This window comes from Pseudalkalibacillus sp. Hm43 (genome assembly GCF_054170705.1).
In genome coordinates, this window is the sequence record NZ_CM135129.1 from 2,296,701 (window position 1) to 2,354,371 (window position 57,671).

Here is a 57,671-nt window from a genome sequence, read left to right on the forward strand (position 1 = left end):
TCGGGTTGTTTGATCCTAGTGATTTAGAAAGGATGTCACCAACTCCAGCCAACTCTAGTACCGCACGTACAGGTCCTCCAGCGATGACTCCTGTACCCTCAGATGCAGGCTTCAATAATACGTTCCCTGCTCCATAACGTCCGTTGATTTGGTGAGGAAGTGTTGTACCAACGATCGGTACAGTTACTAAGTTTTTCTTTGCATCCTCAATTGCCTTGCGGATCGCTTCTGGTACTTCTTGTGCTTTACCAGTACCGAATCCAACATGACCGTTTTTATCTCCTACTACCACAACCGCAGCAAAACGAAAGCGACGTCCACCTTTAACAACCTTTGCAACACGGTTAACGGTAACAACACGTTCTTCAAGTTCTAGTTTGTTTGGATCGATTGCACGCATGATTGAGTTTCCCTCCTTCTATTAAAATTGTAGTCCTGCTTCGCGAGCTGCGTCAGCTAATGCTTTGACACGTCCGTGATAGATATATCCACCGCGGTCGAATACGACTTCTTTGTGTCCAGCTTCAACTGCGCGCTTTGCGATTGCTTCGCCGACTTTCTTAGCAGCTTCAACATTTCCGCCATTCTCAACTTCTACATCGTTATCCATTGTAGAAGCAGACGCTAACGTTACTCCGTTTTCATCGTCGATCAACTGAGCGTAGATGTGCTTAGATGAACGGAATACGTTCAAGCGAGGACGTTCTGCTGTTCCGAAAATACTACGGCGTACACGAGCATGTCGTTTCTTACGCGCAACATTTTTATCAGGCTTTGTAATCATCCTACGCCACTCCTTTCCGTAATCTTACGTTACTATTTACCAGTCTTACCTTCCTTACGACGAACATATTCTCCTTCGTAACGGATACCTTTCCCTTTATACGGTTCAGGAAGACGAATAGAGCGAATATTCGCTGCAACAGCACCAACACGTTCTTTATCGATACCTTTGACGATTACTTTCGTATTCGCAGGTACTTCGATTTCGATTCCTTCTTCAGGAACGATTTCCACTGGATGAGAGTATCCAACGTTCAAGACTAGTTTGTTACCAGATTTGTTTGCACGATATCCGACACCGACTAGTTCAAGAGACTTTTCGTATCCGTTGGAAACACCGTGGATCATGTTGTCGATCAAGCTAACAGTTGTTCCATGAAGCGCTTTGTGATCTTTGTGCTCACTTGGACGCTCACATGTCACTTCGTTTTCTTGGATGTTGATTTTCATATCTGGACTGAAAGAGCGAGTCAATTCACCTTTTGGTCCTTTAACAGTAACGACGTTGTTACCTTTGTTCTCGACGGTTACGCCGCTTGGAATTTGTAATCTTCTGTTACCAATACGAGACATTCAGCTGCACCTCCATTCTTTCTTTCTTTTATTACCAAACGTATGCTAAGACTTCTCCGCCAACTTGTTGGTTACGAGCGTCTTTGTCTGTCATAATTCCTTTTGATGTAGAAACTAGAGCAATTCCTAGTCCACCAAGTACACGTGGTACCTCATAAGCTTTCGCGTAGACACGCAAACCAGGCTTACTGATTCTCTTAAGGCCCGTAATAACACGTTCGTTGTTTGGACCATACTTTAAGAAAATACGGATAACACCTTGCTTGTTATCTTCGATTAGCTCTACGTCACGTACGAAGCCTTCGCTCTTAAGGATTTCTGCGATCTCTTTCTTTAGCTTGGATGCAGGAACCTCTAATTTATCGTGACCTACAGTGTTCGCATTACGAATGCGAGTTAACATATCTGCAATTGGATCTGTCATGACCATTACTAATTACCTCCTTCCCGTCAACGGGGTTTACCAACTAGCTTTTTTGACGCCAGGGATTTGACCTTTATATGCAAGTTCGCGGAAACAAATTCTGCAAAGCTTGAACTTACGGATTACGGAATGCGGACGTCCGCAGCGTTCACAACGAGTGTATTCTTGTACTTTGAACTTCTGCTTACGCTTTTGTTTAGCGATCATTGATTTTTTCGCCACAGTTTTCCCTCCTTTGGCTCATTATTTTTGGAATGGCATACCTACTTGAGTAAGTAGTTCACGAGCCTCTTCGTCTGAGTTTGCAGTAGTTACGATAACGATATCCATACCGCGCACTTTGTTGACCTTATCATAATCGATCTCTGGGAAAATAAGCTGTTCTTTCACACCAAGTGTGTAGTTTCCACGACCGTCGAATGATTTCTTAGAAATACCACGGAAGTCACGTACACGTGGAAGAGAAACGCTGATTAGTTTGTCTAGGAAATCGTACATACGCTCACCGCGTAATGTAACTTTCGCACCGATTGGCATACCTTCACGAAGTTTGAATCCAGCGATGGATTTCTTCGCTTTCGTAACAACCGGCTTTTGACCAGCGATTTCAGTCAATTCTTCAACTGCAACGTCAAGTGCCTTCGCGTTGGAAACAGCATCTCCTAGTCCCATGTTGATTACGATCTTATCGATTTTTGGTACTTGCATTACTGAGCTATATTCGAACTTCTCTTGTAGAGAAGGAACGATTTCTTGCTTGTATCTTTCTTGTAGACGATTCATTCTAGGTAACCTCCTTTCACCTTTGCTTATTTATCAAGAGCTTCCCCTGATTTTTTAGCAACTCGTACTTTCTTTCCGTCCTTTTCTTCATGACCTACGCGTGTAGGTTCTCCAGACTTAGGGTCAATCGGCATAACGTTAGAAGCGTGGATTGAAGCTTCAACATTAAGGATTCCACCTTGTGGATTATCTTGAGAAGGTTTAGCGTGTTTTTTAACGACGTTCACTCCTTCAACGATCACACGGTTTTCCTTTGGTAATGCTTGAAGGATCACACCTTGCTTCCCTTTATCCTTACCTGAGATAACTTGAACTTTATCGCCTTTTTTCACGTGCATTTTAGGCATAGCGGCTTGCGCACCTCCTTACAAGACAATGCTTGAAATTCAATTATTAGAGTACTTCTGGCGCTAGTGAAACGATTTTCATGAATTGGTTGTCACGTAGTTCACGTGCAACTGGTCCGAAAATACGTGTTCCTCTTGGGCTCTTGTCATCACGTACGATGACTGCAGCGTTCTCGTCAAAGCGGATGTAAGATCCGTCTGGACGGCGCACACCGCGCTTAGTACGTACGACAACCGCGCGTACAACGTCACCCTTCTTAACAACGCCGCCTGGTGTTGCAGATTTAACAGAACACACAATCATATCACCGATGTTTGCATACTTACGTCCAGATCCACCGAGGACCTTGATCGCTAGTAGTTCACGAGCTCCAGAGTTGTCAGCAACTTTTAAACGGGATTCTTGTTGAATCATTTACGTGTACCTCCTTTCGGACTGAAAGTATCGATCCGAAACTTTTATTAGATAATGATGGATTCTTCTACCACTTCTACTAAACGGAAACGCTTGTCTTTAGACAATGGACGAGTTTCCATGATTCGAACGATGTCACCCATTTTAGCGGTGTTGTTCTCATCGTGCGCCTTGAACTTCTTAGAGTACTTAACGCGCTTTCCGTACAATTGGTCATTTTTATAAGTTTCAACTAGTACTGTGATCGTCTTATCCATTTTGTCGGATACCACACGACCTACATATACTTTACGTTGGTTGCGTTCGCTCATTTTTTAAGTCCTCCCTTCAATTTAGGCGTTCGTAATTCCGAGCTCACGTTCGCGCAATACAGTCTTTGCACGTGCAATGGCTTTGCGGACTTCACGAATGCGGGCAGGGTTTTCTAATTGGCCAGTTGCTAATTGAAAGCGAAGGTTGAATAGCTCTTCTTTAAGAGTTTTAACGTTCTGTTCGATTTCTGCAGTGGTTAAATTACGGAAATCATTAGCTTTCATTTGTGTCACCACCCACTTCTTCGCGTTTTACAAATTTCGTTTTGATTGGAAGCTTGTGAGATGCAAGACGAAGAGCTTCACGAGCTACTTCCTCTGATACTCCAGCTACCTCAAACATGATTTTCCCAGGCTTTACAACTGCTACCCATCCTTCAGGAGCACCTTTACCAGAACCCATTCGGACTTCTAGAGGCTTCGCTGTGTAAGGCTTAGAAGGGAAAATTTTAATCCATACTTTACCGCCACGCTTCATGTAACGCGTCATCGCGATACGAGCTGCTTCGATCTGGCGGTTTGTGATCCATGACGCTTCTACTGCTTGTAGACCGTATTCACCGAAAGCGACTTCTTGGCCGCCTTTAGCGCGTCCGCGCATTTTACCACGGTGTTCTCTACGATATTTAACACGTTTTGGCATCAACATAATTATTTTCCTCCTTCCTCTTGTTTCGTTCCTTTCGTTGGAAGGACTTCACCACGATAGATCCAGACTTTAACTCCCAATTTACCGTAAGTTGTGTCTGCTTCTGCAGTTCCATAGTCGATGTCTGCACGAAGCGTGTGAAGCGGAACAGTTCCTTCGCTGTAAGATTCAGAACGAGCGATATCAGCGCCACCAAGACGTCCTGATACTTCCGTTTTAATACCTTTCGCACCTGCGCGCATTGCACGTTGGATTGTCTGTTTCATTGCACGACGGAATGAAATACGGTTCTCAAGTTGACGAGCAATGTTTTCAGCAACAAGTTTAGAATCAAGATCAGCTTGTTTGATTTCAAAGATATTGACATGAACTCGCTTACCAGTCAAGTCGTTCAGGGATTTACGAAGTGCTTCGACTTCAGAACCACCTTTACCGATGACCATTCCTGGCTTAGCAGTTTTAACTGTGATGTTTACACGGTTTGCTGCACGTTCGATTTCAACTGCAGATACTGCAGCGTCTTTCAAGCGAGTTTCAATGTATTCACGAATTTTGATGTCTTCATGTAATAGATCTGCGTAGTCTTTGTCTGCGTACCATTTTGATTCCCAGTCACGGATGACGCCGACACGAAGACCTACTGGATTTACTTTTTGACCCACGATTTATCCCTCCTTCTTTTCTGATACCACGATTGTGATGTGGCTTGTGCGTTTGTTGATACGGCTTGCACGACCCATAGCACGTGGGCGGAATCGTTTCAATGTTACACCTTCATCAACATAAGCGGTTTTGATTACAAGGTTGTTAGGCTCCATTTCGTAGTTGTGTTCTGCATTTGCGATCGCAGAGTTCAACACCTTTTCTACAATTGGAGATGCACCTTTGTGCGTATGACGCAAGATCGCAATCGCTTCTCCAACTTCCTTTCCTCGAATGAGATCGACGACTAGGCGAGCTTTACGAGGAGCAATTCGAACCTGTTTTGCAACAGCTTTAGCTTCCATTCCGAGTACCTCCTCTCTTGTTAACGTCTTGTTTTCTTATCATCAGCAGCGTGGCCTTTGTACGTACGTGTTGGAGCGAATTCTCCCAACTTGTGTCCGACCATGTCTTCTGTCACGTACACTGGCACATGCTTACGTCCGTCATAAACGGCAATTGTGTGTCCGATGAACTGTGGAAAAATAGTAGATCGACGAGACCAAGTCTTGATGACTTTCTTGTCGTTGGTTTCACCTTGTGCTTCAACTTTTTTCATTAGATGGTCATCTACGAAAGGTCCCTTTTTCAAACTACGACCCATTCTAGTACCTCCCTTCGCGATTGCGCTACGGTTCGTTTGAACCGTAGTTCAATCCCGTTATTTTTTACGACGACGTACAATATACTTGTCACTTGGCTTGTTCTTCTGACGAGTCTTGTAACCAAGAGTTGGTTTGCCCCAAGGTGACATTGGTGACTTACGTCCGATTGGCGCGCGTCCTTCACCACCACCGTGTGGGTGATCACTAGGGTTCATAACAGAACCACGAACTGTAGGGCGCTTACCTAACCAGCGAGAACGTCCAGCTTTACCGATGTTGATCAATTCGTGCTCAAGGTTTCCTACTTGACCGATTGTCGCACGGCAAGTCAATAGGATACGACGAGTTTCTCCAGAACGAAGACGTACTAGTGCGTAACGCTCTTCTTTACCTAGAAGTTGTGCTTCAGCACCTGCAGAACGTACAAGCTGTCCTCCGCGACCAGGCTTCATTTCGATATTGTGGATTGTTGTACCCACTGGGATATCTTTAAGAGCCATTGCGTTACCATTCTTGATGTCCGCGTCTGGTCCTGACATTACTTCTTGTCCTACTGCCATACCTTTAGTTGCAAGGATGTAACGTTTTTCTCCGTCAGCATAGTGGACTAGTGCGATGTTTGCAGAACGGTTCGGATCATATTCGATCGTAGCAACGCGCCCTGGTATTCCATCTTTGTCACGTTTGAAATCGATGATACGATACTTACGCTTGTGGCCTCCACCTTGGTGACGAGTAGTAATACGCCCGTGGTTGTTACGTCCAGCTTTTTTGCTAAGTGGCGCTAACAACGACTTTTCGGGTTGGTCTGTTGTAATTTCACTAAAATCAGATGACGTCATGTGACGACGACCATTTGTTGTTGGTTTATACTTTTTGATAGCCATTTTACGGTCCCTCCTTTACGAGTAGGTTTATACTCCTTCGAAGAAATCGAGTTCTTTACTATCAGATGTCAACTGAACAATCGCTTTTTTGCGCTTAGCAGTGAATCCGAAGTAACGACCTACACGTTTCTTCTTTCCTTTATAGTTTTGAGTGTTAACATTTTCGACTTTCACACCGAAAATCTCTTCAATTGCGTTTTTGATCTGGGTTTTGTTCGCGCGAGGGTCAACCTCGAACGTGTACTTTCTGTCACCCATGATTTCTGTAGAACGTTCAGTGATAACGGGGCGCTTGATAATTTCACGTGCGTCTGCCATTATGCGAGCACCTCCTCTACCTTTTCTACAGCATCTTTCGTCATGAATAGCTTGTCGTGGTTCAACACATCCAAGACGTTTACACCGTCAGCAGTGATCAGTGTTACTCCAGGGATATTGCGAGCAGATAAAGCTGCAAATTCGTTATAGTCAGCTGTAACGACGAGCGTTTTAGATGCTGAAGAGAAGTTTGCTAATACACTAGCCATTTCTTTTGTCTTTGGAGCATCAAATTTAAGATCTTCCAAGACAACCATGTTGTTCTCTTGCACTTTAGATGATAGTGCAGATTTGATTGCTAAACGACGTACTTTTTTAGGAAGCTTGTAGCTGTAGCTTCGTGGTGTTGGACCGAATACAGTTCCACCGCCTACCCATTGTGGTGAACGGATTGATCCTTGACGAGCACGGCCAGTTCCTTTTTGACGCCAAGGCTTACGACCTCCGCCTCGTACCGCAGAACGGTTTTTGACAGCGTGAGTTCCTTGACGAGTTGAAGATTGTTGCATTACAACAGCTTCAAAAAGCACGTGGTTATTTGGCTCAATACCAAATACATTGTCATTCAATTCGATTTCTCCGATTTCAGAACCGGATTGGTTAAATAGCGTTACTTTTGGCACCGGTGTATCCTCCTTTCTTACTTAGCTTCTTTTGCCTTAACAGCAGATTCGACAGTAACGTAGCTCTTCTTCGCTCCAGGTACGTTACCTTTGATCAATAGTAGATTACGGTCTGTGTCGACCTTAACGATTTCAAGGTTTTGAACAGTAACTGTCTTGCCGCCCATACGTCCAGGTAGTTTTTTACCTTTGAATACGCGCATTGGGTCAACAGCACCCATTGAACCAGGACGACGGTGGTAACGAGAACCGTGAGTCATCGGTCCGCGAGATTGTCCGTGTCGCTTGATTGCACCTTGGAATCCTTTACCTTTTGATGTTCCAGTGACGTCTACACTGTCGCCTTCCTGGAAAATATCTACTTTGACTTCCTGACCAACTTCATAACTTCCGAGTTCTACTCCGCGAAGTTCTTTAACGTAGCGCTTAGGGTTTGTGTTTGCTTTTTCAGCATGGCCCTTTGCAGGTTTGTTGGTACGAGATTCTTTCTTGTCAGCATAACCGATTTGGATTGCTTCGTAGCCGTCGTTTTCAGCTGTCTTCACTTGTAGAACAACGTTAGAACTAGCTTCAACAACAGTTACTGGAATCACTTCACCGTTCTCTGCAAAGATTTGTGTCATACCGATCTTCTTACCTAAGATTCCTTTGGTCATTCGTCACACCTCCTAAAATATGAAAAATTTAATTTGTTTTATAGCTTGATTTCGATGTCAACGCCAGATGGTAGATCCAAACGCATAAGTGAATCAACAGTCTGAGGCGTTGGCTCGATGATGTCGATCAAACGCTTGTGAGTACGCATTTCGAATTGCTCACGAGAATCTTTGTACTTGTGTACAGCTCGCAAGATTGTGTATACAGACTTTTCAGTTGGTAGTGGGATTGGTCCCGATACCTTAGCACCAGATCGCTTTGCAGTTTCAACGATCTTTTCACCGGATTGGTCTAGAATGCGGTGATCATAAGCCTTTAAACGAATACGAATCTTTTGCTTTGCCATTATTTCCCCTCCTTCTCGTCCATTAAATATAGACAATTCTCAGTAGAAATTTACCGAACGTTCCCGCCATGGCAAAGGGGCCGGGTGTGTCCGCAACCTTCTACTTCATCGCTAGATGGCCAACATTACTGATTATACTAGAGTTGCAAGGGTTTTGCAACATCTCCAGAACAATAATGTTTCAGCCACACTTGAACAATTATAAAGGTTTCGCCTATGTTTTGCAAGGTTTTTTTGGGTTATATGATAAATTTCGCGGTTGGAAAAATATTGTTGAGGGCAAGTGGTGATTTTACGTTGCGCAGGCTATGTTTTGAGGCGATTTGTGTAGGTGGTGAATGGGTGTTTTAGAAAAATGAGTTGAGGTTTTAAAAAAACAGAGTGCGGTCTTAGAAAATTCGGGTGGAGTTTTAGAAAAAACCACAGGTGTTTTGTAAAAACGAGGAATCGTTTTAGAAAACGCCAAATTCCACACTCTTTTCATCAATAGAAAAAAGCACTCCCCGAAAGGAGTGCTTTTGATCTCAATAATCTATCGACTATTCGATGATTGTTGAAACGACACCAGCACCTACAGTACGTCCACCCTCACGGATAGAGAACTTAGTACCGTCTTCGATCGCGATTGGCGCGATTAGTTCAACAGTCATTTCGATGTTGTCGCCAGGCATTACCATTTCAGTTCCTTCTGGAAGCGCGATTGTTCCAGTTACGTCCGTAGTACGGAAGTAGAACTGAGGACGGTAGTTAGCGAAGAATGGAGTGTGACGTCCACCTTCTTCTTTTGATAGAACATAAACTTCAGCTTTGAACTTAGTGTGAGCTTTAACTGTTCCTGGTTGAACAAGAACTTGTCCACGCTCGATGTCTTCACGGGATACACCACGAAGTAGTGCACCGATGTTGTCACCAGCTTCAGCGTAGTCAAGAAGCTTACGGAACATTTCTACACCAGTTACTGTAGTTTTCTTAGGCTCTTCAGTAAGACCAAGGATTTCGATTTCGTCTCCAACTTTAACCTTACCACGCTCAACACGACCAGTAGCAACTGTTCCACGTCCAGTGATTGAGAATACGTCCTCAACTGGCATCATGAATGGCTTGTCGTGGTCACGTTCTGGAGTTGGGATGTACTCATCAACCGCATCCATTAGTTCAAAGATTTTAGCTTCCCAATCAGCGTCTCCTTCAAGAGCTTTAAGAGCAGAACCTTTGATTACAGGTACATCGTCACCAGGGAAGTCGTACTCAGAAAGAAGGTCACGTACTTCCATTTCTACTAGTTCAAGTAGTTCTTCGTCGTCTACCATGTCACACTTGTTCATGAATACAACAAGGTAAGGTACACCTACTTGACGAGATAGAAGGATGTGCTCACGAGTTTGTGGCATTGGGCCATCAGCAGCAGAAACAACAAGGATTCCGCCGTCCATTTGTGCAGCACCTGTGATCATGTTCTTAACGTAGTCAGCGTGTCCTGGGCAGTCAACGTGAGCATAGTGACGGTTGTCAGTTTCGTACTCAACGTGTGCTGTCGCGATTGTGATTCCACGCTCACGCTCTTCTGGTGCACCGTCGATTTGGTCGTATGCACGAGCTTCACCTTTACCAGACTTCTTGTGAAGTACTGTAGTGATCGCAGCAGTTAGTGTAGTTTTACCATGGTCAACGTGTCCAATTGTACCAATGTTAACGTGGTCTTTGGAACGATCGAATTTTTCTTTACCCATGAGTATGTTCCTCCTTTAAATATGAAAATGGTTTAGTTTTATTTGTAAGATAGGTGAAAGGCTATGTCTCACCTATCTTAGCTTACAATAAATGTACTTCATTGTACAAGTCGTAAACGATTACTGACCGCTTACTTTTTTGATGATTTCTTCAGAAATCGACTTCGGTACTTCTTCGTACTTTTCAAAGTGCATTGTGTACGTTCCACGACCTTGCGTTCTAGAACGTAGAGTCGTAGCGTAACCAAACATCTCAGAAAGAGGTACCATTGCGCGGATAACTTGAGCGTTACCACGTGCTTCCATACCTTCAACTCGTCCACGGCGAGATGTTACATCTCCCATGATGTCTCCCATGTACTCTTCTGGAACGACGACTTCAACTTTCATCATCGGCTCAAGAAGAACTGGGCTACAGTATTGCTTAGCATTCTTCAATGCCATAGATCCAGCAATCTTAAATGCCATTTCGTTGGAGTCGACATCGTGGTAAGAACCGTCGAAGATTGTTGCTTTAACGTCGATTACTTGATATCCAGCAATCATACCGTTTTGCAATGCTTCCTCGACACCATTTTGTACCGCCGGAATGTATTCACGTGGTACAACTCCACCAACGATCTTGTTGACGAATTCAAATCCTGCACCCTCTTCGTTTGGTTCGAACTCAATCCAAACGTGTCCGTATTGTCCACGTCCACCGGATTGTCGTACGAACTTACCTTCAACTTTCGCAGCTTTGCGGATAGTTTCACGGTAAGCAACTTGAGGAGCACCAACGTTTGCTTCAACTTTGAACTCACGCTTCAAACGGTCTACGATGATGTCAAGGTGAAGTTCACCCATACCAGAGATGATCGTTTGACCAGTTTCTTGGTTTGTTTCAGTTTTGAAAGTTGGATCCTCTTCAGCCAATTTCGCAAGAGCGATTGCCATCTTGTCTTGGTCAGCCTTTGATTTAGGCTCAACAGACAATGAGATAACTGGCTCAGGGAAGTCCATGGATTCAAGGATGACTGCGTCACCTTCATCACATAGTGTGTCCCCTGTTGAAGTATCTTTCAATCCAACTGCAGCAGCGATGTCCCCTGCGTATACAGTTGAGATTTCTTCACGGGAGTTAGCGTGCATTTGTAGGATACGTCCTACACGCTCACGCTTGTCCTTCGTAGAGTTTTTGATGTATGAACCTGAATCTAATGTTCCAGAGTACACACGGAAGAAAGTAAGCTTACCAACGTAAGGATCTGTCATTACCTTAAATGCTAAGGCAGAGAAAGGACCGTTATCGTCAGCTTCTCGTGTTACTTCCTTTTGTTCTTCATCTCCAGCGATGAAACCTTTGATTGGAGGTACATCTAATGGAGAAGGCAAGTAGTCAAGGGCAGCGTCTAGTACAAGCTGAACACCTTTGTTTTTAAATGCTGAACCACATAGTACTGGGTAGAATTCAACGTCTACAGTACCTTTACGGATTCCAGCTTTCAGTTCTTCAACTGTTAGCTCTTCACCTTCTAAATACTTCATCATGAGTTCTTCATCTAGTTCAGCAACTGCTTCAACTAGTTTACCATGATACTCTTCAGCAAGTTCTTTGTACTCATCTGGGATTTCACCAGCTTTTGTACGTGTACCAAGGTCATCTTCATAGAAATAAGCTTTCATTTCAACAAGATCGATGATTCCTTCGAAGTCATCTTCAGCACCGATTGGAAGCTGGATCGCATGTGCGTTAGCACCTAGGCGTTCGCGTAGTGTTCCAAGGGAGTAGATGAAGTCTGCTCCGATTTTGTCCATCTTGTTGATGAATACAACACGTGGTACGTGGTATGTCGTCGCCTGACGCCATACAGTTTCTGTTTGAGGCTCAACACCAGATTGAGCATCAAGTACCGCTACCGCACCATCAAGTACACGCAATGAACGTTCAACTTCAACTGTGAAGTCTACGTGTCCAGGTGTGTCGATGATGTTGATACGGTGGTCTTTCCATTGAGCAGTTGTCGCAGCGGAAGTGATTGTGATTCCACGCTCCTGTTCCTGCTCCATCCAGTCCATTTGTGAAGCTCCTTCGTGAGTTTCACCAATTTTGTGGATACGACCAGTGTAAAATAGAATACGCTCAGTCGTAGTTGTCTTACCGGCATCGATGTGAGCCATGATACCGATATTACGTGTATCTTTCAAGGAGAACTCTCTTGCCATTTGGGTCTTTCTCCTTCCTAAAATGGGATTGATAGTTTTTTATAAAGTAGATCTTACCAACGATAGTGAGCGAATGCTTTGTTCGCTTCAGCCATCTTATGCATGTCTTCACGCTTCTTCACAGATGCACCAGTGTTGTTTGCAGCATCCATGATTTCGTAAGCCAAGCGCTCTTCCATGGTCTTTTCACCACGAAGACGAGAGTAGTTTACCAACCAACGAAGTCCAAGTGTTGAACGACGCTCAGGGCGTACTTCAACTGGTACTTGATAGTTTGCACCACCGACACGGCGAGCTCTTACTTCAAGAACTGGCATGATGTTCTTAAGTGCTTGATCAAGTACTTCCATTGGATCTTGGTTCGTTTTCTCTTGAACGATGTTGAATGCATTATATAGAAGCTTTTGCGCTACACCTCTTTTTCCATCAACCATGATTTTGTTGATTAGGCGTGTCACAAGCTTAGATTTATAAATTGGATCTGGTAATACATCACGACGTTCTACAGGTCCTTTACGAGGCATGTGGTCCCCTCCTTCCTTAAATTGTTCCTATTGGATTAAGCTATCAGCTTATTTCTTTTCATCTTTAGGTTTCTTCGTTCCATACTTAGAACGACCTTGACGACGGTCATTGACTCCAGCAGTGTCAAGCGCACCACGAACGATGTGGTAACGTACCCCTGGTAAGTCCTTAACACGACCTCCGCGGATCAATACAACACTGTGTTCTTGTAGGTTGTGACCAATTCCAGGAATGTAAGCTGTAACTTCAATCTGGTTAGTCAAACGAACACGCGCGTATTTACGTAGTGCAGAGTTCGGTTTCTTAGGCGTCATTGTACCAACACGTGTACAAACACCACGTTTTTGTGGAGAAGAAAGGTCAGTGTTCGCTTTCTTGAAGCTGTTGTAACCTTTGTTCAATGCTGGTGAGTCAGACTTTTTACCTTTTGAGTGACGACCTTTACGTACTAATTGGTTAATAGTAGGCATTCTGTTTATCCTCCCTTCTTTCTTCGTATTCCTAGCCCACACATCCAGGTGGTTCATTTTTGGACAAAATAAAGTTTTTGCCCAGGGCGGGGACCGCCCCGGCAAAAACATTTTATCCTATTATCGCAACCGTTGCAGCCCCGACATCGATTCCACAAGCTTTTCCAAGCTTTTTCATAGATTCGACGTTTGAGACAGGAACGCTTTTCTCTTTTGCGATGTGAACGACTTTATTCGTTACACGCTGATCTGCATCATCCGCAACGATTAGCTCTTTCACTTCCCCATTCTGAAGGGCTTTTATTGTTTGCTTTGTGCCAACAATAACATTTGTCGCCTGCATTACTTTTTCATAAGACATTTGGTTTTGATATCCTCCAAAGCTACAGGTTTTAGATGGAAGCACTACGTTATATTATCAAAATCGAAAAATGTTGTCAACAACACTTTATTAATCTTGTGTAACGAGTTCTTCCGTCACGACTGCTTCTTCATTCGCTTCCACTTCGGAACTTTCCCCGGATGGAACGATGTTGCGGTATCGCGACATACCCGTTCCTGCAGGTACTAGTTTACCGATGATGACATTCTCTTTCAAGCCGAGTAATTCATCACGCTTACCTTTGATGGCTGCGTCTGTAAGAACTCTTGTCGTTTCCTGGAAGGATGCAGCAGACAAGAATGATTCTGTCTCAAGAGATGCTTTCGTGATACCGAGCAAGATCGGTCGACCGGTAGCCGGTTGGCCGCCTTCCAATAGAACACCTGTGTTGACGTCAGTGAAATTGTTGATGTCGACGAGTGATCCCGGAAGAACTTTCGTATCTCCTGCTTCGATGACACGGATCTTACGCATCATTTGACGAACCATTACCTCGACGTGCTTATCGCCGATTTCAACCCCTTGCATACGGTATACCTTTTGAACTTCACGCAACAGGTAGTTTTGAACAGCGTCTACGCCGGAAACTTTCATCAATTCTTTCGGATCGATGGAACCTTCTGTCAGTTCTTGACCAGCGACGATCTGATCGTCCACTTTTACCTTTATGCGGGCACCGTATGGGATTGTGTAGTTTCGTGATTCCGCTTCACCTTGTACGGTGATTTCGCGTTTTTCACGAACTTCATTGATTGCAGTAACCGTTCCGTCAAGTTCAGAAATGACAGCTTGACCTTTAGGGTTACGCGCTTCGAACAATTCTTGGATACGCGGAAGACCTTGTGTGATGTCGTCTCCAGCAACCCCACCTGTGTGGAATGTACGCATCGTAAGCTGTGTACCTGGCTCACCGATGGATTGTGCAGCGATGATTCCGACTGCTTCTCCAACTTCCACTTCAGAACCGGTTGCAAGGTTACGTCCGTAGCAAAGCTTACATACGCCGTGGCGCGTGTTACATGTAAATGCTGAACGGATGACGACTTCTTCGATTCCAAGATCGATGATTTCTTTCGCGATATCTTCTGTAATCAGGTCATTACGACCAACGACGACAGAATCGTTTTCCGGATGATGGATCGTCTTGAACGCAACACGTCCAACGAGACGCTCATCAAGCGGTTCAATGACTTCATTTCCTTCTTTGATCGCTTTGACCGTAAGTCCACGGTCTGTTCCACAATCTTTTTCACGGACGATGACATCCTGTGCCACGTCTACAAGACGACGAGTCAGGTAACCTGAGTCAGCTGTCTTAAGTGCTGTATCGGCAAGACCTTTACGCGCACCGTGAGTGGAAATGAAGTATTCAAGTACCGTCAGACCTTCACGGAAGCTGGACTTGATCGGAAGTTCGATGATTCGACCAGCCGGGTTCGCCATGAGTCCACGCATACCTGCAAGCTGAGTGAAGTTTGATGCGTTACCACGGGCACCGGAGTCACTCATCATGAAGATCGGGTTATATGGATCCAAGGAAACCATCAGTTTCTCCTGAATGACATCTTTCGCATTACTCCAAATCGAAATGATGCGGTCATAACGTTCTTCTTCCGTAATCAAACCTCTGCGGAATTGTTGCATAACTTTCGTTACTTTCTCTTCCGCCTCTTCAAGGATTTCCTTCTTCTCAGCAAGGACAACGATGTCAGATACACCAACTGTAATACCTGCTTTCGTTGCATACTTGAATCCAAGGTCCTTCATACGGTCTAGCATCTTAGAGGTTTCAGTGATCTTGAATCGCTTGAATACCTCAGCGATGATTTTACCTAATATACCTTTTTTGAAAGGTGTGATGAGCTCACGGCTGTTGATTTCTTCTTTTACATCAACTGTCGGATCGACGAAGTACTTCTCAGGAGTCGCAACTTCCAAGTTATATTCTGTCGGTTCATTGATGTATGGGAATGACGGAGGCAAGATTTCGTTGAAGATCAACTTACCAACCGTAGTAATCAATAATTTGCGATTTTGCTCTTCAGTAAACGATCCTTTACCGAGTGCTTTTGCTGGAATCGCAACACGCGTATGAAGGTGTACATATCCATTTTGGTATGCAGTGAGCGCTTCATTCGTGTCGTTGACGACCATTCCTTCACCAATCGCTTCTTTTCTTTCAAGAGTCAGGTAGTAGTTACCTAATACCATATCCTGTGAAGGTGTAACGACCGGTTTACCATCTTTCGGGTTCAGGATGTTCTGCGCAGCAAGCATGAGCAAGCGAGCTTCCGCTTGTGCTTCTGCTGATAATGGAACGTGGACAGCCATTTGGTCACCGTCAAAGTCCGCGTTGTACGCTGTACAAACAAGCGGGTGAAGACGGATCGCGCGTCCTTCGACCAATGTCGGTTCGAACGCTTGAATTCCCAAACGGTGAAGCGTTGGTGCACGGTTCAAGAGAACTGGATGTTCTTTGATGACTTCTTCAAGTACATCCCAAACTTCCGGTTGAACACGTTCAACTTTACGTTTTGCACTCTTGATGTTGTGTGCCAAGCCTTTGCTGACCAATTCTTTCATGACGAATGGCTTGAACAGCTCAAGCGCCATTTCTTTTGGTAGTCCACATTGGTACATTTTCAAGTTTGGCCCTACGACGATAACGGAACGACCAGAGTAGTCGACACGTTTACCGAGAAGGTTTTGACGGAAACGACCTTGTTTACCTTTCAACATGTGAGAAAGGGACTTCAATGGACGGTTTCCTGGTCCAGTGACAGGTCGACCACGACGACCGTTGTCAATCAATGCATCGACTGCTTCTTGCAACATACGTTTTTCGTTTTGAACGATGATGTTCGGTGCACCAAGGTCCAATAGACGCTTCAAACGGTTGTTACGGTTGATGACACGACGGTATAGGTCATTCAAGTCAGAAGTAGCGAAACGTCCACCATCTAATTGGACCATCGGTCGCAATTCAGGCGGGATGACTGGAAGTACGTCCAAGATCATCCATGAAGTCAGGTTTCCAGAGTGACGGAAAGCTTCTAGAACTTCAAGACGCTTGATGGCACGTGTTCTTCTTTGTCCTTGTGCCGTCTTCAACTCTTCTTTCAGAACTTCGACTTCTTTATCAAGGTCGATGTCTGCGAGTAGTTTTTTGATGGATTCCGCACCCATTTGTGCAGTGAATCCTTGACCATATTTTTCACGGTACGCACGGTATTCTTTTTCAGATAGCAATTGTTTCTTTTCGAGTGGTGTCTCACCTGGTTCGGTTACGACCCAAGAAGCGAAGTAGATGACTTCTTCCAACGCTCTTGGAGACATATCCAATACGAGACCCATACGGCTAGGAATACCTTTGAAATACCAAATGTGAGAAACAGGAGCAGCTAGTTCAATGTGCCCCATGCGCTCACGTCGAACTTTTGCTCGAGTCACTTCTACACCACAGCGGTCACAAACGACGCCCTTATAACGGACGCGCTTGTATTTTCCACAGTGACACTCCCAGTCTTTTTGAGGACCGAAGATTCTTTCACAGAAAAGCCCATCTTTTTCAGGCTTCAATGTACGATAGTTGATCGTTTCCGGCTTCTTAACTTCACCGCGTGACCAAGAGCGGATCTTATCAGGTGAAGCAAGACCTATTTTCATATACTCAAAGTTATTTACATCGATCAAGGGGTCTACCTCCCTTATGATATGCTGCTATACCCTTATTCACCGACAGGTTGGGTTTCTACGTTCAAGTTCAATTTATCGTTAGGGTTTTCCTCATCTTCATCAATCTCACGCATTTCGATTTCTTGTTCGTCACTCGTGAGCATCTTGACATCCATACCGAGACTTTGAAGCTCTTTGATCAAGACTTTGAATGATTCTGGAACACCAGGCTCAGGAACGTTTTCACCTTTGACAATCGCTTCATATGTCTTCACACGGCCGACAACATCATCTGATTTGACAGTGAGGATCTCTTGGAGCGTGTATGCTGCACCGTATGCTTCAAGTGCCCATACCTCCATCTCACCGAAACGTTGTCCACCGAACTGCGCTTTACCACCAAGTGGTTGTTGCGTGACAAGCGAGTAAGGTCCAGTAGAACGAGCGTGTAGCTTATCGTCTACCATGTGAGCAAGCTTGATCATATACATGACTCCGACAGAGATACGGTTATCGAACGGCTCTCCTGTTCGACCATCGTAAAGTACTGTCTTACCATCTCTTGATAGGCCTGCTTCATCTAACGTTGCCCAAACATCTTCTTCACGCGCTCCATCAAATACCGGCGTAGCCATGTGAAGGTTCAATTCACGAGCAGCCATTCCGAGGTGAAGCTCCAATACCTGACCGATATTCATACGAGATGGAACCCCAAGAGGATTCAACATGATATCGATCGGCGTTCCATCTGGAAGATACGGCATATCTTCTTCAGGTAGGATTCTAGAGATAACACCTTTGTTTCCGTGACGGCCGGCCATCTTATCTCCTTCATGGATCTTACGCTTCTGTACGATGTAAGCACGTACGAGTTGATTCACACCTGGAGGTAATTCATCCCCATCTTCACGGTTGAATACTTTCACATCGTGTACGATTCCATCTCCACCGTGCGGTACACGTAATGAAGTGTCTCGTACTTCACGCGCTTTTTCTCCGAAGATCGCGTGCAATAGACGTTCCTCAGCTGTCAGTTCTGTTACACCTTTTGGCGTTACTTTACCGACTAGGATATCTCCGTCTTTCACTTCTGCACCGACACGGATGATTCCGCGTTCGTCAAGATTCTTAAGCGCATCTTCACCAACGTTCGGAATGTCGCGTGTAATTTCTTCTGGTCCAAGTTTCGTGTCTCGTGCTTCTGATTCATATTCTTCAATGTGAATTGAAGTATAAACATCATCTTTCACAAGACGCTCGCTCATGATGACCGCATCCTCATAGTTGTAACCATCCCAGGTCATGAATCCTACGAGTACGTTACGACCAAGTGCGAGTTCGCCTTTTTCCATAGAAGGACCGTCTGCAAGGATTTCACCTTTCGTTACGCGGTCTCCCTCGCTTACAATCGGCTTCTGGTTATAACATGTTCCTTGGTTGGAACGGATGAATTTCATCAAGTTATAGCGGTCAAGGTCGCCTTTTACTTCCTTGCCGTCGACTGTTTCAATACGACGCACGTAAACCGTAGCGGCAGATACTTTCTCTACAATTCCTTCGTACTTACAGATGACTGCAGCACCAGAGTCTTTTGCAGAGACGTGTTCCATACCTGTACCGACAATCGGTGATTCCGGTACCATCAACGGTACAGCTTGTCGTTGCATGTTCGCACCCATCAATGCACGGTTCGAGTCGTCATTTTCAAGGAACGGGATACATGCAGTCGCTGCAGAGACAACCTGCTTAGGAGATACATCCATATAGTCGATCTTGTCACGTTTTGCAATCGTGTTCTGATCACGGTAACGTGCGATGACTTCCTCATCAAGGAAGGATCCATCTTCACCTAGTTTCGCATTTGCCTGAGCGACAACATAGTTATCTTGCTCATCTGCAGTCAAGTAGTCGATCTGCGCAGTCACTTTCCCTGTTTCAGGATCGACACGACGGTATGGCGTTTCAATGAAACCATACTCATTCACTTTCGCATAACTTGAAAGTGAGTTGATCAGTCCGATGTTCGGACCTTCCGGCGTTTCGATCGGACACATACGTCCATAGTGGGAATAGTGAACGTCACGCACTTCAAATCCAGCACGTTCACGCGTCAGACCACCAGGTCCTAGTGCAGAAAGACGACGTTTGTGTGTCAGCTCTGCCAATGGATTCGTTTGATCCATGAATTGAGAGAGCTGAGAGCTTCCGAAGAACTCTTTGATAGAAGCGATAACCGGACGAATGTTGATCAACGCTTGTGGTGTGATCGAATTCGTATCCTGGATTGACATACGCTCACGTACGACACGCTCCATACGAGAAAGTCCGATACGGAATTGGTTTTGCAACAATTCACCTACTGAGCGTAGTCGACGGTTACCTAAGTGATCGATATCATCCGTTAGTCCGACGCCATGCAATAGGTTGAAGAAATAGTTGATTGCTGAAATGATATCAGCCGGCGTAATATTCTTGATTGTACGATCGATCTCACCATTTCCGATAACGTTGATGACTTGATCGGTTTCACCTTCTACAGGTGAATATATTTTAATAGACTGAAGACGGATCGTTTCATCTTCAATGACACCACCAGCCGGTGTCACTTCTTTAAATGAATCTTGGTTTTCGAGCATAGGTAGAATACGCTCTAGCAATCGACGATCAAGAACCGTTCCTTCTTCCGCGATGACTTCCCCTGTTTCAGGGTCCGCAATCGTTTCAGCCAAACGCTGATTGAAAAGACGGTTTTTGATGTGAAGCTTTTTATTGATCTTATAGCGTCCAACGTTTGCAAGATCATATCGTTTCGGATCAAAGAAACGGGACTCTAATAGACTTTTTGCGTTATCAACTGTAGGGGGTTCTCCAGGACGTAAACGCTCATAAATTTCAAGAAGCGCTTTTTCAGTACCTTCTGTGTTGTCTTTCTCAAGTGAATTACGTAGGTACTCATCTTCCCCTAGCAAATCGATGATTTCTTGATCAGAACCGAACCCTAATGCACGCAACAAGACCGTTACCGGTATTTTTCGAGTACGGTCGATTCGAACATGCACGACATCTTTCGCATCTGTTTCAAGCTCTAACCAAGCGCCTCGGTTTGGAATTACCGTAGCTGTGAAACCTCTCTTGCCGTTTTTGTCCAATTTTTGATTATAATAAACGCTCGGTGAACGGACGAGCTGTGAGACGATTACGCGTTCTGCTCCGTTGATAATGAATGTTCCTGTGTCCGTCATAAGAGGGAAATCTCCCATGAAGACCTCTTGCTCTTTCACTTCGCCTGTCTCTTTATTGATCAGGCGTACCTTAACACGAAGCGGCGCCGCATAAGTGACGTCCCTTTCTTTGGACTCCTCGACAGAATACTTAGGCTCTCCTAAACTATAATCGATAAATTCAAGCACCAAGTTACCTGTGAAATCCTCAATTGGAGAAATGTCGTGGAACATTTCTCTCAAACCCTCATCAAGAAACCATTGATAGGAGGAAGTTTGGATTTCAATGAGGTTTGGAAGTTCCAAAACTTCATTAATTCTTGCATAGCTTCTCCGTTGGCGGTGGCGTCCAAACTGAATGAGTTGACCTGTCAACTGATTCACCCCTCAAATCCAGCATAGTATCGTCATACAACTAGTTTTTAAGGAAAACTAGAAAAAAACATAGCAACGCCTTATTTGTGTTGGCGGTTGCTCATCTATCTTTCAACCCTGGCAGATGACAGTGTAAGAGCGGATCCTGATTCAGAATCCATCTGAACGTCATATGTACCAGAGGAAAAAAGAAAAACTTGGCTAGTGCCAAGCTCAAACAGCGGCAATAGCCTTAAATCCTAAAGGCTTACTAAAGGCTCTTGCACAAACTCTTTGAAAGTAGCGTTTCACCACTTTCATAAGGTGCAAAAAGAAAAAAAGGGTCATATAACCTCATTTTTTCCAAACAAACAAATGATTATACTATTTTTCCCATACCTTTTGATTTTTATGCAATTTTCAACGTAAAAATCAGGCTGGTGAAAATACACGTATCTTTGGCATTTTATAATATTACCATAGACCCAAAATCGAGTCAACATCTTTTCGAACGAATGATATAGTAGCCTTTTTTCCTTTCTACCATTTCTACTTCATCGAAAATGGATTCCAATTTATCCATTGCAGATGGAGCCCCTTGTTTCTTTTGGATCACAATCCACAATTCCCCTCCAGGCATAAGGTGGTCGTATGCTTTTTCAAAAATGGCATGCACCACATCTTTACCGGCACGAATCGGTGGATTGGTAAGGATACAACTATAATTTGTTTCTTTCACGTTTTCAAACAAATCGCTCTGATAGATTTCTACGTTGTTGATCTGGTTACGATCTGCATTCTTTTTTGAAAGTTCGATCGCCCGTTCATTCACATCTACCATCGTCACTTTGGTTTCAGGATACGACGCCGCTAGCGACAAGCCGATCGGTCCATATCCGCAGCCCATATCGAGCATGCCCCCTGTAACTTGCGGTTTCGTGAAAGATTCAATCAACAAACGGCTGCCAAAGTCTACTTCATTCTTCGAAAACACACCAGAATCTGAGTAAAAACGGATCGTTTTCCCCCTCAGTGTAAAAGACCAATCTTTTCGATTGCTTTCTGATGTCGGTTTGTTTGAGTAATAATGATCTCCCATATTGCCATCTCCTTAGACAATGCGATCATAGGCTTCTATCATTCTTTATGACTCTTTTCATGGTTTCATATACCTTTATAACGATTTCTCCGAAATCATTTTTTAAAGAATCATCAACTCTAGTTCAAACGAGAGTTGATTCTTTTACATGAAAAAAGCCCGCGTATCACGCGAGCTTCTTTTGTAAAGTAATTCGTAGAATTACTTAAGTTCGATCGTTGCTCCAACTTCTTCAAGCTTAGCTTTCATTTCTTCAGCTTCTTCTTTAGCTACGCCTTCTTTAAGTGGCTTAGGAGCTCCGTCAACTAGTTCTTTAGCGTCTTTAAGTCCAAGACCAGTGATTTCACGTACTACCTTGATAACTTTGATCTTAGAAGATCCAGCACTTTCAAGGATTACGTCGAATTCAGACTTCTCTTCAGCAGCACCTTCAGCAGCGCCACCAGCTACAGCTACAGGTGCAGCAGCAGTTACTCCAAATTCTTCTTCGATTGCTTTTACTAGATCGTTAAGTTCTAGTACAGACATTTCTTTGATTGCATCAATGATTTGCTCTTTACTCATTGTGAAAATCCTCCTATTAATTCTTATTAGTTTTATTTAAACAAACGATTCGGTCAATCTGAAATTCAGATTATGCACCTTGCTCTTCTTTTTGATCTGCAACAGCCTTCGTAGCCAATGCGAAGTTACGCATTGGTGCTTGAAGTACGCTAAGCAACATAGAAAGAAGTCCTTCGCGAGATGGAAGTTCCGCAAGTGCTTTGATGTTTTCAACAGATGTGATTTGTCCTTCAACCACACCAGCCTTGATAACAAGTGCTTCGTGCTCTTTTGAAAAGTTGTTCAAAATCTTCGCTGGAGCTACAACTTCGTCTTCACTGAAAGCGATCGCTGTAGGACCAACTAGAGTTTCGTTCAACTCAGCAAGACCAGCTTCTTCAGCTGCACGACGAGTCATCGTGTTCTTGTATACCTTGAAAGTGACACCAGCTTCACGAAGTTGCTTACGAAGTTCTGTAACTTCTGCAACATCTAAACCACGGTAGTCCACAAGGATTGTCGTTTTGCTGTTCTTCAATTGATCAGCAATTGTTGAAACCAACTGTTTCTTTTGCTCAAGTACGCTCATTTCTACACCTCCTGTTATTTCATACCGTAGTGATTTTCATCATGTAAAAAGCCTTCATGTCAGTAGACATGAAGGCGTAGTGTTATAAAATCATAGCAATGTATGAAATCCCAACACACCTCGGCAGGAAATTAAGCGATTGTTCGCACCTACTGTCTACGGTATGACCTATTCAATTTCCAAAAGCAATTATAACCCGGGTGTGCGAGAATGTCAACAGCTTATTTTACGTTGAAGCTGTTTGGTGTAACTTTGATTCCAGGTCCCATTGTAGAAGCGATCGCAATGTTCTTGATGTAAGTTCCTTTAGCAGCTGATGGCTTCACTTTGATCAACGTGTCGATGATCGTAGTCAAGTTCTCAGTAAGCTTTTCGTTATCGAAAGAAACTTTCCCGATTGGTACGTGAACATTACTTTGCTTGTCTACACGGTACTCGACTTTACCAGCTTTGATTTCTTGAACAGCTTTTTCAACTTCGAATGTTACTGTTCCAGTTTTCGGGTTCGGCATCAAGCCTTTCGGTCCTAGGACACGTCCAAGCTTACCAACCTCTCCCATCATGTCTGGTGTTGCAACGATTACGTCGAACTCGAACCAACCTTGGTTGATCTTGTTGATGTAATCTGCATCTCCAACATAGTCAGCTCCTGCAGCTTCTGCTTCCTTCGCTTTTTCACCTTTTGCAAATACAAGAACACGTTGTGTCTTACCAGTTCCGTTAGGAAGTACAACTGCTCCACGTACTTGTTGGTCAGCTTTCTTAGGGTCAACCCCAAGGCGGACAGCAACTTCAACTGTTTCGTCGAAGTTCGCTGGAGCTGCTTTTTTCACAAGCTCAATTGCTTCGTTTGCGTCATATTGAACGGAACGATCAACAAGCTTCGCAGCTTCTTGATACTTCTTTCCTTTTTTAGCCAATTTAATTTCCTCCTTAATTGTGGTTTTTACGGAATATCCTCCCACTTTTGCGCCTGTTCGGCGCCATAAGAAAGGTTGCGAAGCTCGCAACCTTATGTGCTATGCATGATTAGTCTTCGATTACAATACCCATGCTGCGCGCAGTTCCTTCTACCATTCTCATGGCAGCTTCAACGTCTGCAGCGTTAAGGTCAGGCATTTTCGTTTCAGCGATTTCTTTCACCTTATCACGCTTCACCGTCGCAACTTTGTTGCGGTTCGGCTCACCGGAACCTGACTCGATACCTGCTGCTTTCTTCAACAAGACTGCAGCTGGTGGAGTTTTTGTAATGAATGTAAATGAACGGTCTTCAAACACCGTAATTTCAACCGGAATAATCATACCAGCTTGATCAGATGTACGAGCGTTAAACTCTTTACAGAATCCCATGATGTTAACACCTGCTTGACCCAATGCTGGTCCTACTGGTGGTGCTGGGTTTGCTTTCCCTGCTGGGATTTGCAATTTAACTACCTTAATTACCTTTTTAGCCACGTGACACACCTCCTTAGTCCGTGATGTGGTATATTGGGCTCTTTTGGCCCTCCCACTCATAAAAACGAGCCTTCAGATTTCGAAAGCTCCCCGTTTTGTTTTATCGGGTTATTTCAAACATTAAAATTCTATCATTTCTTTTTGTGTTTTTCAACGGTTTCTTAAAAATTCCTTACCATCCCGTTAGAACAGCTATAAGAAATGACAGAATCCATACTTACTTAAGTCAGTTTATCGACCTGTGTAAAGCCAACCTCAACCGGTGTTTCACGGCCGAACATGTTGACGTGGACTTTCAGCTTTTGTTTGTCGGCATCTATATCTTCTACAGAGCCAACGAAATTCGCGAAAGGACCTTCTTTGATCTTGACGCTTTCTTTAATCTCAAAGTCTACTTCAGCTTTCGGCTTCTCCATACCCATGCTATGAAGGATACGGTCCACTTCTTCCGGTAAGAGCGGCGTCGGCTTTGAGCCTGACCCAGTCGAACCTACGAACCCAGTCACTCCAGGTGTATTTCGTACGACATACCAAGAATCATCTGTCATGACCATTTCCGTCAAGACATATCCAGGGAAAACTTTCTTCATAGCTGTTTTCTTTTTGCCGTTTTTGATTTCTGTCTCTTCTTCTTGCGGGACGAGCACGCGGAAGATCTTGTCCTCCATACCCATTGACTCAACGCGTTTTTCCAGATTCGCTTTAACTTTATTCTCGTATCCAGAATACGTGTGTACTACATACCATCTTTTTTCCATAACTTGTGAGGACATGGTCGTCCTTTCCCTCCCAAACGGATTTACTTTACCATTGTAGCCATTTGTATTTCAGCTTAATCAGCTAGATTCTAGTTTTCCAGGAATGTTTCAATTACCCAACTTAATCCTAAATCAATTACAGTAAAGAATAAAACGATAAATAACACAGTCGTAATGACCGTGATCGTATAACGAGTCAATTCCTTACGGTTTGGCCAAGAAACACGCTTCAGTTCCTTGACGACATTTGAGAAAAATCTACCAGTCTTTTGTACAATTCCAGCCATCATCTTACCCCCAGAATAAATTGGTTATGATAAAAACTCATTAAAACATTCCGCTTTGCCTACGCTTCGTGAATAACAAGTCTAAAATGAAAAACTATTGCTGAATACAGGCAACACGGTTCTATTTATTTGAAAATTGATCGGATTTTATTTCGTTTCACGGTGCACAGTGTGCATTTGGCAATGCTTACAGAACTTCTTCATTTCAATACGACCTTGATCGCTGTCCTTGTTCTTCGCAGTCGTATAATTTCGTTGTTTACATTGTTCACATGCAAGTATCATTTTCGTGCGCATCTGTAACCCTCTCCAGAAAACCGTTAGACCCGAATCAAGTCCGAGTTTTATCCATACTATGTCCATTTTATGCTATACACTTTATCATAGGGGTATAGTCCTGTCAACGCGTCCTGAACGTTCCAAGCCTGTTGTAACAAGAGTTTTCCTGCGTTGATTTCATCGAAATTCACTCGTTTTCCGCGGGTGAACCGCGAGCCTCCTCACTTCCACAGGATGTGGTGGCTTCGACGTTCATCACAGGACGTGATGGTGTTTAGTCGAAGATCCTATACTCGTAAATTCCGTTTGAAATCAACAGTAATGGTTGTTCAGTACTTACCCCAAGAAAAAAACAGGGAAGGATCCCTGTCGAAGTATTCTTACATTTTAAATTACACTTTTCCCTGCTTGAAGCGGTAGGTCATAAGCCGACTTCTCTAAGCTCAAGATACCTTTCCAACTTCCGTTTAACCCGTTGCAGGGCATTGTCGATTGATTTCACGTGACGATTCAAATCAACAGATATCTCTTGATAAGATCGCCCATCTAAATACAACATCAAAACTTTTCGTTCCAAATCACTCAGAAGCTCCCCCATTTTGAGCTCGATATCATCAAATTCTTCCTGATTTATGATCAGCTCTTCGGGGTCTGTTACCCTTGATCCACATATGACGTCTAGTAACGTTCGGTCCGATTCTTCATCGTATATTGGCTTATCAAGTGATACATATGAATTCAGCGGAATGTGTTTTTGTCTCGTTGCCGTTTTAATGGCGGTGATCATCTGGCGGGTGATACAGAGTTCAGCGAAGGCTTTGAAAGAAGAAAGCTTGTCCTCTTTAAAATCACGGATAGCCTTATACAGACCAATCATACCTTCTTGAATGATGTCTTCGCGATCAGCACCGATCAAAAAATAAGACCGTGCTTTAGCGCGGACGAAATTCTTATACTTGTTGATTAAGTATTCAAGTGCGGCGCTTTGTCCTTCGTGAACCTGCTCCACAATCGACTCATCTTCAAGCTCGTCAAATTCCGGGTGTACAATCTCTTTGAGTTCTGTGCTCACGAGAATCCCTCCGACCATGGCGACCTATATATAGAAATATTATACAGTAGGCATTCGACAAACGTCAACCGCTCAACGGTCCCCTCGGCGCCATTTTTCAAAAATTTCAGCCACTTCATCGGATAAAGTCAGGCTGGATGACCGACGTTGTTTCTTCATGTCATCCACCTGTCTGCTGATCCTTTTTTCGATCTGATTTACTTCTATAGCAAGCTCTCGCGCCGATTTCCTAAGCGCTCCGAGACCGAAAGTTACCCATTGTTCCAGGAAGTCAGAAGTCGCTACATGGATCTTTGTGCGTATGTCTTTTAATTCTTTTGCTAATTTTTCAATTCGCTCATCTGCTGATTCATTTTCTTTTGTAAAAATGACCTCGATCCGGTAATTCTTATATTTCGTCTCCGTCCCTGGGACGAAGTGTGCATCGAAAACGACAATGACTCTCATGCCCGTATACGCCTGATATTCAGCCATCTTGTCCACCAGAATGTCACGTGCGGCTGCAAGGTCTTTCTCTCTTAAAACTCTGAGCTCCGGCCAATCCCCTATCATGTTATAACCGTCTACCAAGAGAATTTCCATTGTTATTCCCCTGCTGACATGCGCTGACGATAGACCTCGTACATGAGTAGACCGGCTGCAACCGATGCGTTCAGAGACGTTACTTTCCCCTTCATCGGTAATGAGACGAGGAAATCACACTTTTCCTTTACGAGTCTGCCGATTCCTTTACCTTCACTTCCGATTACAAGGCCGATCGGCATATCATACCGTGCTTGTGTGTAATCTTGATCACCTTTTGCATCAGTAGCGACAAACCAGACACCTCTGCCTTTCAAATCTTCAATGGTCCGGGCGATGTTGGTTACACGGACAACAGGTATATATTCGATTGCACCTGTAGATGATTTGGCAACGGCAGAAGTCAGTCCAACCGCTCTTCGCTTTGGAATGATGACGCCATGTGCACCTGATGCATCCGCCGTCCGTAAGATAGAACCTAAGTTATGTGGATCTTCGATTTCGTCCAATACGAGGAAAAACGGATCCTCGTTCCGCTCTGATGCTAGTTGGAAAATGTCTTCGATGTCCGCATAATCATAGGCCGCGACATAAGCCAATACACCCTGGTGATTGACGCCTTCTGCTAAGGTGTCGATTTTCTTTTTCGGGACATATTGGACTTGGATCCGCTCTTTCTTTGCTAAACTGATGACTTGTCCGATTGAACCTTTCTGAGCCCCTTCTGCCACCATGATCTTATTGATATCCCGACCAGATCGAAGGGCTTCGAGGACTGGATTACGTCCGATTACAATATCGTTATTCAACTGATTTCCCTCCTTCTGCTTGTTCAATGATCGAGATGGATTGACGAATGATATCATCCATACGTTCTTGTTCTTGTGACAAATAAAGAAAACCGATCAAGGCTTCAAAAGCCGTCCCGTAACGGTATGTCTGTATATCGGTGTTCTTTGGTACTGCGCCCATCTTACTGTTCCGCCCGCGGCGGACAACCCCTTGCTCCTCTTCTGAAAGTTCCTGTTGCTCAAGCAACGCTAAAATAGCGATCGCTTGAGCCTTTGCAGAAACATATTTTGTAGCAAGTTTGTGGAGTTGTTGTGGTTTGACCTCACCTTTTCCTAACAAGTAAGAACGGATATATACTTCAAAGACGGCATCTCCCATGTAAGCGAGAGCTGATGATTTTAATAATTTTGGATTGGAGACTGCTCCACTGTATGGTTCCTTCATGATTTTCGTTTCCACCTGACACCTTGTGGAGTATCCTCCAGGATGATCCCTTGGTCAGCGAGATCGTCACGGATTTGGTCTGCGAGTTGGAAGTTCTTTTCTTTACGCGCTTGATTCCGTTGTTCTATCAAGGACTCGATTTCTTCATCCAACAAGTCTTTTGCTTGCTTCAATTCAAGACCCAACACATCGCCGAATTCATCAAAGAGTGCAACGAAACGCTCCAGCACCTTAACTGTCGTATTTTCCTCTTGAAGGTAGACGTTAGCCTCTTTCGATAAGTCGAACAATGTTGCAATGGCATTTGACGTGTTAAAATCATCGTCCATCTCTTCGATGAATCTTAATTTGTACTGGTCGATCTTTTCAAGCCATTTCTCATTTTCAAGACCAAGATCCGCACTATGTGTAATACGATGTTCGAGGTTTTCAACAGTCGTACGGATACGTTCGAGACTCGTCTTGGCGCTTTCCAGCAGTTCATCCGTAAAGTTGATCGGATGACGATAATGGACGTTCAACATGAAGAATCGGAAGGCTTGTGGATCATACTTTTGGATCAAATCGTGCAGTAAAATAAAGTTGCCAAGAGATTTGGACATTTTTTCATTATTGATATTGATATACCCGTTATGCATCCAATAATTCGCCATCGTCTTCTCATTGAGCGCTTCGGATTGGGCGATTTCATTTTCATGGTGTGGGAATGACAAGTCCTGCCCACCCGCATGGATGTCAATTGTATCCCCAAGATACTTCTTCACCATCGCCGAGCACTCGATATGCCAACCAGGTCTCCCTTGCCCCCATGGGCTCTCCCAATAGATTTCTCCCTCTTTCGCAGCTTTCCAGAGAACAAAGTCTAGTGGATCTTCCTTATTCTCTCCCACTTGAATTCTTGAACCTAAGCGGAGTTCGTCGATGGATTGATGAGAAAGCTTACCATACTCATCGAATTTTTTCGTACGGAAATAGACATCGCCTCCAGAAGCATATGCATAATCTTTCTCCACGAGCTTTTCAATGAATGCGATGATGTCTTCCATCGTATCCGTCACCGTCGGATGGAGATCCGCTTTTCTTACGTTCAGAGCGGAAGTGTCTTCGTGATAGGCTTCAATGAATCGTTTGGACAATGTCGGCACTTCTTCGCCTAGTTCATTCGCAGCTTTAATGATTTTATCATCGACATCGGTAAAATTAGAGACGAAATGTACGTCATACCCTCGATATTCCAAATAGCGACGAACCGTATCGAAAACGATTGGAGGGCGGGCATTTCCTATGTGAATATAGTTGTAAACGGTAGGTCCGCACACGTACATCTTTACTTTTCCTTCTTCGATCGGTTGGAAGGTTTCTTTTTGTCGTGTCAAAGTATTATAAATTTGTATGCTCAATTGTGCCCACTCCTTTTCATTTGTTCGATTTCTTCTTTCAAACGTTCCAATTCATTTTCCATCTGCTTGAATTTATCCGAAACAGGATCGGGTAATTTATGATGGTCCAGATTGCCTTTGATTTTGACGCCATCCTGAATGACGACTTTCCCCGGTATACCGACGACAGTAGAATTCGGCGGTACATCTTGCAAAACAACAGATCCGGCACCGACTTTAGAATATTGCCCGATTGTAATCGAACCCAAAACCTTCGCACCTGTTGCAACCAATGTATGATCCTCAAGTGTCGGGTGACGTTTCCCTTTTTCTTTTCCGGTCCCGCCTAATGTCACGCCCTGGAACAAGGTGACATTATCGCCGATTTCACACGTTTCCCCGATGACGACCCCCATGCCATGGTCGATAAAACATCGTCTACCCACCTTCGCTCCAGGGTGGATTTCAATTCCGGTGAAAAAACGGCTGATTTGGGATATGACACGAGCAAGAAAGAACATTTTCTTTCTCCAGAACAGATGTGCAAACCGATGCGCCCAGATCGCATGCAAGCCGGAATAGGTCAAGATCACCTCGAAATAACTACGGGCAGCTGGATCCTGGTCAAACACCACATCGATATCTTCCTTCAAGGTCTTAAACATGAACGTCACGCCTCCTCTCGAGTATTTTCTATGATTATCAGAATGATGATCAGTGATTTCTTTCAAAAATAAAGTTTAACGATACTTCCTTTGCACCAATGGCACCACTGAAATAAGGACACCTTCGAGTATTCTTCACTGCTCCCCTTTAAAAAAATCTTTGACGAGTGTAACGAGTATCTATTGGGTAAATTGAATACGTCAAGTTTACTTGTAAGGATTCATTTAGACCCAATAGATGTAAAGGGGAGCAGTTTTGAACCGAAAATAAAAAAACGCCTCTGTGACAACAAATCACAGAGACGCTTACGGCGCGGTCCCACTCTGTTTAGAAGAATCAAAACAACCCTTCCCTCTCAGGCTTCCTCTAACGGTGGAAGAACCGCCCCCACCTACTCTATTTCAACAGGGGTCTCTGAGGTGCATTTCAAGAGTCGACCTTTAGACCACTTTCACCATATGTGGCCCTCTCTGAAAAAGGAACGAGCTTCTTTACTTCTCCTCATCGTCGATTTAACGTTTCATGTTTTCTTTACTATATTATATTTTATTCAAAATGTGTATTATTTACTTCGCAAATTGTTGAACCGCTTCATCCAGTCTTGAAAGGACGACCTCTTTTCCAAGTAGAGAAAGAGAGTCTGGCAGTTCAGGTCCGTGGGTTTGCCCAGTCGCAGCGACACGAATCGGCATGAACAACTTCTTGCCCTTGTGACCAGTCGCTTTTTGTGTTGCTTTGATTGCAGCTTTAATTTCAGCAGGCTCGAACGTTTCCATCGGTTGAATTTGATCTTTCAATCCATTCAACACTTCCGGAACTTGCTCTTCACTTAAAATCTCCGCTGCTGCATCGTTGTATGCAACCGATTTGTTAAAGAAGAGCTCAGTGAGAACTACGATTTCCGCACCATGAGAAAGTTGCTCTTGATAAAGAGATACGAGCTTCTTCACCCACTCGTCTTCTTCAGGTGTACGATCTTCTGAAATGCGACCCGCTCGCTCCAAGTGAGGCACAGTCAACTCAAGAACACGATCAAAGTCTGCATTTTTGATGTACTGGTTGTTCATCCACTCGAGCTTCTTCGTATCAAAGACAGCTGCTGCTTTGGACAGACGGTCTGCATCAAAGATTTCAATGAACTGCTCTTTCGTGAACAATTCTTCTTCTCCTTTTGGAGACCACCCAAGTAGTGCGATGAAGTTGAAGAGTGCCTCAGGCAGGTAGCCAAGGTCTTCATATTGCTCGATGAACTGGATCGTAGACTCATCCCGTTTACTTAACTTTTTACGATTTTCATTAACGATCAATGTCATATGTCCGAATTTCGGTGGTTCCCAGCCGAATGCTTCATAGATCATGAGCTGTTTCGGTGTATTGGAAATATGATCATCCCCACGCAATACATGGCTGATCTTCATATGGTGGTCGTCAATCGCAACCGCATAGTTATAAGTCGGGATGCCATCTTTTTTGACGATGACCCAATCTCCGATACCATTCGATTCAAATGTCACTTTCTCTTTGACGATATCGATGAATGAATATTCTTTGTCACGAGGAACCGCAAAACGAATACTCGGTTTCCTTCCCTCACTTGCAAGTCTTTCTTGCTCCTCTTCTGTCAGATGACGGCATTTCCCGGAGTAACGTGGCATTTCTCCACGTGCTTGTTGAGCTTCTCTTTCCTGCTCAAGTTCTTCCTCAGTACAGTAACATTTATATGCAAGACCACGGTCTAGAAGATCTTGATAATGTTCACGGTAAATATCAAGACGTTCCATTTGTCGGTATGGTCCATAATCTCCACCAACATCAACGCTCTCATCCCAATCGATTCCGAGCCATTTCAAATAGTTCAGCTGGCTGTATTCTCCGCCTTCCACATTTCGTTTCTGGTCGGTATCTTCAATACGGATGACGAATGTTCCGTTTTGACTGCGTGCGAATAAATAGTTGAATAGCGCTGCACGTGCATTTCCTATATGTAAATGTCCAGTCGGGCTTGGCGCATAACGTACTCTAACTTGATCTGACATGAGTTCATCTCACCTTCCACATTCTTTTGTTGATAGTTTATCATAGTTCAAAATCGTAAACCTATGTATGTCCAACAGGTTTATTTTTCCATAAGCACAACCGCTTGTGCTGCAATTCCTTCGCCTCTACCGGTAAAACCGAGTTTCTCAGTTGTCGTCGCCTTCACGTTCACTTGATCGAGTTCCGCTTCTAATAGTTCAGCAATTACTTTACGCATGTCGGAAATGTGCGGCGCCATCTTAGGTTGTTGTGCAATGATCGTCGCATCTACATTCCCTAGGGAGTAGCCTTTCTCTTTCGCTAATTGGTAGGCACGTTCCAATAGAATCTTAGAATCAATGTCCTTGAAATCGGCGCTCGTATCAGGAAAATGCTTTCCAAGATCCCCTTCCCCGATCGCTCCAAGAACGGCATCTGTAATCACATGCAATAATACATCGGCATCGGAATGACCGAGCAATCCTTTTTCATGCGGAATGGTGACTCCACCGATAATCAATGGTCTTCCTTCTATCAACTGATGTACATCGAATCCTTGTCCAATTCTAAACATTGCTTTGCTGCTCCTCCCTCTCACGGATGATCGCTTTCGCGAACAATAGATCTTCTTGTGTCGTCAGTTTGATATTCAGATAATCCCCCTGGACGATTGAAACTTCATATCCGATATGTTCCATTAAGCTTGCATCATCTGTTCCAAGATATCCATTCTTCACAGCTCGTTCGTGTGCTTCCAGAATTAGAGGCAGATGAAAAGCTTGTGGGGTTTGAACCCCCCACAAGCTACTTCTGTCTACAGTCTTGACGACTTTTTGCTGTTCAATTTGCTTGACCGTATCCTTGATCGGCACACCGAGTACAGCGGCTCCGCTATCTACAGTTTCCAACACAAGGTTGTGTATCGACTCGATGGAAACGAACGGGCGGGCACCATCGTGGATCAGCACGAGCGGATTATTTTCAACTGCCTTCAAACCTTCAAAGACACTATGCTGACGTTCCTTTCCTCCAGGAACAATTTTATCCACTTTATTCACTTGATGCTGATCGACGAGAAGACGAAGGTCATCCAACTCATTCTCATTTCCGACCAAGATAATCCCGCTACACCATTCATCCTCCTGAAAAATGCGTAAGGTATGAATGATCAATGGTGTGCCATCCAGCATCAAAAACTGTTTATTCTTTCCTGCCTGCATTCTCTTCCCTTGACCTGCAGCAGGTATGACTACGACATAATCCACGATTTCTCATCTACTTTCAGAAAGAATTACAATGCCTTTTCCAACAACTTAGGCTTTGCAAAAATCATTCGACCAGCAGATGTTTGCAAGACACTCGTGACGAGGACTTCGATAGTTTTACCAATGTAATCCCGACCATCTTCAACGACGATCATCGTTCCGTCATCAAGATACCCGACACCTTGGTTCTGCTCCTTGCCGTCTTTAATGACCTGTACATTCAACTCTTCACCAGGTAGGACGACCGGTTTGACAGCATTGGCTAAATCATTGATATTGAGGACCGGTACACCCTGGAACTCACATACTTTGTTCAAGTTATAGTCATTTGTTACGACCATACCTGATACGAGCTTTCCGAGCTTGACCAGTTTACTATCCACTTCTTGAACGTCCTCGAAGTCGCCTTCATAGATTTCAACTTTAATGGCGAGTTCTTTTTGGATCCGATTGAGGATATCCAAACCTCTTCGACCGCGATTTCTTTTCAGAACATCCGATGAATCCGCAATGTGCTGCAATTCTTCCAGGACAAATTGTGGGATGACAATCGGACCTTCCAGAAATCCTGTCTGACAAACATCTGCAATTCTACCGTCAATTATGACACTCGTATCAAGGATTTTCAACACGCTGCTGTTCTCTGACTTTCCTTCTGCTTCCGCTTCCTTTTTCTTGTTGGCAAAGCGGGCTGACGTAAACACATTCACAAGCTCTTCACGCTTTTTAAACCCGAAACGGAAACCGATATAACCTAGAAGGGCTGTACAGAAAAAGCCGATGACATTCACGACGATACTGAGCTCCATACTATTCAAAGCGAACATCGCGAGATAAGCGACGACCAATCCGAAAATAAGACCGAATGAACCGAACAACACATCTGCGACAGGTGCTTTCATCAATGATTCTTCAATCCATTGAATGAAACCGACAATATAATCTGCTAACCAAAACGTGCTGACAAAGAATAATAATGCGCCAATGATCGAACCGATATAAGGTGATGTTATAAAACCAGGTAAATCTCCTAAATTGACCAAATCATTTAATATTAGAATAAGTTCAGGTACATATAAATAACCTAGTGTTCCACCAACGATAATGAAAAATAATTGAACAATTCGTTTCAGCAAAATTGTTCACCTCCTTCTCTTCATTATAGACATTTCAATAGATTTGAAACCTGCTTATCTCTAATTTTACATAAAATAACATGTAAATTACAAACCTTTTGGGCAAGTTCTTCTCTTCCAAATTTCCTCAAATATGACGATCAAGGAATAATTGCTCCTGAATCCGCTTCAGGCCGTCTTTAATCTTACGGGCACGGATTTCTCCGATGCCTTCTACATCATCCAGCTCCTCAATCGATGCCTTGAGTGTCATTTGTAAATGTTCAAAATGGTGGACCAGATTTTCAATGATCAAAGACGGCAGACGAGGAATCTTATGGAGTATACGATACCCTCTAGGCTTGACTGGTTCTTCATAGATATTCGAAGATGGCAGGTAGCCTAATAACCGCACAATCGCATTTTCTTCTAACAATTCTTCACTGGAAAGCTTCTTCAACTCATTGAGGATGTAGAACGGGTCGACTTTTGAATCCTTTGAATAATCTTTGATGATCAGAGCGGCTTCCGACTCAATGTTCGCGACGAGTTCTTCCATTTGCATGCTGATCAGTCGCCCTTCGGAACCAAGCTCGTTTACATACTTGATGATTTCATTCCGGATGCGCAGCACCATTTCAATCCGATGGATAACCTGTGATACTTCCTGGAAAGTAACAAGTTCTTCAAACTCTAATGCGCCAAGATCAGTCAAGCTCTGATCAAGGACAGACTTGTATTTTTCCAATGTCTGTAAGGCCTGATTCGCCTTGGTTAAAATCACACCGATATCTTGAAGGGAATAACGGATATGCCCTTGATATAAGGTGATGACACGTCTCCGTTGAGAGATGGATATGACCAAATTCCCAGTTTGCTTCGCAACGCGTTCTGCCGTCCGGTGACGAATTCCCGTTTCTTTCGATGGAATCGTTGTATCGGGGATCAGTTGAGTATTGGCATATAAAATCTTGTTTCCTTCGTCATTGAGGATGATTGCACCATCCATTTTCGCTAGCTCGTATAAATAAGCGGGAGAGAAGCGACAGTTGATTGAAAAGCCGCCATCAACGAGTTTTTGCACTTTCTCGTTAAAACCGACAACGATCAATCCACCTGTTTCAGCACGTAACACGTTGTCAATCCCATCACGCAATGGTGTTCCCGGTGCAACATATTGTAGCATTTTACTTACGATCAACTCCCTCATCGCAGTATCCATACGTTATCCTCCTTGTGTATGACGTAGTGCATCCTGGACAGTCGCTACACCTACCACTTCAATGCCTTTCGGTACTGTCCATCCACCAATGTTCTTCTCTGGAAGAATGACACGTTTGAATCCGAGCTTAGCCACTTCATGGACTCTTTGCTCGACACGAGACACTCTTCGTACCTCTCCTGTCAAACCGATCTCGCCGATAAACACATCTGTCGGGTTCGTTGGTTGATCCCGAAAGCTCGATGCGATACTCATAGCAATCGCTAAATCAATGGCTGGTTCATCCAGACGGACCCCTCCAGCGACATTTACGTAAGCATCTTGATTCTGCATCAATAAGCCGACTCGTTTTTCAAGGACGGCCATCAATAACGAGACTTTATTATGGTCGATTCCGTTCCCCATCCGTCTCGGGTTACCAAAGCTTGTCGGTGAGACCAACGCCTGAATCTCGACCAGGACAGGTCTCGTACCTTCCATAGAAGCGACGATCGCAGAACCTGCCGCTCCGTTCGAACGTTCCTCCAAAAAGACTTCAGAAGGGTTTTCTACTTCATCCAACCCTGCCTCTTTCATTTCAAAGACTCCGATTTCATTCGTCGATCCGAACCGGTTTTTCACCGCTCTTAAAATCCGGTACGTATGGTGCCGTTCTCCTTCGAAGTAAAGGACCGCATCAACCATGTGCTCAAGCAATCTCGGTCCGGCAATGGACCCTTCCTTCGTAACGTGTCCGACAATGAACGTGGCGATTCCATTCGACTTGGAGATTCGCATGAACTGGGAGGTACATTCCCGGACTTGCGATACGCTCCCTGGAGCAGAGGTCACTTCGGATCGATAGACCGTCTGAATCGAGTCGATGATCAACAATGTCGGTTTAATGTCTTGTATCGCCTTCTCGATGAGATCCATATCGGTTTCAGCATGGACATAGAGCTGGTCTTGATTGATTCCAAGCCGCTGTGCCCTGAGCTTCGTCTGTTTGATTGATTCTTCTCCTGAAATATACAAGACTCGTTGAGAGGATTCTGCAAGTTTTGCTGAGGCCTGTAATAGCAACGTCGATTTCCCGATTCCTGGGTCCCCGCCGACAAGGACTAGGGAGCCAGGCACGACACCGCCACCTAGTACTCTGTTCAACTCATTGATCCGCGTATCGATTCTCGGTTCTTTTTCGCTCTTGATTTGAGAGATCGGTTCAGGTTTTTGACTTGTCGTATTCCCCGTCTGAAAGGATCTTCTATGCCCTTTATCCGGCTGGATGATTTCTTCGACCATCGTATTCCATTTATTACAACCAGGACATTTCCCCATCCACTTAGGTGAATCGTACCCACAGTCCTGACATAAAAACACGGTTTTTTTCTTAGCCATTATTACTATTCCCCATTTCCCTGACATCTTCCGTATCGTTTTAAGTTACTGCCATCATATCACAAACGCGTCAGGGAACACCTTATATATGTATTGTATTCGATAATCTCGAGCATATGGGTAAAACCGCTCGATTGTTATAAAGTGTTAAGGAAATGAGACCTGTCCTTGTCAGGCGTAATTGTTGATGGTAATGGGAATTCCCATCCAATAAAAAAGCCAGACACCACATATGGTGCCTGACATTTTTTATGATTTCTTTACGTACCTGCTCCGACCGTATTCACTGTGAAGTCATTGTTCTCCACATCGATCTTGACGGTTTGCCCTTTTGCGATGGTTCCTCTGAGCAACTCTTCAGAGAGGCGGTCTTCAATCTGACGCTGCAATGCACGACGTAGTGGACGTGCACCATAGTCTGGATCGTAGCCTTCATCCGCAATCTTATCAAGCGCTGCATTCGTCAACTCGATATCTATGCCTTGTTCAGAAAGCCGCTTCTGAAGCTGGTTCGACATCAAGCTGATGATGTGCTTGAGGTGTTCTTTTTGAAGCGTATGGAACACGATTGTCTCATCGATACGGTTCAAGAACTCAGGACGGAATGCTTTTTTCATTTCATCCATGACCTTCGATTTCATGTTTTCATACTCTTGGTTCTCAGATTGTGCTGTGAATCCAAGACTCTTACCTCGCTTCAACGTACTTGCTCCGACGTTGGAAGTCATGATGACGACGGTGTTTCGGAAGTCTACCGTGCGTCCTTTCGAGTCTGTCAGACGACCATCTTCTAGCACTTGAAGTAAGATGTTGAACACTTCAGGGTGCGCCTTTTCGATTTCATCCAGAAGGATGACGGAATATGGGTTACGACGGACCTTCTCGGTGAGCTGGCCGCCTTCTTCGTGACCGACATACCCTGGAGGTGAACCGACAAGACGGCTCGTTGTATGTTTTTCCATATACTCGGACATATCGATACGGATGATGGAATCTTCATCTCCGAATAACGCTTCCGCCAGCGCTCTCGCCAATTCCGTTTTACCGACCCCTGTTGGTCCTAGGAAAATGAAGGAACCGATCGGTCGTTTCGGATCTTTCAAGCCTGCGCGTGCTCGACGGATCGCTTTGGAAATCGCCTTCACCGCTTCGTCTTGACCGATAACGCGGTCATGCAAGATGGATTCCATATTCAATAGTCGTTCCGTTTCCTCTTGCTTCAGCTTGGATACCGGAATTCCAGTCCAGTTTGCTACAACAAGCGCAATATCTTCTGGAGTCACTTCTGTATTTTCTTGTCCTTGTTTTTCTTTCCAGCTGTTTTTCGTCGTTTCTAGCTCTTCTCTCAACTTCTGTTCGGAGTCTCTGAGAGATGCTGCTTTTTCGAACTCCTGACTTTGGACAGCTGCGTCTTTTTCCTTACGTACACCTTCGAGTCGCTGTTCAAGCTCTTTAAGATTCGGTGGTGCTGTATAAGAGCGTAAGCGAACTTTAGAAGCCGCTTCATCAATCAAATCAATCGCCTTATCCGGAAGGAAACGATCGGAGATATAGCGGTCTGATAGTTTGACAGCTGCATCGATGGCATCATCTGTAATCGTCACCCGATGGTGTGCTTCATAACGGTCACGTAGCCCTTTCAGAATTTGAATGGATTCATCATTGTTCGGCTCATTGACTCGGATCGGTTGGAAACGACGCTCCAATGCCGCATCCTTTTCAATGTATTTACGGTATTCATCAAGTGTCGTCGCTCCGATACATTGCAACTCACCGCGAGCTAACGCAGGTTTAAGGATGTTGGAAGCATCGATTGCACCTTCTGCTCCCCCCGCTCCGATCAACGTATGAAGCTCGTCGATGAAGAGAATGATGTTACCGGCCTGACGGATCTCATCCATGACCTTTTTCAGACGGTCCTCAAACTCACCACGATATTTGGTACCCGCAACGACTGTACCCATATCGAGTGTCATGACGCGCTTATCACGTAACGTTTCTGGTACTTCGTTATTGATGATCTGTTGCGCCAAGCCTTCTGCAATCGCAGTTTTACCAACACCTGGCTCTCCGATCAGTACCGGATTGTTCTTCGTACGACGGCTCAACACCTCGATGACACGTTCAATTTCCTTGCTTCGGCCGATGACAGGGTCAAGGCTACCATCTCGAGCAACAGCCGTCAGGTCTCTTGCAAGACTATCAAGTGTCGGTGTATTCGCATTGACTGATGAACCTCCAGCTGAAGAGGAAGATTCATTGCTACCAAGAAGCTGCAATACTTGTTGGCGAGCTTTGTTAAGGCTGACTCCAAGGTTATTGAGGACGCGCGCTGCTACCCCTTCTCCTTCACGGATCAAACCTAATAATATATGTTCTGTACCCACATACGAGTGGCCGAGTTTACGAGCTTCATCCATTGATAGTTCGATGACTTTCTTCGCTCGTGGAGTATAGTGGATCGTTTGAACCGACTCCTGACCTTTACCGATGAGGGTTTCTACTTCTTTTTGAATCTTTTCAGGACTTAAACCAAGAACAGAAAGTGCTTTTGCAGCTATTCCTTCGCCTTCACGAACCAGGCCGAGCAGGATATGCTCTGTACCTACATTATTATGACCTAAACGAATCGCTTCTTCTTGTGCAAGTGCAAGTACCTTTTGAGCTCGTTCAGTAAAACGTCCAAACATCATCGTGATCACCTTCCTATTCGTTGTTCTTCTCTAACTTCAATCTTTCGCGAATCAATGTAGCACGTCGGATATCCCTCTGATCCGGGGTCAATGTCTCCCCCGCATACTGTTGTAGAAATCCAGGTTGGGTAAGTATCATTAGTTCATTCAATATTTTCCGTGAAATCCCTTCTATCATTTGCAAATCAATTCCGAGTCTAACATCCGACAAGCACTTCGTCGCTTCTTTCGACTGGATGATTCGACTGTTTTCGAGGGTACCCAGGGAACGGTATACCCGGTCTTCAAGCTGTATTCTCGAGGTTTCGAGCAAGTTATTTCTGGCTGCTCTCTCTTCCTCAATGAGCTGCATGACGACTCCTCTTAAATCTTCGACAATATCCTGTTCTGATTTACCGAGGGTCATCTGGTTGGAAACTTGGAAGACGTTACCTTGTGCTTCGCTTCCTTCACCATAAATTCCTCTTACGACAAGCCCTAACTGGTTGATCGCGGGGACGATCCGATGCATCTTCTGGGTCATGACCAGTGCGGGTAGATGCATCATGACAGAAGCTCGCATTCCAGTACCGACATTGGTCGGGCAGCTCGTTAAATATCCATGCCTTTCATCAAACGCATAGTTCACCTTTTCCTCAAACCAATCATCGATTCCACTCGCTAATGTCAGAGCTTCCGATAATTGAAAACCTGGGAAAAGACATTGGATGCGAATATGATCCTCTTCATTGATCATGATGCTGATCGATTCATCCTCACTCATCAAAACAGCTGAATGCTTTGGTTCATCAGCAAGGTTCGGGCTGATCAAATGTTTTTCGACGAGCACTCGTTTTTCGATCGGTTTCAATTGATCCACATCGATATACGATAAGCTGCCTACACTACCATATGCCTGATTTTCATAATGATTGCGGATTTGTTCGTTCACTTCTTTGGACTGTTGCTCGTTTGCAACCAGGGGAAAGACGTGATTTTCGAGATTACGGGCTAACCGGATCCGACTGCTCAATACAATATCCGAGTCTGGTCCTTCCCGTTTCATCCATGGACTGATGGCTTCACTCATGAATCTTTTCAACGACACCGTCAATCCCTCCCCTCAAGCCGCTTTTGCATAGAACGGATTTGGTCTCGTACATGTGCTGCTTCTTCAAACTCTTCTTCATTAATGAGCTGTTGTAATTTTTGTCTAAGCTGATCGATTTTTTTCCGTTCCAACAAATCATTTCCTAGACGTTTCGGAATTTTCCCTGAGTGGTCCGTGTTGCCTCCATGAATCCTTTTAAAAACCGGATCGAGTTTCGATGCGAATGTCTTATAACATTCCGTACACCCGAACCGACCGATTTTCGCGAACTCAGGATACGTCATGCCACACTTCGAACACTGAGTGACCTGTTTGCTTCGTGGCGCAGCATTGGTCTCATTAAGTGGTTGTTCAAAATTCAATAACCCCGACAGCAAGTTATGAATCGAGAACGAATTAGAGCCTGGTATGAAGTCCCCTTTTTCCTTTGCACACTGTTCACAAATATGGAATTCGTTCTTTTCCCCGTTAATGATTTTCGTGAAGTGCAAAGTTGCTGGTCGTTGTTGACATTCTTGACAATACACGCCTTACACTCCCCTTTTTAGTTCTTATACTTTAAGCTGTAGATCATGGATTTCATCAGGTTTGCTCTGAGTTCATCTCGGTAAGGAAGCACGATATTGATGGTGGATCGATCGATTACACTCTTCATCAACCTTGCTTCACGTATACTGATGATTTGTTCTTCTAACAATCTATAAATGATGTTTTCAGCGGCAGACTCACTGATGCGGTTCTTAATCAATTTAAGGATCTGATCGAGCAGGATTGTCGTACTATCCGTCTCTACCTTAATGATCCGAATATATCCTCCTCCTCCTCTTTTACTTTCCACAATAAAGCCTTTCTCAATCGTAAACCGCGTATTGATTACGTAATTGATTTGTGAGGGGACACATTGAAACTTTTCAGCAATTTCACTGCGCTTGATCTCAATTTCCTTCTTGTTGCTTCCCTTTAAAATTTCTTTCAAATGCGCCTCAATGATGTCAGAAATGTTTTTCATCCCATCACAGCCCCTCCTTCTGCTCTGACTTTGACTTTCTTTGACTATAATTATATACAATTGGGTGCAAGTTGCAAAGTGTTTGATGTTTCTATTATAGACAGGGATTTTTTGTTATAAACTTTAGGTTTTGTTAAATTTGTTCGAAGCAGAAGGAAAGAAGATGCTTCCCGATTTTGCGGGAAGCATATGAAGAGAATGAGTGAAATTACTCTGTTGCAAATACTTTATGAACGTGATCGATCGATTGAATCTTGTCATATACTTCAGGAAGCTTTTTTGTGTTCGAAACTTGAATTTTAAAAGAATACTTTATCAATGAGGTCGATGCATCATTCGGATGATCGTCGATTGTCACGTGCGAGATGGGCACCTTGCACGATTCCAGTTCATTGATGATTAGAGAGAGTGGAACCTCTTTATTTTCTACAATCACCGTCACATGATGGAATCGCTGTTTACGTAGGTAGAGATCTTCAAATTTGTTTAAGAAAAGCAAGCTCAGGATCATGACAAATGTTGTGAAAATCGCTTCGTAATACATGCCGATTCCAACGACCAACCCTATACCTGCTACGACCCAGATGGAAGCAGCGGTCGTCAATCCTCTTACTGTAACGCCATGGACAAGAATCGTTCCTGCACCCAAGAAGCCGATTCCACTGACAACATAAGCTGGTAAACGGGATGGATCAAAGCCCTGGACTTGTTCATGTGTGGATAAGAAGTCTTCGAATCCGAATATCGATAAGAGCATCATGAGACAAGAACCTACCCCTACTAGCAGATGTGTACGGAATCCCGCAGGGTGTCGTTTGAACTCCCGTTCGATTCCGACGAGTCCGCATAATATAGCTGCGATGAGTAAGCGAACTGTAATGGTCACTGTTTTATCTGATATCCAATCATAGGATAATAAGTCCATTGTCATCTCTCCCAATATGTCTAATTATTATCATCTTATGGTTTATAGTATTCAATTATAGGCAATCGAGGGAAAAAGGTAAATGTGGAAGGTTGATTTCTTCGAAATTCAATCCCTTTCCGCGGGCGAACCGCGAGCCTCACTTCCACAGGATGTGGTAGTCTTTAGCCGATGATCCTTTACTTAATAACATTGGACCACGAGCTTAATAAAAATCTGGTTTTAAACCTAAAAGAATTGATTTAAAAGCGATTTATTACTCTTTGGAACTGTTTTTTGCGCAGAGGAGTAAAAATCACCTCTTTTGAAGAGAAAATGTTGTGGCATTTTCTCCCTTATTCCCTTCGTGAGAAGATTTTTGTTTCTCAATTGGGGAACTTTCAAGCTGACTTAGGGAATTTAGTAAAATGTTGCTACTTTTTCCTGCAATAAACGATGGATCTCATAGTCTCACTTCGATGATTAGACCTCCGAGCTTCTTTTGAAACACAAAAAAGAACAGCTTCGCAGCTGTCCTTTCGATGTGCCCGGCGATGTCCTACTCTCACAGGACTTGTACAGGATGTACTGACTTCGACGTTCAGCACAGGACGTGCTGGTACTTAGTCGAAGATCCTTTTAATAGTCCATTGACGCGCGAGCTTAACTTCCGTGTTCAGTCTTCGGCTTGCGATGAACGGCGGATCTCTTCGTCATCTGCACTCGCCTCCGTCCTCGCGTATATCATACGCTCCGGTCGTGGCTCTCTTGTTTCCTCGACCTCCTTGTTCCTCTCAACCCTCAACTTCGTAGCCTTTGGACCTTACGGTCCTTCTTTTGAAACACAAAAAAGAACAGCCTCATAAGGCTGCTCTGTTGTTGCCCGGCGACGTTCTACTCTCACAGGGGGAAGCCCCCAATTACCATTGACGCTGAAGAGCTTAACTTCCGTGTTCGGCATGGGAACGGGTGTGACCTCTTCGCCATCGTCACCAGACTATGAAGTTGAAGGAACCATTCCTTCAATACTAGATAACGGTTCTTGAAAACATCTTCGATGTTTAAGTATTGTGGTTAAGTCCTCGATCGATTAGTATCTGTCAGCTTCACGTGTCACCACGCTTCCACACCAGACCTATCAACCTCATCATCTCTGAGGGATCTTACTCGCTTGACGCGATGGGAAATCTCATCTTGAGGGGGGCTTCATGCTTAGATGCTTTCAGCACTTATCCCGTCCACACGTAGCTACCCAGCGATGCTCCTGGCGGAACAACTGGTACACCAGCGGTGTGTCCATCCCGGTCCTCTCGTACTAAGGACAGCTCCTCTCAAATTTCCTGCGCCCGCGACGGATAGGGACCGAACTGTCTCACGACGTTCTGAACCCAGCTCGCGTACCGCTTTAATGGGCGAACAGCCCAACCCTTGGGACCTACTTCAGCCCCAGGATGCGATGAGCCGACATCGAGGTGCCAAACCTCCCCGTCGATGTGGACTCTTGGGGGAGATAAGCCTGTTATCCCCAGGGTAGCTTTTATCCGTTGAGCGATGGCCCTTCCATGCGGAACCACCGGATCACTAAGCCCGACTTTCGTCCCTGCTCGACTTGTAGGTCTCGCAGTCAAGCTCCCTTGTGCCTTTACACTCTGCGAATGATTTCCAACCATTCTGAGGGAACCTTTGGGCGCCTCCGTTACACTTTAGGAGGCGACCGCCCCAGTCAAACTGCCCACCTGACACTGTCTCCGAACCGGATCACGGTCCTGGGTTAGAATTTCAATACCGTCAGGGTAGTATCCCACCGACGCCTCCACCGAACCTAGCGGTCCGGCTTCTAAGGCTCCTACCTATCCTGTACAAACGATACCAAAATCCAATATCAGGCTACAGTAAAGCTCCATGGGGTCTTTCCGTCCTGTCGCGGGTAACCTGCATCTTCACAGGTACTATAATTTCACCGGGTCTCTCGTTGAGACAGTATCCAAGTCGTTGCACCTTTCGTGCGGGTCGGAACTTACCCGACAAGGAATTTCGCTACCTTAGGACCGTTATAGTTACGGCCGCCGTTTACTGGGGCTTCGATTCAGAGCTTCTCCCGTAAGGGATAACCCCTCCTCTTAACCTTCCAGCACCGGGCAGGTGTCAGCCCCTATACTTCGCCTTACGGCTTCGCAGAGACCTGTGTTTTTGCTAAACAGTCGCTTGGATCTTTTCACTGCGGCTCTCTCGGGCATACACCCTATCAGAGCACCCCTTCTCCCGAAGTTACGGGGTCATTTTGCCGAGTTCCTTAACGAGAGTTCTCCCGAGCATCTTAGGATTCTCTCCTCGCCTACCTGTGTCGGTTTACGGTACGGGCACCTCTTTCCTCGCTAGAGGCTTTTCTTGGCAGTGTAGGATCAGGGACTTCGGTACTTTAGTTCCCTCGCCATCACAGCTCTGCCGTATGGTGGACGGATTTGCCTATCCACCGGCCTTGACTGCTTGGACGCGCATATCCATCAGCGCGCTCTCCCTACCTTCCTGCGTCCCCCCGTTGCTCAAACGGAAAGGAGGTGGTACAGGAATATCAACCTGTTGTCCATCGCCTACGCCTTTCGGCCTCGGCTTAGGTCCCGACTAACCCTGAGCGGACGAGCCTTCCTCAGGAAACCTTGGGCTTTCGATGGAGAAGATTCTCACTTCTCTTTTCGCTACTCATACCGGCATTCTCACTTCAAAGCGCTCCACGAGTCCTTCCGGTCTCGCTTCTCAGCCCTTCGAACGCTCCCCTACCACTGTACCAAAGGTACAATCCATAGCTTCGGTGATACGTTTAGCCCCGGTACATTTTCGGCGCAGAGTCACTCGACCAGTGAGCTATTACGCACTCTTTAAATGGTGGCTGCTTCTAAGCCAACATCCTGGTTGTCTGGGCAACTCCACATCCTTTTCCACTTAACGTATACTTGGGGACCTTAGCTGATGGTCTGGGCTGTTTCCCTCTCGACTACGGATCTTATCACTCGCAGTCTGACTCCCGTGGACAAGTTCCTGGCATTCGGAGTTTGACTGAATTCGGTAATCCTGTGGGGACCCCTAGTCCAATCAGTGCTCTACCTCCAGAACTCTCACCACGAGGCTAGCCCTAAAGCTATTTCGGGGAGAACCAGCTATCTCCGAGTTCGATTGGCATTTCACCCCTACCCACACCTCATCCCCGCACTTTTCAACGTGCGTGGGTTCGGGCCTCCATTCAGTGTTACCTGAACTTCACCCTGGACATGGGTAGATCACTCGGTTTCGGGTCTACGACAACGTACTCCTTCGCCCTATTCAGACTCGCTTTCGCTGCGGCTCCGTCTTCTCAACTTAACCTTGCACGTTATCGTAACTCGCCGGTTCATTCTACAAAAGGCACGCCGTCACCCGTTAATGGGCTCCGACTACTTGTAGGCACACGGTTTCAGGATCTCTTTCACTCCCCTTCCGGGGTGCTTTTCACCTTTCCCTCACGGTACTGGTTCACTATCGGTCACTAGGGAGTATTTAGCCTTGGGAGATGGTCCTCCCAGATTCCGACGGGGTTTCACGTGTCCCGCCGTACTCAGGATCCACTCTGGAGGGAACGACGTTTTGGCTACAGGGCTGTTACCTCTTCTAGCGGGCCTTTCCAGACCGCTTCGCCTACGCCGTTCCTTTCTTACTCCGTATAGAGTGTCCTACAACCCCAAGAGGCAAGCCTCTTGGTTTGGGCTGATTCCGTTTCGCTCGCCGCTACTCAGGAAATCGCGATTGCTTTCTCTTCCTCTGGGTACTAAGATGTTTCAGTTCCCCAGGTCTGCCTTCTCATACCCTATGTATTCAGGTATGGATACTGTCCCATTACGGACAGTGGGTTCCCCCATTCGGAAATCTCCGGATCAAAGCTTACTTACAGCTCCCCGAAGCATATCGGTGTTCGTCCCGTCCTTCGTCGGCTCCTAGTGCCAAGGCATCCACCGTGCGCCCTTCATAACTTAACCACGTTATGAATGAACTTACACTTTACTTACTTTGTCATTAAATGACGTTTCGATGTCTTGTTTTCAAGAATTTTCGTTATCTAGTTTTCAAGGAACGTTTTTGAAAGAACATAAGCTCTTTCAAAACTAAACAAAAGCCAAAGCGTGTTGCCCCGAAGGGCTTATGTCCTAAAAGGACTCCTTAGAAAGGAGGTGATCCAGCCGCACCTTCCGATACGGCTACCTTGTTACGACTTCACCCCAATCATCTGTCCCACCTTCGGCGGCTGGTTCCAAAAGGTTACCTCACCGACTTCGGGTGTTACAAACTCTCGTGGTGTGACGGGCGGTGTGTACAAGGCCCGGGAACGTATTCACCGCGGCATGCTGATCCGCGATTACTAGCAATTCCGGCTTCATGCAGGCGAGTTGCAGCCTGCAATCCGAACTGAGAATGGCTTTATGGGATTCGCTCAACCTCGCGGTTTTGCTGCCCTTTGTACCATCCATTGTAGCACGTGTGTAGCCCAGGTCATAAGGGGCATGATGATTTGACGTCATCCCCACCTTCCTCCGGTTTGTCACCGGCAGTCACCTTAGAGTGCCCAACTGAATGCTGGCAACTAAGATCAAGGGTTGCGCTCGTTGCGGGACTTAACCCAACATCTCACGACACGAGCTGACGACAACCATGCACCACCTGTCACTTCGTCCCCCGAAGGGGAACCTTCTATCTCTAGAAGTAGCGAAGGATGTCAAGACCTGGTAAGGTTCTTCGCGTTGCTTCGAATTAAACCACATGCTCCACTGCTTGTGCGGGCCCCCGTCAATTCCTTTGAGTTTCAGCCTTGCGGCCGTACTCCCCAGGCGGAGTGCTTAATGTGTTAACGTCAGCACTGAGGGTGGAACCCCCCAACACCTAGCACTCATCGTTTACGGCGTGGACTACCAGGGTATCTAATCCTGTTTGCTCCCCACGCTTTCGCGCCTCAGCGTCAGTTACTGGCCAGAGAGCCGCCTTCGCCACTGGTGTTCCTCCATATATCTACGCATTTCACCGCTACACATGGAATTCCACTCTCCTCTCCAGTACTCAAGTCCCCCAGTTTCCAATGGCCCTCCACGGTTGAGCCGTGGGCTTTCACATCAGACTTAAGAGACCGCCTGCGCGCGCTTTACGCCCAATAATTCCGGACAACGCTTGCCACCTACGTATTACCGCGGCTGCTGGCACGTAGTTAGCCGTGGCTTTCTGGTTAGGTACCGTCAAGGTACCGCCCTATTCGAACGGTACTTGTTCTTCCCTAACAACAGAGCTTTACGACCCGAAGGCCTTCATCGCTCACGCGGCGTTGCTCGGTCAGGCTTTCGCCCATTGCCGAAGATTCCCTACTGCTGCCTCCCGTAGGAGTCTGGGCCGTGTCTCAGTCCCAGTGTGGCCGATCACCCTCTCAGGTCGGCTACGCATCGTCGCCTTGGTGAGCCCTTACCTCACCAACTAGCTAATGCGCCGCGGGCCCATCTGTAAGTGATAGCTAGAAGCCATCTTTCAACTTTCCACCATGTGGTGGTCAGTATTATCCGGTATTAGCCCCGGTTTCCCGGAGTTATCCCAGTCTTACAGGCAGGTTGCCCACGTGTTACTCACCCGTCCGCCGCTGATCTCAGGGGAGCAAGCTCCCCATTAATCCGCTCGACTTGCATGTATTAGGCACGCCGCCAGCGTTCGTCCTGAGCCAGGATCAAACTCTCCAATAAAGTGTTTGATTGCTCATTAAATGTAAATCGAAATTGATACAGGGTTCTTATAAAAAGACCCGTTTCACGCTTGGCTTTTGTTCAGTTTTCAAAGAGCTAAATGGTGGAGCCTAGCGGGATCGAACCGCTGACCTCCTGCGTGCAAGGCAGGCGCTCTCCCAGCTGAGCTAAGGCCCCAAAATGTTGTTGAAGAAATGGTCGGGAAGACAGGATTTGAACCTGCGACCCCCTGGTCCCAAACCAGGTGCTCTACCAAGCTGAGCCACTTCCCGTAAAAAAATGGCGCGCCCGAGAGGAGTCGAACCCCTAACCTTCTGATCCGTAGTCAGACGCTCTATCCAATTGAGCTACGGGCGCATTTTGCCTTTAAAGTTGTCGATAATGGTGCCGAGGGCCGGACTTGAACCGGCACGGTAATCACTTACCGCAGGATTTTAAGTCCTGTGTGTCTGCCAATTCCACCACCCCGGCAGCATGGAGCGGAAGACGGGATTCGAACCCGCGACCCCCACCTTGGCAAGGTGGTGTTCTACCACTGAACTACTTCCGCATATGGTGCGGGTGGAGGGACTTGAACCCCCACGTCGCAAGGACACTAGATCCTAAGTCTAGCGCGTCTGCCAATTCCGCCACACCCGCAAATACTATAATGTTTCGTAAAGATGGTGAGCCATGAAGGACTCGAACCTTCGACCCTCTGATTAAAAGTCAGATGCTCTACCGACTGAGCTAATGGCTCTTGAAGTGGTGCTGGCCAGAGGACTTGAACCCCCAACCTACTGATTACAAGTCAGTTGCTCTACCAATTGAGCTAGGCCAGCAAAAATTAAATGGTGGAGGATGACGGGATCGAACCGCCGACCCCCTGCTTGTAAGGCAGGTGCTCTCCCAGCTGAGCTAATCCTCCATATGTAAGCCCGGCGACGTTCTACTCTCACAGGGGGAAGCCCCCAATTACCATTGACGCTGAAGAGCTTAACTTCCGTGTTCGGCATGGGAACGGGTGTGACCTCTTCGCTATCGTCACCAGACTTATGATTTGTGATAACCTTCGACATTCTGTGTCAGCTTCGTTCGCTCTCATCCTCATGTACAAGCTAAGTACACTCCGGTGGTCGCTCACTTGCTTCCTTGAATCTCTCGGTTCTGACAAATCTTTATTAAGTTTGAAGGAATTCCATTCCCTCAAAACTAGATAACGGTTCTTGAAAACATCTTCGATGTTTAAGTATTGTGGTTAAGTCCTCGATCGATTAGTATCTGTCAGCTTCACGTGTCACCACGCTTCCACACCAGACCTATCAACCTCATCATCTCTGAGGGATCTTACTCGCTTGACGCGATGGGAAATCTCATCTTGAGGGGGGCTTCATGCTTAGATGCTTTCAGCACTTATCCCGTCCACACGTAGCTACCCAGCGATGCTCCTGGCGGAACAACTGGTACACCAGCGGTGTGTCCATCCCGGTCCTCTCGTACTAAGGACAGCTCCTCTCAAATTTCCTGCGCCCGCGACGGATAGGGACCGAACTGTCTCACGACGTTCTGAACCCAGCTCGCGTACCGCTTTAATGGGCGAACAGCCCAACCCTTGGGACCTACTTCAGCCCCAGGATGCGATGAGCCGACATCGAGGTGCCAAACCTCCCCGTCGATGTGGACTCTTGGGGGAGATAAGCCTGTTATCCCCAGGGTAGCTTTTATCCGTTGAGCGATGGCCCTTCCATGCGGAACCACCGGATCACTAAGCCCGACTTTCGTCCCTGCTCGACTTGTAGGTCTCGCAGTCAAGCTCCCTTGTGCCTTTACACTCTGCGAATGATTTCCAACCATTCTGAGGGAACCTTTGGGCGCCTCCGTTACACTTTAGGAGGCGACCGCCCCAGTCAAACTGCCCACCTGACACTGTCTCCGAACCGGATCACGGTCCTGGGTTAGAATTTCAATACCGTCAGGGTAGTATCCCACCGACGCCTCCACCGAACCTAGCGGTCCGGCTTCTAAGGCTCCTACCTATCCTGTACAAACGATACCAAAATCCAATATCAGGCTACAGTAAAGCTCCATGGGGTCTTTCCGTCCTGTCGCGGGTAACCTGCATCTTCACAGGTACTATAATTTCACCGGGTCTCTCGTTGAGACAGTATCCAAGTCGTTGCACCTTTCGTGCGGGTCGGAACTTACCCGACAAGGAATTTCGCTACCTTAGGACCGTTATAGTTACGGCCGCCGTTTACTGGGGCTTCGATTCAGAGCTTCTCCCGTAAGGGATAACCCCTCCTCTTAACCTTCCAGCACCGGGCAGGTGTCAGCCCCTATACTTCGCCTTACGGCTTCGCAGAGACCTGTGTTTTTGCTAAACAGTCGCTTGGATCTTTTCACTGCGGCTCTCTCGGGCATACACCCTATCAGAGCACCCCTTCTCCCGAAGTTACGGGGTCATTTTGCCGAGTTCCTTAACGAGAGTTCTCCCGAGCATCTTAGGATTCTCTCCTCGCCTACCTGTGTCGGTTTACGGTACGGGCACCTCTTTCCTCGCTAGAGGCTTTTCTTGGCAGTGTAGGATCAGGGACTTCGGTACTTTAGTTCCCTCGCCATCACAGCTCTGCCGTATGGTGGACGGATTTGCCTATCCACCGGCCTTGACTGCTTGGACGCGCATATCCATCAGCGCGCTCTCCCTACCTTCCTGCGTCCCCCCGTTGCTCAAACGGAAAGGAGGTGGTACAGGAATATCAACCTGTTGTCCATCGCCTACGCCTTTCGGCCTCGGCTTAGGTCCCGACTAACCCTGAGCGGACGAGCCTTCCTCAGGAAACCTTGGGCTTTCGATGGAGAAGATTCTCACTTCTCTTTTCGCTACTCATACCGGCATTCTCACTTCAAAGCGCTCCACGAGTCCTTCCGGTCTCGCTTCTCAGCCCTTCGAACGCTCCCCTACCACTGTACCAAAGGTACAATCCATAGCTTCGGTGATACGTTTAGCCCCGGTACATTTTCGGCGCAGAGTCACTCGACCAGTGAGCTATTACGCACTCTTTAAATGGTGGCTGCTTCTAAGCCAACATCCTGGTTGTCTGGGCAACTCCACATCCTTTTCCACTTAACGTATACTTGGGGACCTTAGCTGATGGTCTGGGCTGTTTCCCTCTCGACTACGGATCTTATCACTCGCAGTCTGACTCCCGTGGACAAGTTCCTGGCATTCGGAGTTTGACTGAATTCGGTAATCCTGTGGGGACCCCTAGTCCAATCAGTGCTCTACCTCCAGAACTCTCACCACGAGGCTAGCCCTAAAGCTATTTCGGGGAGAACCAGCTATCTCCGAGTTCGATTGGCATTTCACCCCTACCCACACCTCATCCCCGCACTTTTCAACGTGCGTGGGTTCGGGCCTCCATTCAGTGTTACCTGAACTTCACCCTGGACATGGGTAGATCACTCGGTTTCGGGTCTACGACAACGTACTCCTTCGCCCTATTCAGACTCGCTTTCGCTGCGGCTCCGTCTTCTCAACTTAACCTTGCACGTTATCGTAACTCGCCGGTTCATTCTACAAAAGGCACGCCGTCACCCGTTAATGGGCTCCGACTACTTGTAGGCACACGGTTTCAGGATCTCTTTCACTCCCCTTCCGGGGTGCTTTTCACCTTTCCCTCACGGTACTGGTTCACTATCGGTCACTAGGGAGTATTTAGCCTTGGGAGATGGTCCTCCCAGATTCCGACGGGGTTTCACGTGTCCCGCCGTACTCAGGATCCACTCTGGAGGGAACGACGTTTTGGCTACAGGGCTGTTACCTCTTCTAGCGGGCCTTTCCAGACCGCTTCGCCTACGCCGTTCCTTTCTTACTCCGTATAGAGTGTCCTACAACCCCAAGAGGCAAGCCTCTTGGTTTGGGCTGATTCCGTTTCGCTCGCCGCTACTCAGGAAATCGCGATTGCTTTCTCTTCCTCTGGGTACTAAGATGTTTCAGTTCCCCAGGTCTGCCTTCTCATACCCTATGTATTCAGGTATGGATACTGTCCCATTACGGACAGTGGGTTCCCCCATTCGGAAATCTCCGGATCAAAGCTTACTTACAGCTCCCCGAAGCATATCGGTGTTCGTCCCGTCCTTCGTCGGCTCCTAGTGCCAAGGCATCCACCGTGCGCCCTTCATAACTTAACCACGTTATGAATGAACTTACACTTTACTTACTTTGTCATTAAATGACGTTTCGATGTCTTGTTTTCAAGAATTTTCGTTATCTAGTTTTCAAGGAACAAAATCCTCGTTGCTTCTTAGCGCAACGAATATTCATTATACGGACCTAATGACGAAATGTCAATAGGTTTTTTGGTGGAGCCTAGCGGGATCGAACCGCTGACCTCCTGCGTGCAAGGCAGGCGCTCTCCCAGCTGAGCTAAGGCCCCGAAAGGGGTGTTATTAAAATAAATGGTGGGCCTAAGTGGACTCGAACCACCGACCTCACGCTTATCAGGCGTGCGCTCTAACCAGCTGAGCTATAGGCCCGAACAATCTTGTTATATCTATTGATGTAAAACAAGCTCATTCAAAACTAAACATGGCTACTACTTGAATAGCATCTTTGCTGCCATGCGCCGAGGAAGCCTTCTACAAAGCGTTCTCTTGTTAGACGCAGGCGCAAAAGCCTATTTAGTTGGAGAGTGTTAGCTCTCTCAAAACTGAACAAATAACCAAGCGTGTTGCCCCGAAGGGCTCATGTCCTAAAAGGACTCCTTAGAAAGGAGGTGATCCAGCCGCACCTTCCGATACGGCTACCTTGTTACGACTTCACCCCAATCATCTGTCCCACCTTCGGCGGCTGGTTCCAAAAGGTTACCTCACCGACTTCGGGTGTTACAAACTCTCGTGGTGTGACGGGCGGTGTGTACAAGGCCCGGGAACGTATTCACCGCGGCATGCTGATCCGCGATTACTAGCAATTCCGGCTTCATGCAGGCGAGTTGCAGCCTGCAATCCGAACTGAGAATGGCTTTATGGGATTCGCTCAACCTCGCGGTTTTGCTGCCCTTTGTACCATCCATTGTAGCACGTGTGTAGCCCAGGTCATAAGGGGCATGATGATTTGACGTCATCCCCACCTTCCTCCGGTTTGTCACCGGCAGTCACCTTAGAGTGCCCAACTGAATGCTGGCAACTAAGATCAAGGGTTGCGCTCGTTGCGGGACTTAACCCAACATCTCACGACACGAGCTGACGACAACCATGCACCACCTGTCACTTCGTCCCCCGAAGGGGAACCTTCTATCTCTAGAAGTAGCGAAGGATGTCAAGACCTGGTAAGGTTCTTCGCGTTGCTTCGAATTAAACCACATGCTCCACTGCTTGTGCGGGCCCCCGTCAATTCCTTTGAGTTTCAGCCTTGCGGCCGTACTCCCCAGGCGGAGTGCTTAATGTGTTAACGTCAGCACTGAGGGTGGAACCCCCCAACACCTAGCACTCATCGTTTACGGCGTGGACTACCAGGGTATCTAATCCTGTTTGCTCCCCACGCTTTCGCGCCTCAGCGTCAGTTACTGGCCAGAGAGCCGCCTTCGCCACTGGTGTTCCTCCATATATCTACGCATTTCACCGCTACACATGGAATTCCACTCTCCTCTCCAGTACTCAAGTCCCCCAGTTTCCAATGGCCCTCCACGGTTGAGCCGTGGGCTTTCACATCAGACTTAAGAGACCGCCTGCGCGCGCTTTACGCCCAATAATTCCGGACAACGCTTGCCACCTACGTATTACCGCGGCTGCTGGCACGTAGTTAGCCGTGGCTTTCTGGTTAGGTACCGTCAAGGTACCGCCCTATTCGAACGGTACTTGTTCTTCCCTAACAACAGAGCTTTACGACCCGAAGGCCTTCATCGCTCACGCGGCGTTGCTCGGTCAGGCTTTCGCCCATTGCCGAAGATTCCCTACTGCTGCCTCCCGTAGGAGTCTGGGCCGTGTCTCAGTCCCAGTGTGGCCGATCACCCTCTCAGGTCGGCTACGCATCGTCGCCTTGGTGAGCCCTTACCTCACCAACTAGCTAATGCGCCGCGGGCCCATCTGTAAGTGATAGCTAGAAGCCATCTTTCAACTTTCCACCATGTGGTGGTCAGTATTATCCGGTATTAGCCCCGGTTTCCCGGAGTTATCCCAGTCTTACAGGCAGGTTGCCCACGTGTTACTCACCCGTCCGCCGCTGATCTCAGGGGAGCAAGCTCCCCATTGATCCGCTCGACTTGCATGTATTAGGCACGCCGCCAGCGTTCGTCCTGAGCCAGGATCAAACTCTCCAATAAAGTGTTTGATTGCTCATTAAATGTAAATCGAAATTGATTCAGGGTTCTTATAAAAAGACCCGTTTCACGCTTGGCTTTTGTTCAGTTTTCAAAGAGCTTTCGACTCGCTAAAAGCGAACCGTTTTTGTGTTTGTCGCTTATTGGCGACTTTATTAATTTATCACACGGCTTTGTCGATGTCAACAAAGAATTTCATCGTGTGTTGTCGCGAAATCAGTTTTTCCAACGACGAAAAATAATATACCATCTTTCTTGAGTCGATTCAATACATTTTTCAAAAATAGATCTAAATTCCTGAGTAAAAATAAAAAGAGCCGATCCTTGTAGGATCAGCCCTTTGTTTTCATTTACTCGCTGCGGTGTCTCATTTGTGGGAAGAGCAGCACGTCTCGGATCGATGGAGAGTCCGTTAACAGCATAACTATACGATCAATTCCGATACCGAGTCCTCCGGTTGGCGGTAGACCGTATTCTAATGCTTCAATGAAATCGTTGTCCATCATATGTGCTTCGTCGTTTCCTTCCTCACGTTCTTTCAATTGACCTTCGAATCGTTCACGCTGGTCAATTGGATCGTTCAACTCGGTGAAGGCATTCGCATGCTCACGTCCGACGATGAAGAGCTCGAAACGATCTGTGAAACGAGGGTCTTCAGCATTTTTCTTCGCTAATGGAGAAATCGCAACCGGATGTCCGTACACGAATGTCGGTTGAATTAGTTTCTCTTCAACGAAGTGTTCAAAGAATTCATTGACCACGTGTCCGAATGACATCGTTTCTTGAACAGGGACATTGTGTTCTTTTGCAAGTGCACGAGCTTCTTCATCACTCATCTCTTGCCAGAAGTCCACACCTGTATGCTCTTTCACCGCATCCACCATATGGAGGCGAGTCCATTGCGGCTTAAGATCTACTTCATAATCGCCGTATTTCACTGTCGTCGATCCGAGAACATCTTCAGCCACATGAGCGATCAAGTTTTCTGTCAGAGTCATGACATCTTGATAATCTGCGTAGGCTTCATAAAGCTCCATCATCGTGAATTCAGGGTTGTGTCGAGTGGAGACACCTTCGTTACGGAATACACGGCCGATTTCATATACCTTTTCCATTCCACCGACAATCAATCGCTTCAAGTGCAACTCGATTGCAATTCGCATGTACAGCTCCATGTCGAGTGAGTTATGGTGCGTAATGAAAGGACGAGCAGAAGCTCCACCTGGGATAGAGTGCATCGTAGGTGTTTCTACTTCAAGGTAACCGTTGTTGTCCAAGTATCGGCGCATGGATTGTAAAATGCGACTACGTGTAATGAACGTGTCTTTCACTTCAGGGTTCATGATCAAGTCAACATAACGTTGACGGTAGCGTTGCTCGATGTCCTTCAAACCATGGAACTTGTCCGGAAGAGGACGGAGTGCCTTTGAAAGCAGTGTGAAGTCTGTCACTTTAACGGAGAGTTCTCCGACTTTCGTCTTGAAAGCGACCCCTTTCACTCCGACGATGTCTCCGATGTCGATCGTGTTGAACAATTCGTATTGCTCGTCCCCTACTGAATCCTTACGTACATACAATTGAATCTGACCAGTCAAATCTTGCATATGAGCAAATCCAGCTTTACCTTTGCCACGCTTTGTCATGATTCTTCCAGCAAGAGAGACTTCGTTGTTTTGTTCTGATAAGTCTTCCTTAGAGATTTCATCGAAGTTTTTCACCATGGATTCAGCCGTATGGGTACGGTCGAATCGATGTCCGAAAGGATCGATCCCTAAATCCTTCAATGTATTCAATTTTTCTCGTCGAACGAGTAATTGGTCATTTAATTCTACGTCCTGACTCATTTGTATCACTCCTAATCAATCAATTCACGTCCAAAATATTGTACTTAATTGTATCTCCATAAAGCGAGACAGATACTTGCTCGCCTTTTTTCCGTAGTAATAACTCTTTGCCTAACAGAGAATCGACAGAAAGATATCTCATCGTCGGGGAGGCTTCCACTGGATGGACCAGCATGTAGGTTTCAGCTTCCTCTAAGTAGGAATCGAACAACGTGACTTTCGATCC

The 57,671-nt window shown here is 45.8% G+C and carries 53 protein-coding genes, 11 tRNA genes, 6 rRNA genes and 2 other annotated features (2 of these 72 cut by a window edge); all 70 genes read right to left on the minus strand.

Annotated features, from left to right (window positions below):
• Window positions 1-400: the 5' portion of a 30S ribosomal protein S5 gene (gene rpsE, locus ACXQIQ_RS12240; RefSeq protein WP_439302387.1), read on the minus strand. It extends 101 nt beyond the left edge of the window; only the first 400 of its 501 coding nucleotides appear in the window; its start codon is at window positions 398-400; its stop codon lies off the left edge, out of view.
• A 21-nt stretch (window positions 401-421) separates the two neighbouring features.
• Window positions 422-784, minus strand: coding sequence for a 50S ribosomal protein L18 (gene rplR, locus ACXQIQ_RS12245; RefSeq protein WP_439302386.1), 363 nt, complete (start codon window positions 782-784; stop codon window positions 422-424).
• A 32-nt stretch (window positions 785-816) separates the two neighbouring features.
• On the minus strand, window positions 817-1,356 hold the full coding sequence (gene rplF, locus ACXQIQ_RS12250) for a 50S ribosomal protein L6 (protein ID WP_439302385.1): 540 nt from the start codon (window positions 1,354-1,356) through the stop codon (window positions 817-819).
• Between the two features lie 31 nt (window positions 1,357-1,387).
• Window positions 1,388-1,786, minus strand: coding sequence for a 30S ribosomal protein S8 (gene rpsH / locus ACXQIQ_RS12255; protein ID WP_226552424.1), 399 nt, complete (start codon window positions 1,784-1,786; stop codon window positions 1,388-1,390).
• A 30-nt stretch (window positions 1,787-1,816) separates the two neighbouring features.
• Window positions 1,817-2,002: a 30S ribosomal protein S14 gene (rpsN, locus tag ACXQIQ_RS12260; RefSeq protein ID WP_225067067.1), complete on the minus strand. Its 186-nt coding sequence runs from the start codon at window positions 2,000-2,002 to the stop codon at window positions 1,817-1,819.
• A 21-nt stretch (window positions 2,003-2,023) separates the two neighbouring features.
• Window positions 2,024-2,563 carry a 50S ribosomal protein L5 gene (gene rplE / locus ACXQIQ_RS12265; protein ID WP_226552422.1) on the minus strand — a complete coding sequence of 180 codons (540 nt, stop codon included), beginning with the start codon at window positions 2,561-2,563 and terminating at the stop codon, window positions 2,024-2,026.
• Window positions 2,564-2,589: 26 nt separating this feature from the next.
• Complete coding sequence (rplX, locus tag ACXQIQ_RS12270) at window positions 2,590-2,901, minus strand: 50S ribosomal protein L24 (protein ID WP_226552477.1); 312 nt, start codon at window positions 2,899-2,901, stop codon at window positions 2,590-2,592.
• Window positions 2,902-2,956: 55 nt separating this feature from the next.
• On the minus strand, window positions 2,957-3,325 hold the full coding sequence (rplN, locus tag ACXQIQ_RS12275) for a 50S ribosomal protein L14 (protein ID WP_226552420.1): 369 nt from the start codon (window positions 3,323-3,325) through the stop codon (window positions 2,957-2,959).
• A 47-nt stretch (window positions 3,326-3,372) separates the two neighbouring features.
• On the minus strand, window positions 3,373-3,636 hold the full coding sequence (gene rpsQ / locus ACXQIQ_RS12280) for a 30S ribosomal protein S17 (protein ID WP_226552418.1): 264 nt from the start codon (window positions 3,634-3,636) through the stop codon (window positions 3,373-3,375).
• A 21-nt stretch (window positions 3,637-3,657) separates the two neighbouring features.
• Window positions 3,658-3,861: a 50S ribosomal protein L29 gene (gene rpmC / locus ACXQIQ_RS12285; protein WP_225067063.1), complete on the minus strand. Its 204-nt coding sequence runs from the start codon at window positions 3,859-3,861 to the stop codon at window positions 3,658-3,660.
• A complete protein-coding gene (gene rplP / locus ACXQIQ_RS12290) occupies window positions 3,851-4,285 on the minus strand; it encodes a 50S ribosomal protein L16 (RefSeq protein ID WP_226552415.1) in 435 nt (144 codons plus the stop codon). Before rplP ends, rpmC begins: the two co-directional genes overlap by 11 nt.
• Window positions 4,286-4,287: 2 nt before the next feature.
• Window positions 4,288-4,947 (minus strand): 30S ribosomal protein S3, encoded by a 660-nt coding sequence (gene rpsC / locus ACXQIQ_RS12295; RefSeq protein ID WP_226552413.1) that lies wholly within the window; start codon window positions 4,945-4,947, stop codon window positions 4,288-4,290.
• Between the two features lie 3 nt (window positions 4,948-4,950).
• Complete coding sequence (gene rplV, locus ACXQIQ_RS12300; protein ID WP_226552411.1) at window positions 4,951-5,292, minus strand: 50S ribosomal protein L22; 342 nt, start codon at window positions 5,290-5,292, stop codon at window positions 4,951-4,953.
• A 20-nt stretch (window positions 5,293-5,312) separates the two neighbouring features.
• A complete protein-coding gene (rpsS, locus tag ACXQIQ_RS12305) occupies window positions 5,313-5,591 on the minus strand; it encodes a 30S ribosomal protein S19 (protein WP_439302384.1) in 279 nt (92 codons plus the stop codon).
• Between the two features lie 57 nt (window positions 5,592-5,648).
• A complete protein-coding gene (rplB, locus tag ACXQIQ_RS12310; RefSeq protein WP_226552408.1) occupies window positions 5,649-6,479 on the minus strand; it encodes a 50S ribosomal protein L2 in 831 nt (276 codons plus the stop codon).
• Between the two features lie 27 nt (window positions 6,480-6,506).
• Window positions 6,507-6,797 carry a 50S ribosomal protein L23 gene (gene rplW / locus ACXQIQ_RS12315; protein WP_439302383.1) on the minus strand — a complete coding sequence of 97 codons (291 nt, stop codon included), beginning with the start codon at window positions 6,795-6,797 and terminating at the stop codon, window positions 6,507-6,509.
• Window positions 6,797-7,420, minus strand: a complete 624-nt coding sequence (gene rplD / locus ACXQIQ_RS12320) for a 50S ribosomal protein L4 (protein ID WP_439302382.1) — start codon at window positions 7,418-7,420, stop codon at window positions 6,797-6,799. Before rplD ends, rplW begins: the two co-directional genes overlap by 1 nt.
• Window positions 7,421-7,437: 17 nt before the next feature.
• Window positions 7,438-8,076 carry a 50S ribosomal protein L3 gene (gene rplC / locus ACXQIQ_RS12325; protein ID WP_439302381.1) on the minus strand — a complete coding sequence of 213 codons (639 nt, stop codon included), beginning with the start codon at window positions 8,074-8,076 and terminating at the stop codon, window positions 7,438-7,440.
• A 38-nt stretch (window positions 8,077-8,114) separates the two neighbouring features.
• Window positions 8,115-8,423, minus strand: a complete 309-nt coding sequence (gene rpsJ, locus ACXQIQ_RS12330; protein ID WP_221569190.1) for a 30S ribosomal protein S10 — start codon at window positions 8,421-8,423, stop codon at window positions 8,115-8,117.
• Window positions 8,424-8,962: 539 nt separating this feature from the next.
• Window positions 8,963-10,153, minus strand: coding sequence for an elongation factor Tu (tuf, locus tag ACXQIQ_RS12335; protein ID WP_439302380.1), 1,191 nt, complete (start codon window positions 10,151-10,153; stop codon window positions 8,963-8,965).
• A 120-nt stretch (window positions 10,154-10,273) separates the two neighbouring features.
• Window positions 10,274-12,358 carry an elongation factor G gene (gene fusA / locus ACXQIQ_RS12340; protein ID WP_439302379.1) on the minus strand — a complete coding sequence of 695 codons (2,085 nt, stop codon included), beginning with the start codon at window positions 12,356-12,358 and terminating at the stop codon, window positions 10,274-10,276.
• A gap of 53 nt (window positions 12,359-12,411) precedes the next feature.
• Complete coding sequence (gene rpsG, locus ACXQIQ_RS12345) at window positions 12,412-12,882, minus strand: 30S ribosomal protein S7 (protein ID WP_226552396.1); 471 nt, start codon at window positions 12,880-12,882, stop codon at window positions 12,412-12,414.
• Between the two features lie 48 nt (window positions 12,883-12,930).
• A complete protein-coding gene (gene rpsL / locus ACXQIQ_RS12350; RefSeq protein WP_226552394.1) occupies window positions 12,931-13,353 on the minus strand; it encodes a 30S ribosomal protein S12 in 423 nt (140 codons plus the stop codon).
• 112 nt (window positions 13,354-13,465) lie between these two features.
• Window positions 13,466-13,714, minus strand: coding sequence for a 50S ribosomal protein L7ae-like protein (locus ACXQIQ_RS12355; protein WP_226552392.1), 249 nt, complete (start codon window positions 13,712-13,714; stop codon window positions 13,466-13,468).
• A gap of 90 nt (window positions 13,715-13,804) precedes the next feature.
• Window positions 13,805-17,428: a DNA-directed RNA polymerase subunit beta' gene (rpoC, locus tag ACXQIQ_RS12360; RefSeq protein ID WP_439302378.1), complete on the minus strand. Its 3,624-nt coding sequence runs from the start codon at window positions 17,426-17,428 to the stop codon at window positions 13,805-13,807.
• A gap of 35 nt (window positions 17,429-17,463) precedes the next feature.
• On the minus strand, window positions 17,464-21,006 hold the full coding sequence (rpoB, locus tag ACXQIQ_RS12365; RefSeq protein ID WP_439302377.1) for a DNA-directed RNA polymerase subunit beta: 3,543 nt from the start codon (window positions 21,004-21,006) through the stop codon (window positions 17,464-17,466).
• Between the two features lie 475 nt (window positions 21,007-21,481).
• On the minus strand, window positions 21,482-22,084 hold the full coding sequence (locus ACXQIQ_RS12370) for a class I SAM-dependent methyltransferase (RefSeq protein ID WP_439302376.1): 603 nt from the start codon (window positions 22,082-22,084) through the stop codon (window positions 21,482-21,484).
• A gap of 201 nt (window positions 22,085-22,285) precedes the next feature.
• A complete protein-coding gene (gene rplL, locus ACXQIQ_RS12375; protein WP_439302375.1) occupies window positions 22,286-22,648 on the minus strand; it encodes a 50S ribosomal protein L7/L12 in 363 nt (120 codons plus the stop codon).
• A gap of 70 nt (window positions 22,649-22,718) precedes the next feature.
• Window positions 22,719-23,216, minus strand: a complete 498-nt coding sequence (gene rplJ / locus ACXQIQ_RS12380) for a 50S ribosomal protein L10 (protein ID WP_439302374.1) — start codon at window positions 23,214-23,216, stop codon at window positions 22,719-22,721.
• A 35-nt stretch (window positions 23,217-23,251) separates the two neighbouring features.
• Window positions 23,252-23,396, minus strand: a sequence feature (ribosomal protein L10 leader region).
• Between the two features lie 41 nt (window positions 23,397-23,437).
• Window positions 23,438-24,136, minus strand: a complete 699-nt coding sequence (gene rplA, locus ACXQIQ_RS12385) for a 50S ribosomal protein L1 (protein WP_439302373.1) — start codon at window positions 24,134-24,136, stop codon at window positions 23,438-23,440.
• 109 nt (window positions 24,137-24,245) lie between these two features.
• Window positions 24,246-24,671, minus strand: a complete 426-nt coding sequence (rplK, locus tag ACXQIQ_RS12390) for a 50S ribosomal protein L11 (protein ID WP_439302372.1) — start codon at window positions 24,669-24,671, stop codon at window positions 24,246-24,248.
• A 221-nt stretch (window positions 24,672-24,892) separates the two neighbouring features.
• Window positions 24,893-25,429: a transcription termination/antitermination protein NusG gene (nusG, locus tag ACXQIQ_RS12395; protein WP_226552378.1), complete on the minus strand. Its 537-nt coding sequence runs from the start codon at window positions 25,427-25,429 to the stop codon at window positions 24,893-24,895.
• Between the two features lie 89 nt (window positions 25,430-25,518).
• Entirely contained in the window at window positions 25,519-25,716 is a 198-nt protein-coding gene (gene secE, locus ACXQIQ_RS12400) for a preprotein translocase subunit SecE (RefSeq protein WP_226552376.1), read from the minus strand.
• Window positions 25,717-25,863: 147 nt separating this feature from the next.
• Window positions 25,864-26,013 (minus strand): 50S ribosomal protein L33, encoded by a 150-nt coding sequence (gene rpmG, locus ACXQIQ_RS12405; protein WP_439302371.1) that lies wholly within the window; start codon window positions 26,011-26,013, stop codon window positions 25,864-25,866.
• Between the two features lie 403 nt (window positions 26,014-26,416).
• On the minus strand, window positions 26,417-27,067 hold the full coding sequence (gene sigH, locus ACXQIQ_RS12410; protein ID WP_226552372.1) for an RNA polymerase sporulation sigma factor SigH: 651 nt from the start codon (window positions 27,065-27,067) through the stop codon (window positions 26,417-26,419).
• 72 nt (window positions 27,068-27,139) lie between these two features.
• Window positions 27,140-27,649, minus strand: coding sequence for an NYN domain-containing protein (locus tag ACXQIQ_RS12415; RefSeq protein ID WP_439302370.1), 510 nt, complete (start codon window positions 27,647-27,649; stop codon window positions 27,140-27,142).
• 2 nt (window positions 27,650-27,651) lie between these two features.
• On the minus strand, window positions 27,652-28,398 hold the full coding sequence (gene rlmB / locus ACXQIQ_RS12420) for a 23S rRNA (guanosine(2251)-2'-O)-methyltransferase RlmB (RefSeq protein ID WP_439302369.1): 747 nt from the start codon (window positions 28,396-28,398) through the stop codon (window positions 27,652-27,654).
• Entirely contained in the window at window positions 28,391-28,825 is a 435-nt protein-coding gene (locus ACXQIQ_RS12425) for a Mini-ribonuclease 3 (protein WP_439302368.1), read from the minus strand. The genes rlmB and ACXQIQ_RS12425 overlap by 8 nt, the downstream gene beginning before the upstream one ends.
• Complete coding sequence (gene cysS, locus ACXQIQ_RS12430; RefSeq protein ID WP_439302367.1) at window positions 28,822-30,225, minus strand: cysteine--tRNA ligase; 1,404 nt, start codon at window positions 30,223-30,225, stop codon at window positions 28,822-28,824. The genes ACXQIQ_RS12425 and cysS overlap by 4 nt, the downstream gene beginning before the upstream one ends.
• Window positions 30,222-30,869 (minus strand): serine O-acetyltransferase EpsC, encoded by a 648-nt coding sequence (epsC, locus tag ACXQIQ_RS12435; protein ID WP_439302366.1) that lies wholly within the window; start codon window positions 30,867-30,869, stop codon window positions 30,222-30,224. The genes cysS and epsC overlap by 4 nt, the downstream gene beginning before the upstream one ends.
• Window positions 30,870-31,164: 295 nt before the next feature.
• Window positions 31,165-31,387, minus strand: a binding site (T-box leader).
• A 49-nt stretch (window positions 31,388-31,436) separates the two neighbouring features.
• Entirely contained in the window at window positions 31,437-32,906 is a 1,470-nt protein-coding gene (gene gltX, locus ACXQIQ_RS12440) for a glutamate--tRNA ligase (RefSeq protein WP_439302365.1), read from the minus strand.
• Between the two features lie 80 nt (window positions 32,907-32,986).
• Window positions 32,987-33,460 carry a 2-C-methyl-D-erythritol 2,4-cyclodiphosphate synthase gene (ispF, locus tag ACXQIQ_RS12445; protein ID WP_439302364.1) on the minus strand — a complete coding sequence of 158 codons (474 nt, stop codon included), beginning with the start codon at window positions 33,458-33,460 and terminating at the stop codon, window positions 32,987-32,989.
• Window positions 33,453-34,151: a 2-C-methyl-D-erythritol 4-phosphate cytidylyltransferase gene (ispD, locus tag ACXQIQ_RS12450; protein ID WP_439302363.1), complete on the minus strand. Its 699-nt coding sequence runs from the start codon at window positions 34,149-34,151 to the stop codon at window positions 33,453-33,455. The genes ispF and ispD overlap by 8 nt, the downstream gene beginning before the upstream one ends.
• Window positions 34,152-34,177: 26 nt before the next feature.
• On the minus strand, window positions 34,178-35,287 hold the full coding sequence (locus ACXQIQ_RS12455) for a PIN/TRAM domain-containing protein (RefSeq protein ID WP_439302362.1): 1,110 nt from the start codon (window positions 35,285-35,287) through the stop codon (window positions 34,178-34,180).
• A gap of 127 nt (window positions 35,288-35,414) precedes the next feature.
• Window positions 35,415-36,488: a DNA integrity scanning diadenylate cyclase DisA gene (gene disA, locus ACXQIQ_RS12460; RefSeq protein ID WP_439302361.1), complete on the minus strand. Its 1,074-nt coding sequence runs from the start codon at window positions 36,486-36,488 to the stop codon at window positions 35,415-35,417.
• 3 nt (window positions 36,489-36,491) lie between these two features.
• Entirely contained in the window at window positions 36,492-37,865 is a 1,374-nt protein-coding gene (radA, locus tag ACXQIQ_RS12465) for a DNA repair protein RadA (RefSeq protein ID WP_439302360.1), read from the minus strand.
• 260 nt (window positions 37,866-38,125) lie between these two features.
• Window positions 38,126-40,558, minus strand: a complete 2,433-nt coding sequence (gene clpC / locus ACXQIQ_RS12470; RefSeq protein WP_439302359.1) for an ATP-dependent protease ATP-binding subunit ClpC — start codon at window positions 40,556-40,558, stop codon at window positions 38,126-38,128.
• A gap of 13 nt (window positions 40,559-40,571) precedes the next feature.
• Window positions 40,572-41,645 carry a protein arginine kinase gene (locus tag ACXQIQ_RS12475; protein ID WP_439302358.1) on the minus strand — a complete coding sequence of 358 codons (1,074 nt, stop codon included), beginning with the start codon at window positions 41,643-41,645 and terminating at the stop codon, window positions 40,572-40,574.
• Window positions 41,646-41,647: 2 nt separating this feature from the next.
• Window positions 41,648-42,175, minus strand: a complete 528-nt coding sequence (locus ACXQIQ_RS12480) for a UvrB/UvrC motif-containing protein (RefSeq protein WP_439302357.1) — start codon at window positions 42,173-42,175, stop codon at window positions 41,648-41,650.
• A gap of 17 nt (window positions 42,176-42,192) precedes the next feature.
• Window positions 42,193-42,657 (minus strand): CtsR family transcriptional regulator, encoded by a 465-nt coding sequence (locus ACXQIQ_RS12485; protein ID WP_439302356.1) that lies wholly within the window; start codon window positions 42,655-42,657, stop codon window positions 42,193-42,195.
• Window positions 42,658-42,865: 208 nt separating this feature from the next.
• Complete coding sequence (locus ACXQIQ_RS12490; RefSeq protein WP_439302355.1) at window positions 42,866-43,582, minus strand: MgtC/SapB family protein; 717 nt, start codon at window positions 43,580-43,582, stop codon at window positions 42,866-42,868.
• 860 nt (window positions 43,583-44,442) lie between these two features.
• Window positions 44,443-44,558: ribosomal RNA gene (rrf, locus tag ACXQIQ_RS12495) — 5S ribosomal RNA — on the minus strand.
• A gap of 73 nt (window positions 44,559-44,631) precedes the next feature.
• Window positions 44,632-47,568, minus strand: a 23S ribosomal RNA gene (locus tag ACXQIQ_RS12500).
• Window positions 47,569-47,753: 185 nt separating this feature from the next.
• A 16S ribosomal RNA gene (locus ACXQIQ_RS12505) occupies window positions 47,754-49,305 on the minus strand.
• Between the two features lie 101 nt (window positions 49,306-49,406).
• Window positions 49,407-49,482, minus strand: a tRNA-Ala gene (locus ACXQIQ_RS12510).
• Window positions 49,483-49,500: 18 nt separating this feature from the next.
• Window positions 49,501-49,577 (minus strand) — tRNA-Pro (locus ACXQIQ_RS12515).
• Window positions 49,578-49,585: 8 nt separating this feature from the next.
• Window positions 49,586-49,662: transfer RNA gene (locus tag ACXQIQ_RS12520), tRNA-Arg, on the minus strand.
• Window positions 49,663-49,687: 25 nt separating this feature from the next.
• Window positions 49,688-49,776 (minus strand) — tRNA-Leu (locus ACXQIQ_RS12525).
• A gap of 4 nt (window positions 49,777-49,780) precedes the next feature.
• Window positions 49,781-49,855, minus strand: a tRNA-Gly gene (locus ACXQIQ_RS12530).
• Between the two features lie 3 nt (window positions 49,856-49,858).
• Window positions 49,859-49,944, minus strand: a tRNA-Leu gene (locus ACXQIQ_RS12535).
• Between the two features lie 24 nt (window positions 49,945-49,968).
• Window positions 49,969-50,044, minus strand: a tRNA-Lys gene (locus ACXQIQ_RS12540).
• A 6-nt stretch (window positions 50,045-50,050) separates the two neighbouring features.
• Window positions 50,051-50,126: transfer RNA gene (locus tag ACXQIQ_RS12545), tRNA-Thr, on the minus strand.
• Window positions 50,127-50,136: 10 nt separating this feature from the next.
• Window positions 50,137-50,212 (minus strand) — tRNA-Val (locus ACXQIQ_RS12550).
• An 8-nt stretch (window positions 50,213-50,220) separates the two neighbouring features.
• Window positions 50,221-50,336: ribosomal RNA gene (gene rrf, locus ACXQIQ_RS12555) — 5S ribosomal RNA — on the minus strand.
• Window positions 50,337-50,538: 202 nt separating this feature from the next.
• Window positions 50,539-53,475 (minus strand): 23S ribosomal RNA (locus tag ACXQIQ_RS12560).
• A gap of 169 nt (window positions 53,476-53,644) precedes the next feature.
• Window positions 53,645-53,720 (minus strand) — tRNA-Ala (locus ACXQIQ_RS12565).
• 23 nt (window positions 53,721-53,743) lie between these two features.
• Window positions 53,744-53,820: transfer RNA gene (locus ACXQIQ_RS12570), tRNA-Ile, on the minus strand.
• A 232-nt stretch (window positions 53,821-54,052) separates the two neighbouring features.
• Window positions 54,053-55,604, minus strand: a 16S ribosomal RNA gene (locus ACXQIQ_RS12575).
• Together the 16S, 23S and 5S rRNA genes with 11 tRNA genes alongside form the textbook arrangement of a ribosomal RNA operon.
• A gap of 347 nt (window positions 55,605-55,951) precedes the next feature.
• Window positions 55,952-57,445: a lysine--tRNA ligase gene (lysS, locus tag ACXQIQ_RS12580; protein ID WP_439302405.1), complete on the minus strand. Its 1,494-nt coding sequence runs from the start codon at window positions 57,443-57,445 to the stop codon at window positions 55,952-55,954.
• Window positions 57,446-57,464: 19 nt separating this feature from the next.
• Window positions 57,465-57,671, minus strand: partial view of a GreA/GreB family elongation factor gene (locus tag ACXQIQ_RS12585; RefSeq protein ID WP_439302406.1) — the end only. It continues 219 nt past the right edge of the window; 207 of the gene's 426 nt are visible here — the last part of the coding sequence; its start codon lies beyond the right edge, outside the window — the gene reads right to left on this strand; the stop codon is at window positions 57,465-57,467.

Coding starts and splice junctions, on each gene's coding strand:
- disA (WP_439302361.1), bottom strand. CDS start 36,488: ATGGATACTGCGATGAGGGAGTTGATCGTAAGTAAAATGCTACAATAT.
- rplV (WP_226552411.1), bottom strand. CDS start 5,292: ATGGAAGCTAAAGCTGTTGCAAAACAGGTTCGAATTGCTCCTCGTAAA.
- tuf (WP_439302380.1), bottom strand. CDS start 10,153: ATGGGTAAAGAAAAATTCGATCGTTCCAAAGACCACGTTAACATTGGT.
- radA (WP_439302360.1), bottom strand. CDS start 37,865: ATGGCTAAGAAAAAAACCGTGTTTTTATGTCAGGACTGTGGGTACGAT.
- rpsJ (WP_221569190.1), bottom strand. CDS start 8,423: ATGGCAAAGCAAAAGATTCGTATTCGTTTAAAGGCTTATGATCACCGC.
- rpsH (WP_226552424.1), bottom strand. CDS start 1,786: ATGGTCATGACAGATCCAATTGCAGATATGTTAACTCGCATTCGTAAT.
- gltX (WP_439302365.1), bottom strand. CDS start 32,906: ATGTCAGATCAAGTTAGAGTACGTTATGCGCCAAGCCCGACTGGACAT.
- rpsL (WP_226552394.1), bottom strand. CDS start 13,353: ATGCCTACTATTAACCAATTAGTACGTAAAGGTCGTCACTCAAAAGGT.
- rplP (WP_226552415.1), bottom strand. CDS start 4,285: ATGTTGATGCCAAAACGTGTTAAATATCGTAGAGAACACCGTGGTAAA.
- rpmG (WP_439302371.1), bottom strand. CDS start 26,013: ATGCGCACGAAAATGATACTTGCATGTGAACAATGTAAACAACGAAAT.
- secE (WP_226552376.1), bottom strand. CDS start 25,716: ATGGCTGGAATTGTACAAAAGACTGGTAGATTTTTCTCAAATGTCGTC.
- rplX (WP_226552477.1), bottom strand. CDS start 2,901: ATGCACGTGAAAAAAGGCGATAAAGTTCAAGTTATCTCAGGTAAGGAT.
- rplE (WP_226552422.1), bottom strand. CDS start 2,563: ATGAATCGTCTACAAGAAAGATACAAGCAAGAAATCGTTCCTTCTCTA.
- ACXQIQ_RS12425 (WP_439302368.1), bottom strand. CDS start 28,825: ATGAAGGAACCATACAGTGGAGCAGTCTCCAATCCAAAATTATTAAAA.
- rpmC (WP_225067063.1), bottom strand. CDS start 3,861: ATGAAAGCTAATGATTTCCGTAATTTAACCACTGCAGAAATCGAACAG.
- rplW (WP_439302383.1), bottom strand. CDS start 6,797: ATGGCAGACGCACGTGAAATTATCAAGCGCCCCGTTATCACTGAACGT.
- ispF (WP_439302364.1), bottom strand. CDS start 33,460: ATGTTTAGAATTGGACAAGGATTCGATGTACATCAGTTGATAGAAGGA.
- ACXQIQ_RS12415 (WP_439302370.1), bottom strand. CDS start 27,649: ATGGAAATTCTCTTGGTAGACGGTTATAACATGATAGGGGATTGGCCG.
- rpsQ (WP_226552418.1), bottom strand. CDS start 3,636: ATGAGCGAACGCAACCAACGTAAAGTATATGTAGGTCGTGTGGTATCC.
- ACXQIQ_RS12370 (WP_439302376.1), bottom strand. CDS start 22,084: ATGGGAGATCATTATTACTCAAACAAACCGACATCAGAAAGCAATCGA.
- rpsS (WP_439302384.1), bottom strand. CDS start 5,591: ATGGGTCGTAGTTTGAAAAAGGGACCTTTCGTAGATGACCATCTAATG.
- rplR (WP_439302386.1), bottom strand. CDS start 784: ATGATTACAAAGCCTGATAAAAATGTTGCGCGTAAGAAACGACATGCT.
- rpsG (WP_226552396.1), bottom strand. CDS start 12,882: ATGCCTCGTAAAGGACCTGTAGAACGTCGTGATGTATTACCAGATCCA.
- ACXQIQ_RS12490 (WP_439302355.1), bottom strand. CDS start 43,582: ATGGACTTATTATCCTATGATTGGATATCAGATAAAACAGTGACCATT.
- ACXQIQ_RS12355 (WP_226552392.1), bottom strand. CDS start 13,714: ATGTCTTATGAAAAAGTAATGCAGGCGACAAATGTTATTGTTGGCACA.
- fusA (WP_439302379.1), bottom strand. CDS start 12,358: ATGGCAAGAGAGTTCTCCTTGAAAGATACACGTAATATCGGTATCATG.
- rplC (WP_439302381.1), bottom strand. CDS start 8,076: ATGACCAAAGGAATCTTAGGTAAGAAGATCGGTATGACACAAATCTTT.
- epsC (WP_439302366.1), bottom strand. CDS start 30,869: ATGTTTAAGACCTTGAAGGAAGATATCGATGTGGTGTTTGACCAGGAT.
- ACXQIQ_RS12485 (WP_439302356.1), bottom strand. CDS start 42,657: ATGAAAAACATTTCTGACATCATTGAGGCGCATTTGAAAGAAATTTTA.
- rplN (WP_226552420.1), bottom strand. CDS start 3,325: ATGATTCAACAAGAATCCCGTTTAAAAGTTGCTGACAACTCTGGAGCT.
- rplJ (WP_439302374.1), bottom strand. CDS start 23,216: ATGAGCGTACTTGAGCAAAAGAAACAGTTGGTTTCAACAATTGCTGAT.
- nusG (WP_226552378.1), bottom strand. CDS start 25,429: ATGGAAAAAAGATGGTATGTAGTACACACGTATTCTGGATACGAGAAT.
- lysS (WP_439302405.1), bottom strand. CDS start 57,445: ATGAGTCAGGACGTAGAATTAAATGACCAATTACTCGTTCGACGAGAA.
- rplL (WP_439302375.1), bottom strand. CDS start 22,648: ATGAGTAAAGAGCAAATCATTGATGCAATCAAAGAAATGTCTGTACTA.
- rplB (WP_226552408.1), bottom strand. CDS start 6,479: ATGGCTATCAAAAAGTATAAACCAACAACAAATGGTCGTCGTCACATG.
- clpC (WP_439302359.1), bottom strand. CDS start 40,558: ATGATGTTTGGACGTTTTACTGAACGAGCTCAAAAGGTACTTGCACTT.
- rplF (WP_439302385.1), bottom strand. CDS start 1,356: ATGTCTCGTATTGGTAACAGAAGATTACAAATTCCAAGCGGCGTAACC.